General features: G+C 53.7%; 50 protein-coding genes and 1 pseudogene (1 of these 51 only partly in view). 8 read left to right on the top strand and 43 right to left on the bottom strand.

Translation table 11 applies throughout. The features are described 5' to 3' along the window. The 36 genes and pseudogenes from BUB44_RS05850 to BUB44_RS06040 all read right to left on the bottom strand — a co-directional run. Nucleotides 1-1,041: the 5' portion of a CpaE/TadZ family protein gene (locus tag BUB44_RS05850; protein ID WP_073164090.1), read on the bottom strand. It extends 399 nt beyond the left edge of the window; only the first 1,041 of its 1,440 coding nucleotides appear in the window; its start codon is at nucleotides 1,039-1,041; its stop codon lies off the left edge, out of view. A gap of 31 nt (nucleotides 1,042-1,072) precedes the next feature. Then, nucleotides 1,073-1,711, bottom strand: a complete 639-nt coding sequence (cpaB, locus tag BUB44_RS05855) for a Flp pilus assembly protein CpaB (protein WP_073164092.1) — start codon at nucleotides 1,709-1,711, stop codon at nucleotides 1,073-1,075. Between the two features lie 28 nt (nucleotides 1,712-1,739). After that, nucleotides 1,740-2,273, bottom strand: coding sequence for a hypothetical protein (locus BUB44_RS05860; RefSeq protein ID WP_073164095.1), 534 nt, complete (start codon nucleotides 2,271-2,273; stop codon nucleotides 1,740-1,742). Nucleotides 2,274-2,287: 14 nt separating this feature from the next. Next, a complete protein-coding gene (locus BUB44_RS05865) occupies nucleotides 2,288-2,701 on the bottom strand; it encodes a hypothetical protein (RefSeq protein WP_073164097.1) in 414 nt (137 codons plus the stop codon). A 366-nt stretch (nucleotides 2,702-3,067) separates the two neighbouring features. After that, nucleotides 3,068-3,799, bottom strand: coding sequence for a hypothetical protein (locus tag BUB44_RS05875; protein WP_131821592.1), 732 nt, complete (start codon nucleotides 3,797-3,799; stop codon nucleotides 3,068-3,070). Nucleotides 3,800-3,875: 76 nt separating this feature from the next. Continuing rightward, nucleotides 3,876-4,667 carry a type II secretion system F family protein gene (locus BUB44_RS05880; RefSeq protein ID WP_242655874.1) on the bottom strand — a complete coding sequence of 264 codons (792 nt, stop codon included), beginning with the start codon at nucleotides 4,665-4,667 and terminating at the stop codon, nucleotides 3,876-3,878. A 39-nt stretch (nucleotides 4,668-4,706) separates the two neighbouring features. After that, a complete protein-coding gene (locus BUB44_RS05885; RefSeq protein WP_073164106.1) occupies nucleotides 4,707-6,035 on the bottom strand; it encodes an ATPase, T2SS/T4P/T4SS family in 1,329 nt (442 codons plus the stop codon). Between the two features lie 128 nt (nucleotides 6,036-6,163). Next, complete coding sequence (locus tag BUB44_RS05890) at nucleotides 6,164-6,541, bottom strand: hypothetical protein (protein WP_073164109.1); 378 nt, start codon at nucleotides 6,539-6,541, stop codon at nucleotides 6,164-6,166. An 87-nt stretch (nucleotides 6,542-6,628) separates the two neighbouring features. Then, on the bottom strand, nucleotides 6,629-7,150 hold the full coding sequence (locus tag BUB44_RS05895; RefSeq protein WP_131821593.1) for a hypothetical protein: 522 nt from the start codon (nucleotides 7,148-7,150) through the stop codon (nucleotides 6,629-6,631). 51 nt (nucleotides 7,151-7,201) lie between these two features. Then, complete coding sequence (locus BUB44_RS05900) at nucleotides 7,202-8,821, bottom strand: hypothetical protein (protein ID WP_131821594.1); 1,620 nt, start codon at nucleotides 8,819-8,821, stop codon at nucleotides 7,202-7,204. A 63-nt stretch (nucleotides 8,822-8,884) separates the two neighbouring features. Continuing rightward, complete coding sequence (locus BUB44_RS05905; protein WP_073164116.1) at nucleotides 8,885-9,916, bottom strand: copper amine oxidase N-terminal domain-containing protein; 1,032 nt, start codon at nucleotides 9,914-9,916, stop codon at nucleotides 8,885-8,887. A gap of 1,109 nt (nucleotides 9,917-11,025) precedes the next feature. Continuing rightward, nucleotides 11,026-11,901 carry a hypothetical protein gene (locus tag BUB44_RS05910; protein ID WP_073164119.1) on the bottom strand — a complete coding sequence of 292 codons (876 nt, stop codon included), beginning with the start codon at nucleotides 11,899-11,901 and terminating at the stop codon, nucleotides 11,026-11,028. A gap of 63 nt (nucleotides 11,902-11,964) precedes the next feature. Next, on the bottom strand, nucleotides 11,965-15,060 hold the full coding sequence (locus BUB44_RS05915) for a DEAD/DEAH box helicase (protein WP_131821595.1): 3,096 nt from the start codon (nucleotides 15,058-15,060) through the stop codon (nucleotides 11,965-11,967). 153 nt (nucleotides 15,061-15,213) lie between these two features. Next, a complete protein-coding gene (locus BUB44_RS05920) occupies nucleotides 15,214-16,758 on the bottom strand; it encodes a GGDEF domain-containing protein (RefSeq protein WP_073164125.1) in 1,545 nt (514 codons plus the stop codon). 48 nt (nucleotides 16,759-16,806) lie between these two features. Beyond that, a complete protein-coding gene (locus BUB44_RS05925; protein ID WP_083543119.1) occupies nucleotides 16,807-18,600 on the bottom strand; it encodes a M23 family metallopeptidase in 1,794 nt (597 codons plus the stop codon). A gap of 210 nt (nucleotides 18,601-18,810) precedes the next feature. Next, nucleotides 18,811-19,200: a hypothetical protein gene (locus BUB44_RS05930; protein ID WP_131821596.1), complete on the bottom strand. Its 390-nt coding sequence runs from the start codon at nucleotides 19,198-19,200 to the stop codon at nucleotides 18,811-18,813. A 422-nt stretch (nucleotides 19,201-19,622) separates the two neighbouring features. Next, a complete protein-coding gene (locus BUB44_RS05940; RefSeq protein ID WP_073164134.1) occupies nucleotides 19,623-21,146 on the bottom strand; it encodes a transposase in 1,524 nt (507 codons plus the stop codon). After that, nucleotides 21,115-21,775, bottom strand: a pseudogene (locus BUB44_RS05945) (IS607 family transposase). Before BUB44_RS05945 ends, BUB44_RS05940 begins: the two are co-directional and overlap by 32 nt. Nucleotides 21,776-22,052: 277 nt before the next feature. Next, nucleotides 22,053-22,931, bottom strand: coding sequence for a hypothetical protein (locus BUB44_RS05950; RefSeq protein ID WP_131821597.1), 879 nt, complete (start codon nucleotides 22,929-22,931; stop codon nucleotides 22,053-22,055). Between the two features lie 402 nt (nucleotides 22,932-23,333). After that, nucleotides 23,334-24,074, bottom strand: coding sequence for a zinc metallopeptidase (locus BUB44_RS05955; RefSeq protein ID WP_073164139.1), 741 nt, complete (start codon nucleotides 24,072-24,074; stop codon nucleotides 23,334-23,336). A gap of 224 nt (nucleotides 24,075-24,298) precedes the next feature. Then, complete coding sequence (locus tag BUB44_RS05965) at nucleotides 24,299-25,732, bottom strand: pilin (RefSeq protein ID WP_073164144.1); 1,434 nt, start codon at nucleotides 25,730-25,732, stop codon at nucleotides 24,299-24,301. Next, nucleotides 25,729-27,606: a VirB4 family type IV secretion system protein gene (locus BUB44_RS05970; protein WP_073164147.1), complete on the bottom strand. Its 1,878-nt coding sequence runs from the start codon at nucleotides 27,604-27,606 to the stop codon at nucleotides 25,729-25,731. Before BUB44_RS05970 ends, BUB44_RS05965 begins: the two co-directional genes overlap by 4 nt. After that, nucleotides 27,596-28,297 carry a hypothetical protein gene (locus BUB44_RS05975; RefSeq protein ID WP_131821598.1) on the bottom strand — a complete coding sequence of 234 codons (702 nt, stop codon included), beginning with the start codon at nucleotides 28,295-28,297 and terminating at the stop codon, nucleotides 27,596-27,598. Before BUB44_RS05975 ends, BUB44_RS05970 begins: the two co-directional genes overlap by 11 nt. A 97-nt stretch (nucleotides 28,298-28,394) precedes the next feature. After that, complete coding sequence (locus tag BUB44_RS05980) at nucleotides 28,395-28,709, bottom strand: PrgI family protein (protein WP_073164151.1); 315 nt, start codon at nucleotides 28,707-28,709, stop codon at nucleotides 28,395-28,397. Nucleotides 28,710-28,712: 3 nt separating this feature from the next. Then, nucleotides 28,713-29,081, bottom strand: coding sequence for a hypothetical protein (locus BUB44_RS05985; RefSeq protein ID WP_073164154.1), 369 nt, complete (start codon nucleotides 29,079-29,081; stop codon nucleotides 28,713-28,715). Between the two features lie 22 nt (nucleotides 29,082-29,103). Then, nucleotides 29,104-29,505 carry a hypothetical protein gene (locus tag BUB44_RS05990; protein ID WP_073164156.1) on the bottom strand — a complete coding sequence of 134 codons (402 nt, stop codon included), beginning with the start codon at nucleotides 29,503-29,505 and terminating at the stop codon, nucleotides 29,104-29,106. Next, entirely contained in the window at nucleotides 29,492-29,734 is a 243-nt protein-coding gene (locus BUB44_RS05995) for a hypothetical protein (RefSeq protein ID WP_083543120.1), read from the bottom strand. The genes BUB44_RS05990 and BUB44_RS05995 overlap by 14 nt, the downstream gene beginning before the upstream one ends. 27 nt (nucleotides 29,735-29,761) lie before the next feature. After that, nucleotides 29,762-30,073, bottom strand: coding sequence for a hypothetical protein (locus tag BUB44_RS06000; RefSeq protein ID WP_073164162.1), 312 nt, complete (start codon nucleotides 30,071-30,073; stop codon nucleotides 29,762-29,764). A 187-nt stretch (nucleotides 30,074-30,260) separates the two neighbouring features. Then, nucleotides 30,261-30,848, bottom strand: a complete 588-nt coding sequence (locus BUB44_RS06005) for an ATP/GTP-binding protein (protein WP_073164165.1) — start codon at nucleotides 30,846-30,848, stop codon at nucleotides 30,261-30,263. Nucleotides 30,849-30,863: 15 nt separating this feature from the next. Then, nucleotides 30,864-31,181, bottom strand: coding sequence for a hypothetical protein (locus BUB44_RS06010; protein ID WP_073164168.1), 318 nt, complete (start codon nucleotides 31,179-31,181; stop codon nucleotides 30,864-30,866). Then, nucleotides 31,169-31,663 carry a metal-dependent hydrolase gene (locus tag BUB44_RS06015; protein ID WP_073164170.1) on the bottom strand — a complete coding sequence of 165 codons (495 nt, stop codon included), beginning with the start codon at nucleotides 31,661-31,663 and terminating at the stop codon, nucleotides 31,169-31,171. The genes BUB44_RS06010 and BUB44_RS06015 overlap by 13 nt, the downstream gene beginning before the upstream one ends. 16 nt (nucleotides 31,664-31,679) lie before the next feature. Continuing rightward, nucleotides 31,680-32,051 carry a hypothetical protein gene (locus tag BUB44_RS06020; protein ID WP_073164173.1) on the bottom strand — a complete coding sequence of 124 codons (372 nt, stop codon included), beginning with the start codon at nucleotides 32,049-32,051 and terminating at the stop codon, nucleotides 31,680-31,682. Between the two features lie 15 nt (nucleotides 32,052-32,066). Beyond that, complete coding sequence (locus tag BUB44_RS06025) at nucleotides 32,067-32,747, bottom strand: hypothetical protein (protein WP_073164176.1); 681 nt, start codon at nucleotides 32,745-32,747, stop codon at nucleotides 32,067-32,069. Beyond that, the gene (locus BUB44_RS06030; RefSeq protein ID WP_073164178.1) at nucleotides 32,748-33,005 is read right to left on the bottom strand and encodes a hypothetical protein; all 258 of its coding nucleotides are present in this window, start codon (nucleotides 33,003-33,005) and stop codon (nucleotides 32,748-32,750) included. Beyond that, nucleotides 33,002-33,223: a hypothetical protein gene (locus tag BUB44_RS06035; RefSeq protein ID WP_073164181.1), complete on the bottom strand. Its 222-nt coding sequence runs from the start codon at nucleotides 33,221-33,223 to the stop codon at nucleotides 33,002-33,004. The genes BUB44_RS06030 and BUB44_RS06035 overlap by 4 nt, the downstream gene beginning before the upstream one ends. Beyond that, a complete protein-coding gene (locus tag BUB44_RS06040) occupies nucleotides 33,213-33,488 on the bottom strand; it encodes a DUF2325 domain-containing protein (RefSeq protein WP_242655871.1) in 276 nt (91 codons plus the stop codon). Before BUB44_RS06040 ends, BUB44_RS06035 begins: the two co-directional genes overlap by 11 nt. A 434-nt stretch (nucleotides 33,489-33,922) precedes the next feature. Between BUB44_RS06040 and BUB44_RS06045 the strand changes: the two genes are divergently transcribed. From BUB44_RS06045 to BUB44_RS06085, 8 genes are all read left to right on the top strand, one after another. Further along, a complete protein-coding gene (locus BUB44_RS06045; protein WP_073164186.1) occupies nucleotides 33,923-35,044 on the top strand; it encodes an ABC transporter ATP-binding protein in 1,122 nt (373 codons plus the stop codon). Beyond that, on the top strand, nucleotides 35,041-35,682 hold the full coding sequence (locus tag BUB44_RS06050; RefSeq protein ID WP_073164189.1) for an ABC transporter permease: 642 nt from the start codon (nucleotides 35,041-35,043) through the stop codon (nucleotides 35,680-35,682). The genes BUB44_RS06045 and BUB44_RS06050 overlap by 4 nt, the downstream gene beginning before the upstream one ends. A gap of 34 nt (nucleotides 35,683-35,716) precedes the next feature. Then, nucleotides 35,717-36,331 (top strand): ABC transporter permease, encoded by a 615-nt coding sequence (locus tag BUB44_RS06055; protein ID WP_073164192.1) that lies wholly within the window; start codon nucleotides 35,717-35,719, stop codon nucleotides 36,329-36,331. Between the two features lie 24 nt (nucleotides 36,332-36,355). Beyond that, nucleotides 36,356-37,261 carry a glycine betaine ABC transporter substrate-binding protein gene (locus BUB44_RS06060; RefSeq protein WP_073164194.1) on the top strand — a complete coding sequence of 302 codons (906 nt, stop codon included), beginning with the start codon at nucleotides 36,356-36,358 and terminating at the stop codon, nucleotides 37,259-37,261. Nucleotides 37,262-38,318: 1,057 nt separating this feature from the next. Next, a complete protein-coding gene (locus BUB44_RS06070) occupies nucleotides 38,319-38,981 on the top strand; it encodes a helix-turn-helix transcriptional regulator (RefSeq protein WP_242655872.1) in 663 nt (220 codons plus the stop codon). A gap of 24 nt (nucleotides 38,982-39,005) precedes the next feature. Then, nucleotides 39,006-39,389 (top strand): RidA family protein, encoded by a 384-nt coding sequence (locus BUB44_RS06075; protein ID WP_073164203.1) that lies wholly within the window; start codon nucleotides 39,006-39,008, stop codon nucleotides 39,387-39,389. A gap of 44 nt (nucleotides 39,390-39,433) precedes the next feature. Further along, the gene (locus BUB44_RS06080; protein ID WP_073164205.1) at nucleotides 39,434-40,642 is read left to right on the top strand and encodes a threonine synthase; all 1,209 of its coding nucleotides are present in this window, start codon (nucleotides 39,434-39,436) and stop codon (nucleotides 40,640-40,642) included. A gap of 25 nt (nucleotides 40,643-40,667) precedes the next feature. Then, nucleotides 40,668-41,900, top strand: coding sequence for a dicarboxylate/amino acid:cation symporter (locus tag BUB44_RS06085; protein WP_073164208.1), 1,233 nt, complete (start codon nucleotides 40,668-40,670; stop codon nucleotides 41,898-41,900). 276 nt (nucleotides 41,901-42,176) lie between these two features. Here the strand turns inward: BUB44_RS06085 and BUB44_RS06090 are convergent, their stop codons facing one another. From BUB44_RS06090 to BUB44_RS06120, 7 genes are all read right to left on the bottom strand, one after another. Next, nucleotides 42,177-43,031 carry a tyrosine-type recombinase/integrase gene (locus tag BUB44_RS06090; RefSeq protein ID WP_083543122.1) on the bottom strand — a complete coding sequence of 285 codons (855 nt, stop codon included), beginning with the start codon at nucleotides 43,029-43,031 and terminating at the stop codon, nucleotides 42,177-42,179. Continuing rightward, nucleotides 43,032-43,466 (bottom strand): PD-(D/E)XK nuclease superfamily protein, encoded by a 435-nt coding sequence (locus BUB44_RS06095; protein WP_073164211.1) that lies wholly within the window; start codon nucleotides 43,464-43,466, stop codon nucleotides 43,032-43,034. Nucleotides 43,467-43,481: 15 nt separating this feature from the next. Then, nucleotides 43,482-44,318, bottom strand: a complete 837-nt coding sequence (locus BUB44_RS06100) for a DNA adenine methylase (protein ID WP_073164214.1) — start codon at nucleotides 44,316-44,318, stop codon at nucleotides 43,482-43,484. Nucleotides 44,319-44,439: 121 nt separating this feature from the next. Further along, on the bottom strand, nucleotides 44,440-45,414 hold the full coding sequence (locus BUB44_RS06105) for a hypothetical protein (RefSeq protein WP_073164217.1): 975 nt from the start codon (nucleotides 45,412-45,414) through the stop codon (nucleotides 44,440-44,442). Between the two features lie 66 nt (nucleotides 45,415-45,480). Then, nucleotides 45,481-45,756, bottom strand: coding sequence for a hypothetical protein (locus tag BUB44_RS06110; RefSeq protein WP_073164220.1), 276 nt, complete (start codon nucleotides 45,754-45,756; stop codon nucleotides 45,481-45,483). Beyond that, complete coding sequence (locus BUB44_RS06115; RefSeq protein ID WP_131821600.1) at nucleotides 45,746-46,291, bottom strand: hypothetical protein; 546 nt, start codon at nucleotides 46,289-46,291, stop codon at nucleotides 45,746-45,748. Before BUB44_RS06115 ends, BUB44_RS06110 begins: the two co-directional genes overlap by 11 nt. Nucleotides 46,292-46,464: 173 nt before the next feature. Then, entirely contained in the window at nucleotides 46,465-46,800 is a 336-nt protein-coding gene (locus BUB44_RS06120) for a type IV secretory system conjugative DNA transfer family protein (protein WP_073164226.1), read from the bottom strand. Nucleotides 46,801-47,398: the final 598 nt, after the last annotated feature.

The following is a 47,398-nucleotide window of genomic DNA, read 5'->3' on the forward strand; positions in this document are numbered from 1 at the left end:
CATCACCGCCAGCACCAGGTTCGCCCGCTGGAAAAGCCCCTCCAGCCACGGCTTGTTAGCCCAGAATTCCGGCGGAGTGTCGCCTACAACAAGGTAGTCCCGTGAAAGAAAATCCACGACCTCCGCCAACTGGCCCGGCTCGAAATAGGGCAGTGTTTTATCCATCGGGCCGGGCAGAACCACCAGATTGTTCTCCACCCTGACCAGCAGTTCTTTCGCGAGGTGTTCCACGTACTTTCTGCCGGACAGCTTTTCAATTCCGGGCCTGTTCTTTATGTCGAAAAACACAGCCACGTTGGGGCCGCCGAAATCGAAATCGCAGAGGCAGGTGGGTACCCCGGCGCGGGCCATGACCAGGGAAAGAGAGATGGCCACCGTAGTCTTGCCCGCCCCGCCCTTGTTGGCGGCCACCAGCACAAACCTGCCGCCCGGCCCGTGGGTATGAACACCAGCGCCGTAATATTTTTTGATCATAGCGCCTTCCAGGGAACGCCGGGTGTAGCAGCCGGTGAGCGCGTCCCGGTGGCCTTCGCCTGCCGGGTTTAACTGTACCTCCCGGTGAACTTCCCGGGTGGCCTGGGCGGAGCAGGCCACCGCAATTGATTCCTGATCGCCGCAACCAGCCTCCGGAGCTTCCTCTTCCCATTCCAGGCCCTCTTGGATTTCCAGCAGGTCCTGTCTGGCCCGGGTGAGGGCCGCAAATATCGTGTACGGCCTATCCCCGGGCAGTTTCCCTGTAACCACGTTGGTCAACCCGTATTTAGCGGCCTGACGCACGTAGGCTTTCGCCTGCTCGTTCAACACCCCCACCAGCAGGACGATGTGGCTGGCCGGGAACTCCACGGGAAGCCTGCGGAGGACTTCAACGGGGTCGCCGGGGAGGAACCGGGATACCACCACCACGTCCGGCCTGGTTCCGGCCAGGGCGAACAGTTCCCCGGGCGACGCCGCGGTTTCGAACCGCCAGTCCGGGAACTTCTTTTGCAGATTTGTCGCGATTACTTCAAGGGCTCCTGGTTCCGCCGCCACTACGCAGTACATAATTCAACACCTCTCAAAAAAAGCGCCCCGCTCAATCAGCGGGGCCGCTCTTGACAAGGTATATCCTCTTCTGGCTGGCCGCCTGGACCACTGCCGGGACAACATCTCCCGGCACTTCCAGACCTATGCTGGCCGGCGCTTTGGAGCCCGGCGGCGCGACTGCCTGCGCCGGACCCTTCTTCTCCAGGGAGGAAACCTCGGAACCAGTCTGGTCGTAGGCGTGCAACACCCGCGCGCCTTTGCAGATGAGCGAGGCCCCGCCGGAATTATCCCTGGAGAAGGCGTAAACGTCCACAACGTCGCCAGCCACGGCGAAGGCCGAGCCGGAGAGGTCCACCGGCACGTGGACTTCCACCGTACCCGGTTTCCTCGCTATCGGTTCAAGGGTGCCCGGGAAGATGTACTGCCCTTCCACCAAAGATACCTTCGGGACCTTCCCGATGACATCTTTCGGGTCGCGTATCAGGTTTTTCCCGACGATTTCAGGTACCCTGACCGTGGTCACCTGACCGGGTTTTATCTCGCTCCCGGCAGGGATGAAGCCGGTGGTCCTGACCACATCGACCGTCTTTTTCAGCTCAGCGTAACGGGCGTTGACACCCCGCACCAGGAGCAAAGTGAACAGGACGGCCAGCACCAGAGACACGATGATGATAACACGTCTGTTCAAATATTTCCTTACCCCCCTTTTCACCTAATCAATCAAGCACCACTGCCCCATAACGGACATGTTTTCCGTCCACCGGGTCGGGCAGAAGGGGCGTTCCCGGTACGGGAAGCCGCCCCTTCACCCAGAAAGCCTTGTTTCGCTTTTCCTTCTCCCTGACCAGTTTCCTTATCGCCGACGGTACCGGGAAGGATGTCTCCCAGAAAAAGAGCCCTTTCACCGTACCGGCCACATTGAGCAGGTCTTTCTCCAGTACGGGAATAATTTCTTTCCCGGCACCGGACAAATGCACTTCGTAGGCGCGTTCCCAGCCGGCGAGTTTCTTTCCGGCCAGGAGGAGCCTGAGCCGGGCCGCGCAGGACCACAGTGGGACCAGCACAGCTGTTTCAAGGCCCATCTTCCGGCTTTCCCTTACGGCCCGGGGCCTCACTATGACGAAGTGGTAGAAGAACAGAAGGGCAGATATGAGGGCGGCCAGCCACAGGAGCATGCTCCCGAAGACGGCCGCCCCGGAAATAAATACCGCGAACAGCCAGAATGCCAGGTCTCTTTCCTTCGTCCCCATGACGACCACCTTCATCACCAGGAAGGGTAAGTGTAGGTCACGTCGTAGGCTCCCGGCACGTAGGCGCTCACGGCCCTGCCCGCACCCGTCACCGGTACGTCGAAAGAGGCCCATTTTCCGAGCCGGAAGGGGAAATTGTAGGTCACCCTGGCCGTAACGGGCGTCCCCCAGGGTACGGGGGAACCGGGCGCGGAAACCTCCACCGAGAGCCGGGAGCGGTCTATGTGCCGTTCGGAAACGAACCGCTGCAGGTCTACGTTGGCCTCCTGGGTGTATCCCCCGTACTTGGCCTGCGAAGCGGCTAAAAAGGCCGCTTCGTTCTGGAGCACGTACCATTCCCCCGCCAGCCCCACCAGCATCGCACACCCCAGCACGAAGACGACCAGCACGAAAACCGCACCGTAGGTGGCCACGACTTCATTCAGCATGGCAACCAGCTCCTAGAAACCGAACTGGGAGCGTATCCACTGCGTGGCGGCCTGGAAGAAACTCGTGGTGGTGTCGGGCATAATCCGCATCAGCGCCACGACGATTAACACGGTGATCACCGTCGACCCCAAAACCCATGTTAGGGACCGGAGTGAGCCGGTCTGGTCCCTCAGTATAGAAACCAACCTCTGTAAGGTTTTCCTGAGCAATTCTCAACTCCCCTTTCTTCTTTGTTTCGCCGCAAGGCTAGTTCCAGAAAAACCAGCCGCGAACCGCAAGGAACAGCCATCGCGCCCACAGTAGAAGCACCAGCGCGAAAAAGAGCAGCAGAACGAAAACCGGTGCCGCCGCGATTTGCTTCTTCGCTATCTGAACATCCCTCCCATCGTGCCGGTTATATGTTTCCAGGCGGGGTAGCCGAAAACCAGCCCCGCACCCAGAAGCCCGATCACGCTGACCAGCGTCACCAGGGCGGATTTCGCCGCCGTGGCTCTGGCCGCCGCAACTTCCTGCGCGTCGCGTATCTGCTCGTTCAGGTCGGTGAAAACGTCCGGTTTCAGCCCTGTATCCCACCCGGCCTTCAGCCGGAAACATACCGCGTCCACCAGCGGGTGCCGCGCCCGCTCCTTCAGTTCGTCGAAGGCGTCGAGGCAGCCCGAACGGGCTACGGAGCCCACGGCGGAGTCGAGTTCCGACCGCAGCGGTTCCGGCAGGAAGGGCAGCGCCAGCTCCAGCGCCCGGCGCGGTGTGACCACCCCGGTCTCCAGGAAAGCGGGCACGAACGCCGCCAGGACGGGTATGCCGTCCACCAGCTTATCCCGCCAGCGGCGGTATTCGTTGGCCACCGCCGCGTCCAGGGCGAAGAGGATCGCCGCCACCAGGATCAATGCCGCCGCTACGGACAGCACCCCCAGGGACTCCCAGGCCAGCAGGATGACCAGCAACCCGAGGGGGACGCCGAAAAGGAGCCACCGTTTGACCACTTCCTCCGGCGTCCTGCCGGTCAGCCGGTACACCAAGGCCCTATCCTTCCGCAGGAGATATCCGTGGACTTTCTCTTTAATGGTTTCAAACACTACCGCGAAGGGCGACGGCATGTACTCGCCGGGCAGGGCAGCAGCCAGGAAGAATGCCAGAATGCTGGCGAAAAAGCCGATAACAGCTACAGCTATGTCAAATCCCCCCTTCCAAGTCTCTGCTAGACGTAAACGCCCTCATCATGAAGATAACGCCCACGGTGACGGCATTCGCCAGCCCGAGGGCGGCCTTCCCGGCACCTCCGGCATAATATCCCCTGAGCGACGTGGCGTCGAAAAACAACCCCGCGAGAAGTAAAATAACGACGACATACCCCGCCACCTTCGGCTCAGCCAGCTCCTTCACCCGTTCGGCCAGGAGGCGGTCCCTCTGCCGTAGCGCCACGCCCAGCCGTTCGAGGCCGCGCGCCGCCGCCCGGGGGCCACCGGCACGTTCGCTGGCCTCAACTATCTCCGCGAAGGCGGCGAATTCCGGCAGACCGTATTTTTCCGCAAGCCCCCTGAAGGCGTCCGGGAACCGGAAGCCGGATACATACCTACGGTCTGCCAGCATTTGCTGGAACTCCCTGCTGAAAGGGTCCGGCAGTTCCCCGGCCGCCGTCTCCACCACTTCCGGCGTGGTCCTGTTGGCCGCGTACATGCCCGCCGCCGAAACGATGAAGTTGCGGGCCGCCTCGCGCCAGACGGACCTCCTTCTGGCTCCAAGGAACCCCCTTATTCCACCCGGCAGGAACCAGCCCGCGACCCCCCAGGGCAACCCGGCCAGAGGCGTGCCGAACACGAGGGAAGCCAACACGAAAGAGCCGGCAGCGCATCCCACCGGCAGAGCAAAACGATGGAATATGTTACGCGCGGCGGATATCTCCGGTAAGGGTCCGCCGGCCAGGGTGTACAGGAGTAAGAAGAGGGCTGCAAAGAGCAAGAGCACAAGCAATCACACCACCTCCAGAAAAACTTCTCTTCTGCCTCAGCATAGGTACCGCTCCTTCACCTCCTCGTACTCCGGCTTCACCTCCGCCCCACGGAAGGCCAGCATGGAGAGGCGTTCCGGTGTCACCGGGTTCTCGTAAATCCAGCGGCGCACTTTACCCTTCGTGGCGGCGAATTCCCCGGTGTCGAACCGGATGATCGTCCGGTACCCTTCCCCCGGGACCACCTCCACCACTTCCATTAAAGTGCGCCGGGCTTCCGCCGTCAGGGTTTCCTTGTCCAGGAAAATCAGGAAGTGGAACATGGAGGAGAGCTCTTCGTCCAGGTCTTCCCGGGGCAGCTCTATCCCCGCTTCCCGGTACATGCCCTTTAAAGCCGTCCGCAAGGAAGCCACGTTCCCGGCGTGACCGGTTGTCCAGAAACCACCGCTGGTGCTGGCGGCCATCCGCGAGGCGGCCACTATTTCCTTACCGCGCACTTCTCCCACAATGCTCCTGTCCGGGTTGTTCCGGTTCATGGTCCTGACCAGGGAGCCCATGTCCACCACCACCCGGTCGCCCACCACCACCTCCACCAGGTTGATGCAGTTCTGGAGGTTGGGAAGGTACAGCTCAAAGCTGGTCTCTGCGATGAACGTGCGTTCCAGAGGGTCTATGTGCAGCGCCAGCGCCCGCAGGAACGTGGTCTTGCCGGAGTCCGTCCGCCCGAAGACACCGATATTGGCATGGCCTTTGACCAGCAAATCCACCAGCATGCGGGCCGCAAATTCCGGCAGCATGCCGTTCTCCACCAGCTTTTCCATCGGCATGGGCGGCCTCACCAGCGGGCTCTTGCGTATGGTGCCGCCAACTCCCAGGGGGGAAACCTTGAACCCGAACACCGCCAGGCGCGAGCCGTCTTTCAGCCAGGCGTCCACTATGGGCGCGTCCTCCGTAAGAGGCCGCCCGGAGTCCTCGCATATTTTCTGGAAGTACCGCAGGGCCTCTTCGTTATCCTTGAAGTAGTGGTTGCCCGCGTACCAGGGCCTGCCGTGTTTCCCGTAGAAAACCCTGGGCACCCCGTCGGGGGAGGGGTTGACCATGACCTCCGTTATTTCCTCCGCACCGGATCCCAGGAAAAACTCCTGAAGCGCCCCGTAGCCCGTGGCTTGCCCGGCGATGGCCTTCACTATATCGTCCACTTCGTGCGGTGCCACAAGGTCACTTCGCGTAAGTACCGCCCGGCGGACGATTTCTTCGATGAATGCGTGATCCTTCCGGGACGTAAAGAGGTCTTTGGGGAGGCTCCGGGCGATTTCCTCCACAATGCGCTTCTTCTCCTTTTCCTCCAAATCGAGCCAGTCTGTGCTCTCAAATTCCAGCGGCAAAGTAAACCACCTCCTGAAAGAAAAAAGCCGGAGAACAACATCTCCGGCCCGGCAGGAAAGGAAATTTCTCCATAAAGAATTAATTAGCAATTAATTAGCGGCAGCCGTTTTCCACCGGCATCCATACCTCAATCTTCATCCCCCTCATCGTTTTTAACCTCAGCAAAATCAAGATATTTTCCTGCTATTTCCTTGTTTGTTAATCCATATGTTCTTCGAGGTTTAAACAATCTACCTAATCCGTTCTGCAGCAATGCTACAACTTTTGCAACGGCATACCTCACAAACTTCCCCCACCTCCCTAACTCTTCGGGCTCTACAAGTAACAAAAAGCCAGTTGTTCCCACACAAGTAATAATAACTAATGACCATGAGGTAAGCTCAATCAAATTTGATAGGTACCCACCTATCAGAGCAACAGAAGTTATTACAAAAAGACCGCCCACTATAACTCTTAGCTCCCATAGCAACTTTTCCTTGAGAAACTCGAATTCCTTTTCATCCATTTCTAACCACTCCTTCTTGAGCAGTCGCGAAGTATAAAACCAACTACTTCTAAAAGGGAACCCCACCTCTTTAGGGGTGGGAGGATGTCAGGTTTTACCCGCCACCGGCTTAACCACCCCCACTAACCTCATTGGCACCGTCACATACTGCGGCCCGATAAAAGGTAGGCTGGCCTTCAACACCGGGACTTCCAGTTCCGCCTGGTAGCCCGGTCCGGCGGTCGTGGCCTGCCCGCTCGAACCCGGCACCGGCGTGCCCGGAGGAGCGTAGCCGAAACTCACCAGCCTGACGGGACCGGGCGGGAAGGAACCGTGGGGCGTAAAGTTGCTGCCGTCAAAGTCCGCGTCGACCATCCGGGAAAAGGCGTACACGAACCACTGCCGGGCCTCGGGAGTCCTGGATTCGTAATCCTCACCCGACCTGTTATAGGTGATAGCCTGTGCCGTGAAGTCCATAGCCGCATCCAGCCACTGGTAAACCGTAACTGCGTTCTTCTTGGCGGCAAAGGCCGAAACCGCCACCATCGAGAACAGGGAAAGGACCACCACCAGATACATGGGTAGAAGCATCAGGTGGACCGAACCGCGCTGGTCGCGGAGAATGTTCACAAAAACCACCCCCAAAAAAAAGAAAGGGCCGGCTATCTCCCGGCCCAGAGTTTAACTCGCGTAAGGAACCGTCCCCGCGCCTGTGACCTTCAGGTTCTGCGTAGCCGTGCGGGTGTCTTCAGCAGTAACGTAAATGGTATAGCAACTGCCGTCCTCGTCGCAAACAACGTAATGGTACCGGTACCTCACCGTGTAGGTGGCCGTCACGGGGTAGTCCTTGGGTTTCTCCGTGGTCAGCTGCTTGCCGTCGATCATTGAGTAGACCGGGAACCCGTCCATGGCCCAGTCTTCCACGAACTTCGCCGTGGCCTTCAGCTCGTCCGTGTCCGGGTCAGCCCTGCCCGGCACCTTCATGTTTACGGTCACGGTACCCTGCGGCGGCAGCGGCCTCCCGAAACTGAAGCTGGGGTGCTGTTTCGGGTAGGTCAGCTTCGCACTGGATATCTCCCACCAATCCAGAGTACCGCGGGGAGGTCTGGGTTTCTTAACCGTCAGCGTGGCCGTAACGTCGTCGGACCACTTGGCCGTGTTCACCGGCCTGGGTTTCGACGGCTGGTAGTTGCCCCGCAAATCCTTCCCGGGGTAGGAGTAAGCCTGCAGGACCAGCTCGCCCGACCCGGTTGGCGGCTGCTGCTGTATGACCGCGATCAGGGCCTCGTCGCTGTTGTCTGACCAGTCCGCGTCCTCGGATACGTCCACCGGGTTGATCTTGACCATTACTTTGCTGTCCTCATCCTGGGCGGTCACCGACACTTTGTATTTATACTCCTGGCCCGGCTGGAACTCCACCGGGTTCTTCGGGTCGGGAGCGCCGCTTTCCGGCTCAAGAGTCACGGGGTATTCACGTCCATTCACCACGTGATAGGCGGAAAGCCTCGCCCGGGAAGGTTTGGAAAAGCCCTGTTTCAGCCCGAAGGTGGCCGTGAAGGTCAGCTTCTGCCCCGGGTCGGCCTGAACCTGCTTTGGAGTTATCTTGGCGTAAAAGTCGGGTGGTACCTCTTTGGGGATCCCGTACCACTCGATATACACCGGCAGCCACCAGCGCCAGCCCTCCACGGCGTTCGCCAAGTTGGGGTTGGACTCGTCACCGGGGAAGCGGTTCTCCTTGCGGTTGATGGCGTACTTTTTCGGTGCAAGGTTCAACTGCCACTGGGCGACGGCCGTACCTTTCGACAGGTCCTCGTCGGTCTTGCGGACGGAGAAGTTTTCGGGCTTGACATCGTAGTGGCGGTCGCGATACCGTGCCCAGGTATAATATTTTGCAGATTCGTCCATTCCCAGCCTCCACCAGGGGTTGGGGTAGCCGTGGCCCTGGAGGGCAACATAGGCGTCGTACTCTTCCTGCCCGAACTCGCCCCTGACCTCGATCCGGGTGACTTTGTACTTTTCCAGCAGGCTTGAAGGCAGGGTGTACGTCGCCCTCGCTTTCTTGTTTTGCCAGTATGACGGGTCTGATGCGTTCGGATCCCCCTTGGGGCCGTCTTTAACCCCGTCACCGTCGCTGTCCTGCCATTCCCCGCTGGTGTGCTTCCAGACGTCAAAATAGGCCAGCCCCACCTGGCGCCAGATTAGCTGTTCCTGCGGCTGGTCCTGCGCGAAGCCCGCAGCGGGTACCAGGGAAACGAGCAGGGCCAGCACGAGTAAAAGAGCCGTCACCTTGCGCATACGCACCCACTCCTTTTAATTTTTCTCACAAAAAAGAAGGCGCCTCTCGCGGCGCTCCGGTGTTGCATCCTACTTCTTCCCGGCGTAGAGCGGGTTCTCTATCGCCAGGTAAGTTTGACCTTTGATGATTATGTGCGTAATCTTGGTGATGTCGGCGGTGGGAAGGCTGCCGGTATCATCGTTCTTATCCCTCAGATCATCAACCACGCTGTACTGCGCGGTGAAATTTTGCTTACCGTAAAAAGCCCAGTCGGGGTCGCGGTATCTCAGGAGCTTTCCTTCGGCCAAGAGGACACCGAAAGCAACCCCACCAGTAGAATACCAATCAACGTAAATTTTATCTTTGGTAATACGCACATCCTTAACAATATCTCCATCTCCACTTACATCGTAAGCGTGAGCCTTGATGTCGTCCATGGTCACGTAGACAATTTTCTGGCCGGGGTCGATGCGATAGTTATAAAACCCCTCCATCACTTCGCCCTGGCCTTTGAGGTCCACAACTGGTTTGTTTATCCCCGGCACCTGCGGCTCCTTCGGCTTCTGTTCGTTCAGGTATTGCTTAACCGCACTCAAGTCCGGCTTCGGCTCACCCTTCGGCCAGCATATCACCAGGCCGAGAGAAGCGTCCCAGTCAACCTGGTAACCCAGGGCCTCAGCCACCCAGCGGGCCGGTAAGAAGGTACGCCCGCTCCTGACCAGAGGGGACACGTCCATATTCGTAACCTTCCCGTTGGACTTGAGCTGCCTGCTGCCGATTACCAACTCCACCACCGGGTACCCGGGCTGCTTCAGTGTGACCAGCCGGGCCTTCTCGTTCCACCCGATGTTTTTATCTTCCACCCCCAAGGCATTACTTAAATAACGCACGGGGACGAAGGTGCGGCCTTGTTCTACAAACGGGGCAACGTCCATCTTGGCCCCGGGGGTCTGGCCGTTGACGAAGTATTCCTTCAGGCCGATCTGGAAAACCACGGACTTGACCAGCTTCTGGTTTTCGTACACGTCCACTTTCTCCTGCTGGGCCAGGGCCGGGAGGGCCAGGACGGCAATCAGGAAAAGAAGTACCAGCACGGAAATTAATACTTTGCGCCTGGACATGAAAACCACTCCTTTTTCAGGATTTATACCGGGTGCATCCCCGGCATGAAAATGACGAAAAGGGCAAGTATGATGACGAGCCAGAAAAACCTCAGCATGATACCACTCCCCGCTGTTATACTTCCCATGTGCTATATGACGCGCAAGCAGGAACTTTTGTTCCATGAACCACCACCTTCTGGAATATTATAGCATAAACAGGGCGAAGGCAGCCCCAAAATAGAAAAAGCCCGGCAGAGCCGGGCAGTCAAAGTAGGGTTTCCCATCGGACTTGACAGCGGGAATTTCTTGAGTTAGGTTACAGGTAGGAATTCCATAACCAGAACGGCACGAGCGCCTCATGCTGCCGAGGCTTTTAGTGAAACCCTTGGAAACCGGTGCGGCGGTTCCAAGGGTTTTCAACTACTTGCGCCGGTTAGTTTGAACAATATACAAAAAACCGTCCACTGTTCGGTATTCGCAAATCGTTAATTTTTGCTTTTATCAAAAAGTACTTCATAAATGAACATAGGAACACCAATAAGAATGCCTTGTAGAATTAAAATTATCGGTGCTAATGGTATAACCAATATACCAATTAGTTTGTATTTTTCTGGTATAATTTCTAAAATTTCATTAACATAAATAGGAAACGATATGAATAAGGCACTTAAATATGCAATTAACGTAAGGCTATCTAAGCTAACCTCCCTAAATCGCTTAAACTTACAAAAGCCCGGCAGAGCCGGGCAGTCAACTTCCCTTGACATTATGGGGGGCTATATGTTAGATTAAAAGCAGGAATACCATAACAAACGGCGTTGGTGCCTCGACCTGCCGAGGTTTTTCGGTTGCCCTCTAAACTGTGCCAGCAGTTTAGAGGGTTTTTACCTTATTCCCTGCGGTAGGTGATGAGCACCACGAGGGTGAGCAATTGGATGGTTGCCTGCACGATCTGTATTACGTCTTGTGCGGTAATCATCCCTGCCCCACCCCCCTTCGGAGAAGAATCTCCCCCGGCAGGTGAGGCCCGTCTGGTTATGGTATTCCTTATCTTATTTTAGCAAACGCTGTCAGTTTGGACAAGGGACTTAAAGCGGAACAAAAAACAAAAGCAATCCGGTTATTCGTTAGCTTGGAGTAAAAAACGTTCTATCATAACGTTCGGTCAAGAAACCAAAAAACCTTCTGATTCCCTCTGGTGACTTGGATAACAGCCATTCGAACTTCCATATCAAAACAAGCAATCCGCTGCTAACTGAGACTCCATAAAAACCCAACCCAGGGTTACTTGAGGCCATAGAAAAGTAATAAGGAAATTTTAGCAATACTGCGAGCGATGCTACAATCTTAAAAACCAGGGTAAGGTTCGGCAATCCCTCTTTGTTCTGGATTTTATATGTAAACCAAAGCCAAACATAAAGGAAGACAATAATCCCTTCCATAGAAGGTATACCTGTGGCAAATCCCAGCACAGCTAAGCACAGCAGGTAAAACCCAAGAGCTTTATAATCTATATTCCTCAACCTGTCGTTTAACCACCAAAACCAACCCGAGATAATCATTAGTAGTTGACCTGTACGAGATATTGATTCTCCTAATCCTGTAAACATCGAACCAAATGCTCCCATAAATCTTCCTGCAATCATGTTTCCCATATCTGCACCAAAACCGGAACCGAACATACCAAATATCGCCTGAATTGGAGCTACGATCAGCGGCGTCGTCACCCATATAAACGCTCCCAAAGTAAAAAGACAGCTTGCTGCTATCGCTGGCACAACAATTAGTGCGTAATAAGCCCAATTTAAAAACATATGCGTTAAAAAGATTGCTGAAACCGTAGCCAATAACAGTACAGCCCGGATATCAATTTCCGAAGGCGCTTCCGACAACCAGAAAGGCAAAACAAGTAAAAATGAAATAAAGTAAAGTATCCCCAAAATTACCGAACCGTCCTTAATACGAGTTAGTAAAGCAACTATCTTTTCCCACGTAATATCCATGCCTGTTTCCTCCTAATCAAACATTCTATCCAAACAAAGGAATAGGTTCTCAGGAACAAGATTCTACAACCTTTTTATAAAACTGCTACCCCATAGAGAAAGGTTATTTTCGGGCTTTGAAAACAAGCGCTCCCCCAACAGGCGGGACGGAAGCCCGGAATCGCCCGCCTTGAATACATTGAGATCCCCGAATACCAGGAAGCTGTTTTTCGCGCGGGATACAGCGACGTTCAGCATATTTTTGCCCTTGTTAAAGAAGAAGTCCGCTGGGTTGCCGTCCCTGACAGTGCACACCGGGGAAAATACCACCACATCTCTTTCTGCACCCTGAAGAGCGTGCACCGTACCGGCAGTTATAATTTTCTCGCCTCCTCTAAGTGCAGCAAAACGGGAAAGTTTCAGCATATTGTTAATCAACTTTTTTTGCGCGACGAAAGGGGTCAGAATCGCAATAATTTCATAGATTTGCTTCTCACCCCGACCGTAAAGGGCTTCCAGGTAGTCCTTGTACGCCAGAATCCATTCGAGTATAGCCTCCGCCTCTTTCTCGTTGACTCGGCTACCTCCCATATATCGCGATTGGCCGGGTACATGTAAATAACCAAAGGGCGGCAGTGCACCAGGCGGAATTTCAGAAACTCGCTTGGGTTCTAATCTTCCTCCATAGGCCAGCCTGTTGCAATAATCTATGATTTCATCCAGGCAGCGGTAGTGCTCGCTCAGGAACATGCCCCGTTCCGGGTAGGGATTGCCGTAAGAATCGTACTTCTGGTACCTGCACGCCCGCTGCGCGATGGCCATGACACACCCGCTTGACACTGTAATGCCTTTTGCTTTAATTTCGTCGTACTTTTTATCGAGATCGTCTGCTTGCTTTATAACCTCGTGCCTTACAAGGTTTCCAATATCAACCGGTTTGGGGATTTTACATACCGGTTCGATTTGCAGAAGATCGCCTACCACGACGGCCTTTCGGGCCAGGGCAAATGCTGGAGCAGCTAGGTTGGGTAGCACCTGTCCCGCCTCGTCGATGATCAAAAGATCGGCAAAATTATACAAGGGAAAAATCCTCTGCTCAGAACTGCTTCGCGGCGGAGATGCAGAAAGAATCTTTGGCAGTATGTAAAGCGTAGACACCATGCAGGGCGTAAGCATGGCGTAAAGCTTGAGCTTTCTCTCCACTCTTTCCTTGCCCGTAGGCATCTGGCCGCTTTCATTAAGCTGGTGCAGAAGCTCGACTTCCTTAAGCCACCGGGCTTCCCAGTAGTGGGTCGCCAGCAAAAAAGCCTTGTGACGCAGGGTTACGTCAAGGTCATTTAGAAAGTTACCGAGTTTTTTTACCTCTTCATTAAATTCCGCCAGTTTGGGCATCAGTTTCAAGACGCTTTCACGGGCTGTTTCAATGTTTTTCTTTTCTGCTGCTATTCGTTGGCCCTCTTCATTGAGGCGGAGTTTTTCATTTTCCTTCAGTTCTTTACTACTTAAGGCAGCCTGCATCCCGGTTGAAATGAAATAACCAATTTCGCCGCTTGCCTGTTCTAATCCGTGATATTGTACGAACGCGGCCAGCCGGGCCTGGCGTCTCCTTTTGACAACAGGAAGGAACCAGGCCAACTTCCACCAGAAAGGTTCGCTCTTCTGATGGAGCCTCCATGCTCTATCAAGATTAAGCCACTTTTCACACTCAGCAGAAATTACGAAAATGCTTTTTTCCACTTCGATAATTTGGTTTTGCAATTCTGTCTCCCGGGCCTCAACTTTTTTAAGGTGTTCGCCAAGCGCGCCAGGCAGGTCTTCGAAGTCTATAGTATCCAGGCCAAACCTTCTCCTGATATTATCCAGCTCATCCAATACGTGCTTATACCTGGAAAGGGCTTCTTTCTTTTTGCCCACAGACTCTCGAATCAGGAGTACACATTTTTCAAGCTCCCGGTGCAGTATGCAAAGCGCCACGTCAATTGACTGAGGCTTGGCACCGAAACATTGTTCGAACTTTTTCATAAAGAAGTTGGATGCCGCTAAAAGATACCCCCGCTCCTCCACTTTTCCTGGAAACCCAGAGTCAGCGGGAAAATAAAGATTGGTTGAGGCAACCTGAAAGCGGGAATTTGCCTCATTGAACAGATTTGCTGCTGGAAAATATAGGCCATAGCTTTTGATTTCAGGCAGCCATCGTTCGGTCAGCGGATTGCCCGGGTTATGTTCGAGAACTTTTCCGAAGCTGTCGATGATATTGGTCACAGCCTGATTGTTGGCCGATACCGCCACTATTACTGGTGGTTCAGATTGACAAAAGGCGGCCTCCACCCAAAGCGTAGCGATGATACTGTGCAAAAGAGTAGTCTTACCTGTCCCGGGCGGGCCATTGACAGCCAGTATTTCTCCATCCTTTAAAGTCAAAAAATGGTGCAGTGCCTCCCTCTGTGAAGAAGCCAGAGGGAACCTGGCAGTCATCTGTCCGCAATGTTTCGAGGCCTGATCCAGCGTCTGTTCCAGGCCCATTACAGCCGTTACCGGCTCATCGATCATAGAGAGATACTTTTTTAAAAGCGGAACGTTTCGATTATCGCTGATTATTGCATCATAAAGCTTGATTAGGTGTACCGCGGGATTGTCTACACCGTCGTCAGAAACCACGTAAGCCTTATTATATATCGTGTAATCAGAAACTTTTATATTTCCTACCACGGCTTTAAGCATTTTCTGGCCGTACCCAAGCAGTCCCTGCCAATCTGTACAGGCAATTTCCGGAGAGTTTCCCTGTATAAACTTTTCGACGTCATCCAACCTCCCGACTGTTAAGTCCGCTACTTCGCCGAGCGCCGGTTCCAGCAACTTTCTACTGATCCAGGGATATTTGCCTTGCCTGGGACGCAGTTCAAGTTCAGAGGTAAGGTCCGCTGGAACCCAAAGTAATGCCCGGTCTTTCTTCTTTTTTTGACCGTGTTGAACTTTCTCTTGTAGCTGCACCGGGCAAACTAGAACACGGACAGGTTGTTCGTTACCTGGTTTTTCAGTTTCCTCAACTTTTAAACCAAATCTTTTTGCCGCTTCTTTACTCAGTGATTCCTTGCTAATTTTCCCCGCTATTAGCTCTTCAGAGGTTATTTCCAACACCTGTTCCGGAAGTTCGTCGTCCACCCGCTCGGCATCGATCAAGCTATTCCGCCAATATCTTAGGAGTTCCACATGGCCCGTATGCAAATTCGACCCCCCCGCCAAACAATTATTGCATTTTGTATGCTTCCTCGTCGCAGCGGGAAAGCCCTTCGGGAAATTTGTCTTGTTATGTCGATAAAACTAGACTAGACTTTACAACACCCCCGCCAGCACTGTCTTCCAAAACTCTTCCACTACACGGGCCGCCTCATGCAGCACCGGCGCGTGCGCGCCGAACATCTGCGCAGTCCAGTCCATACCCCAGACTACCGCAGAAACCAGGATCACCACCGCCGTAATGGAAAAAGCCAGAGAGACGGCCTGTTTCAGCGTCGCCCAGTCCACCCGGGCGGGCCGTGTTGAAAGAGGCGTGTATAATTCCCGCGGGTGGGACTTCTCCCAGGCTTCCTTCACTTTCCGGCTTCTCTTTTCCGCGTACATGAGCCGGTCAGCTTCTTTGATGGTAGCCTGGAGGTTACGCGCGCCCTCGACTATTCCAGCAGAAAACCCCACTTCCAGGTTTCCCGTGTCCGGGGCGCAGTGTTTCCACTCCCTGCGCAGGTTTTCCACTACCTTTTCCGCGTCCGCGCGGGCTGTCCCGGGCAAAACCAGTAAGAACTCATCGCCGCCCCAGCGAACGGCCAGGTCCCGACCCTTCAGGTTCTCCACCAGCATTTTTCCGAAGGCGGCCAGTACCCCGTCACCCGCTCCGTGACCCAGAATGTCATTGATCGGCTTGAAGTTATCCAGATCGATGAAGACCACCGTATAAAAACCCGTGGGGGAGAATCTTTCTAAAAGGTACCGCCTGGTGAAACAGCCGGTCAGAGCATCCCGGTAGAAGGCGTCCGGGACATCCTCTTTGGATCCCATTGTAGATGGCCGCTCATGACGCCCCTCACCCCAAATATTCTCCCGGCTTTCTTCATAAACTTCTTTCCGGCCTGGCTCCTCATTTCCAGGCCGGAACTGTACTTTCTCGAACCTATCTTCCGAATCACAGATTGCATTGCGGGGCTTGACACCAGCCTCACCCGTGCGAGACCTCCCCAGGAATCGAAGGACGATGTGCGCCAATCTGGTGAAGCCTTTGCTATCCCTCCGGGACTCCCCGGAGACGCCCTGTACCGCCATTCCTTCCACTGCCGCCTCTTCGGGTTCCACGCCCGCTTTCCCGAACAGACTAAAAACACTGCGGACATCTTCCCGCCTCTTCCGGGACTTTTCCCGTTCCAGCATAAATCCGGCTTCTTCGAACGCTTCGTCCAGCGGCGCTGAAATATTTACTGATACCTCCCTGGCTGATTCTCTGATTGCCACTGGAATGTCTCCCAGGCTGCCGGGCTTTTCGATTCTCTGTATCACTTTTTGGGGGGAAACCGGGTCAAAGACGTAGCAGTATATTCCATACGGCACCAACCGTTTCAGCCACTCCCTGGTATCCGGCATATCCACTCCGCCGGGCAGAAAGATCACGCGGATCCCCTTCTGCCTCAGCGGGAGTATCACCGTTTCCACGAGATCAGAGCTGCCTTCAAGCGCAGGAGAGAGCACTACCACTTCCGCGCTGTACTCTTCTGCCGCGGGAACCACTGCCTGCCGGTGGTAGCATCTCCAGCACTCGTCCCCGCGGGATGTCAAAATTCCCTGCAATTCTTTTTCAATGTTGCTGAAACCGGTGGCCAGCAGAATGCGCAATAAAAATCACCCCCCGGAAAAAGAAAAAGCCCAGGCACATGCCTGGAACTACTGCAATCGCACGATTAACTCGGGGTCTATCCAGCAGTCCCGGGTCAGGTCCTTCACTCCAAAGTGCAGGTGCGGCCCGGTTGATACACCCGTACTGCCTACCGCACCTATTAACTGTCCCGGCTGCACGGTCTGGCCTTCCGTCACGTCAATCCGGTTCAAGTGCGCGTACAGGTATAAGTGCTGGCCGTCCCGCACGGTTACGCAGTTTCCGTAACCGTCGTTCCAGCCCGCGTATGTCACCACCCCGCCGGAAACCGATACCACCGGCGTCCCTTCAGGCGCAGGTATGTCTATACCTTCGTGGAATTTCAACTTGCCTGTAACCGGGTGGATGCGCCAGCCGAAACGGGAGGATATTTCCGTATACCCCGGCACGGGCCACCCCGCTCCTGCCTGCATGCCTTCAGCATAACCGAGGACTATCTCTATCTGCTTCTTCTCTTCCGCTATATCCTTGTCCATCCCGGCGTTGGATTCGAGATATTCCCATGTCAGGTTCGGCCAGTTCGCCCAGCCTTTGTAGTGCGCTATGGCTCTTATTACCCTGTCGTCCTTCTTCAGATCGCCGTTCCAGTCTATCTGTTTCGGGTCGCCCAGGTAGTCGGCTATGACCATCGCCCCCGCCAGTATCTGCGCCCTGGGGTCCCACTGGTAGAGTTCCGGCGGCTCAAAACCGAGCCTTATCCACCTTTCCCTCCAGTAATCCGGGTGCTGCTGGGATATTCCAAAGCAGCCTGTACGGGTATTGACCACCATGGGGTCCCAGGACGATTCGGACTGGAATAATGCCGCCAGGAACCACGCGGGCACCCCGAACCTCTCCTCAGCTTCTTTCAAAAACGGCACGTACTCCGGCGGCACCATCGCAAACGACGCGAAGGAACCGGCACTGTAGTTGTTCAAAAGCCACTCCAGCCACTCCCTGCCCTCGTCAAACCCCCTGGACGCCTCCCAGACAGCCGTCCGGGCCAGGGTTATGTCCTTATCACCCACTTTGTATTCATCCTTCATCCAGTCTTCTAATCTCTGCCACTGGTTTGGAAGGATCTGCTGCATGCCTTTAAATCTTTCATAAGTAATGGTGTAGGCGTTTTCTCCTTCACCGTGGGTCTCGGTAACCCACTCGTAGTGAAATTGAAAATGCCCCCTGATCGTGTACGCTTCTACCAGGAGGTAAACGGTGTATTTCTCACACCCGTCCTTGCCGCAGACTATTACCTCGGATTCCTTATAGTAAAAATACGGGTGCAGGTCCTTCACGACTTTTTCCATTTCATCGTCCGTAATTTCCGGCCTCTTTAGAGCGTATGCCCTGAAAAGGGCCGCCGCATGCGCCTCCCCCCAGGTGAGCTTCAGGTCCAGGTCGTGGCGGTACCTGTCGACCATCTCACCGATAAGCTCCCCTTTTCCTCTGCCCGGATGATAAGGGTTTTCGGGAGAGGATTCGTAGTTCGGCCCATCAGGTGTGGAAGGGTTTCCGGGGTTTACTATCCAGGTGTCCTTCCTGTTCCATTTCCCGCAGAGAGATATGTATTTCTCCAGCATCTGTTTGTCCCTTTCGCTCTCTTTCACTCCCGCAAGTATGGCCGGTATGTTCTTTGATTTGTCTCCGGGGAAGGCGCTGTAAACTGCGCCGACCAGGAGGATTAAAATGACTGCAAATGCCAGAAATACGAAAATTACCGGCAAATACGGGCCGATTACGGTTATGAGCGCCCTCCTAACAAATCTGCCTCCCGTTCGAGCCAGGCCCGACAGCATCCTGTTGAGTTCTTCTTCGCCCCGCAAAGAACCACCCCTGAAAAACGAAAAAACCCGGCTGAACCGGGCCGCTCAAATTTCTCCCTTAAGAAGTTAGCCGCCGCATCCTTCCCATTTTAATGGGGAGTCAAGGCGGCCAGATTTTTAAAAGCCCGACCGGTACCTGATTCATTTTTGACCACCTCCAAAAAAAAAGAAAAGCCGGGTACAGGCCCGGCCGCAACACGACACTCTGCGCTATTTTTGTCTGATCATCCAGCCACGCCCTTCCAGCCGCTTTTCCCTGGTACGAAAAAAATACAGCTTCTTCCTGACATCGTCCAGTTCCACCAATTTTTTATGGAGCTGGTCAACTCTAGTTCCCAGCAGCGCGATGTCGCAAAAACGCTGGTACTCGCCAAAATTTACTTGCCACGAACCCGCGGGAATCTTTTCCTCCGGCCATTTCTCAGAGTACACGCTCTCCGGCTCCTGCAGTCTTTCCCCGAGCGCCTTCAGGTCGGCACCAGCCCGGCGCAGCTCGCCCTGCAGGTTCCTGACCTCTCTTTCCAGCTCCATCTCGCGATAGAGAAGTTCCATCGCTTCTTCTTTTTCCACTGCAACCACCGTTCCTAAGCACGTGGACATACGTACCCAAGCATGATAAACTCATGCTCCGGCCAAAATTTTGCTGCAACCAGGCTGCTTTTGACCGACGCAGGGCGAACGGTGTTCCCTGCGGTTCGCGCCGGGGACTCCCACCCCGGATGGCAGAGCCGGAACATCCGCCTTGTACCAGTTCGCACCGGCACAGGCTTCATCGCCCCGATCACGGTCAGGGCCGTACGTCATCAGGCGACGCCAGGGGCGCCACCCTCAGCCGGTGCCTGAAAGGATGGGGAGGTCGATGTCCATGGATTCCTCCCCGCCCTCCTGCCCTGTTAGGGCCGCTCACAGTCTTGCGCCGGCCTGGCCGGACTTCATCAGGGAGTGGTACGTGGTCCCGGGCATCCTTGCAGGTCCCCGGGAAGCGTTGCCGCTGCCCTCCATCCACCAGTCCGGCGCAGAATCTAAAACCTGTCTGCGTAAAGAAGCGCTACCCTGTCGCTGAAATGAGTTCTCTTTAGCCTGTTGGATACTCTCAACCAGTAATTGCGCCTGGAAGTCCTTTTTCTTTCGGGCAATTCAAGCACAGAGCTCTTCGCCGCTTTTTCCAGCTTAAATCCCAGACCCCGCCGGGCAATGACGCAGGCCGCGGAACCGTGGGAGGACATGCCGTAACGGGCCATGAACTTGAGCTGACCAATGACTGATGTGGCGAAGGGATCAACGTTTTTCCCCTCAGGCTTCAGGAGTTCCACCCCTTCCCGGAGGGTACAGGATTCCACCATCATACGGAATTGCCTGTAAGTCAAGCCGGAGAGCATCCTGGCACGTTTTGTACCTGACTCCCGCAGGGCCTGTTTCTTTTTAACGAAGTCTAGGTCCTCGATAGCTATGGGTTTCCCTCTTTCCTTCGTGTACAGTACCGCTTTTTTGACTGCCTCGCCCAAAGCAGCTTTTACCTGGTTTTTACTCCTGTCACGCATCGGAACCGGGATTTCGAACTCGTTTAAAGGATTGCCGAAGCGGTCAATGTCGCCCACCCGGAGGAAACCGTCGTTTAAGTCAATACCCACGGCTCCATTCCACCTGCTGGTCCGCAGCGGCGAAGCTTCCAACTCCGTCGTCGCATGTACGTACCAGCTATCTCCCCTGCGGAGAAAACGGTAGGATATAGCCGCTGTGCATTCCTTCCTGCCTTTGACAATTCTTCTAACGGTCCTGGCTTTGTCCAGGTGCTCCTGGCCGTAGGGAAAAACGATGCCGGTCAGCTCGATGTATCTGCCGAATTGTTTAGTGAACTTATTGGCTACCCGTATTCTCAAAGTGTTGTCCCAAAAGTATGTACAGGTCTGGTTGCCGCAGGTCTCGTCCTTTGAACCAAGAATAAAAAAGCTGGAGGAACGCGCTTTTCTCCAGGCAGTGAGCCATTCCTGATGATCTTTGAATCCGTTCGCCTCCAGGTTGTGCTGGGCCTTGAAGAGCTTGCGGGTACCAAAACAGATACGCACACAGCCCCGCGCCATGTCTTTGCGCAGGTTCTCCAGTCTCTGCCGGAGGTTCCGCAGCCGTCGCTTTTTCTGGTGGAGAAAAAACTTGATCTTCTTCAGCCGGTCAATCTTCTTCTGCCACTTCTCCGTGCGGGGCTGGAGTTTCTTGAGTGACTTTATAATTTTATCCCGTTTTTCTTCTTTTTCCTTAATCGCCTTCTCCGTTGAGCCAATGCGACCCAGGAGGTCGTGTTCCTGGTATTTCTGGATCTCTCTTATCGATTCGATTTTTCCGGAAAGGCTGTTATGAAGTGAATTGAACTGTCGGGCAGTTATCCTGTACTCTTTTATATACCTTTTTTTAAGCTCGTTTACCGGTGCTCCGCGGATGTAATGGTCAACGAAGAGTTTCCTTTCCAGACGGCCGAAGTATTCGCCCATGGCGTCGAAATAAGGGTAAGGTGTCCTGTCATCTATTCTCGTCTGGTAGGTAGCCAGCATTTTCAATCACCTCCCTTATTTTTGAGGTCACTTCTTCTTTTTTCTTGCTCCTGATGCCGTAAAGCTTTCCGGAAAAACTGGTAACGATACTGAGGAGGTCCTCTACCAGCTCCTCGTAAACCGTCTTCTTATCTTCTTCACCGTTTACGACGTTGATTTTCACGCCATAGCTTTCAAAATAGGTCTTCAGGTAGTTGAAGCCGAAACGGGTCAGTCTGTCTTTGTAGCTTACGGCCAGGTCGGTTATTTTGCCTTCGCGGGTCATCTGCATCAGTTTCAGTAAGCCTTTTCTCCGGTCGTTTAGGCCGGAGGAAACGTCAGTGACCACCAAAATATCGTCGAAGAGGCGGTGGTCGAAACGCTTCCTGACCGATTCAACCTGCCTGTCCAGGTCTCCTTTGGCTTTCTGCTCGTGGGAAGAAACCCGAGCGTAAATGGCCAGCACCCGGCCGGCAGACACCGGTTCTTTTTCCCCCAAGCAGCCTATTGATCTCAGATTCGGGAATCCTCCTCCTACCGCCGGGAGTGCGAACAATCTTTATTTTGCCCGCTTTATCCCAGCGCTGGAGCGTTTTTAAAGAGACTCCCAGGATTTTCATTGCTTCGTGCATCGGGTAGAGCTTTTCCATAGTGGGTATATTATACCACGTATTTCCTTCTATGTATAGTTAATTATTCAACTGCTGACAACCCCCGGTATCCGGCAATAAAAAAACCGCCTCGACCGCTGACTTCCAGGGCCTCCGGCGGCTGTGAGCATAATTGTGACATTTTTTTCTCTTTTAACAGGCAGCAAAAACCCTTTCTTCCAATTGCTGAAAGAAAGGCTGTATCCTTTGTTTTTTGTTCATTATAACACCAGCCACGAGAAAGGTCAAGAAAGATTTGCGCCTTTTGGGTAAATAATCAACCGGAAGCGGAGCCGCCAAAAATATCTTCCACCGAAGCCCCGGGCGAAGCATCCGGAGTGTCCCCGGAAAACTCCCCGAACCTGACGTCGAACATATCTTCCGACAGGCCGAGCAGACCGGCAGCAGACTCCCCGGGAGAAAACCCTCCCCCAGATCCTCCCGTCCAGGAAGGTCTCGACACCAGATCGCTGGCCCACCTCACCGGGGCACCCATTATGTTGCTGCCCACCCTGGCTCCCCAGCCGCCCAAAGGCGACCCCAAAACCGTGCCGATAAGTCTGGCGGTCGCCTCCGGGACGCTCTGGGCGCCGGTTAACTGCATGGCGGTGCCCCCCAGGACCTCCCCGACGGACATGCTGCCGCGGTCCCTTACGCCCTGGTACAATGTCTTCCCTATCCCGTAAGCCGCCGCAAGGGGCATGCTTGCCATTTTTGCCGCCGCGCCCGTGATCCCGGCTACGGCGGGAGCAACTTCGGGTACGGGCGCGCTCCCGATACCGCCCAGGACACCCCCCGCGACTGCCGCAGTCCTCCCGACATTCGACACGTTCTGCACCAGGCTGTCGAACGGAGTACCCGCATCACCACTCGAAGTACCGCCGCTCACATTACCGCCCGGAATACCGGCATTACCGCCCGTTCCCATAACCGGTGGTATGCCCCGCTTACCCAGAGCCTGCATGCTCACCTTCCCCAGAGCATACATACCCGCCAGACCACCGAGCGAACCTATCCCTATGGCCGCCCATTTCTCTTCGTCCACCGTGCCCACCCGGGCGATGAGTTTCATAAATATGGACGAAAGCATCTTGGAAGCGGGAATTACGGTTAAAAGCATGAAAAACGTTTGCCAGACGGTCACTTTGTCTGCCACCGGCATTGCCCCCTTTCCTAGAATAGAAAAAATCGGAACGTCCAACTTCGCCTGCTCGCACCCGGACTGCGTGGAAACTTCCCTTTTCATAAAGCGACCAGCCAGCATACAGCCATCAACACTCTCTCACCAAACGAAAAAAAGCCGGACTTTTCCGGCTAATACCAGTTCCCATTGAACAGATACACCAGGAACCCGGCTATGGTCAGCGACAGCCCCAGGATTGCAAGGCCGATCAGCGCCCTGACCAGCCCTTCCCGGGCCTGCGCGAACTCTTTCTCGTTCCGCGCCGTTATCGAAAACTATAGATACAGTACAGAAACCCAAGAAGTGCGCAGAAATTGCCGATTACGCATGTGTACACTAGTAAATCGCTTTTTTCGATCACTAATCGCCTGTAACTCAGCACAGCAGCCACCCCCTCAAAAACCTCCCAAACTCATACAAAAACCACCCCGCACTGGTATAGGCAGATATCCATGCCAACGTTTCACCTGTAATTACAAAGTACTCATACCGCAACCTGCGGTAAATTAACTTCCGTACTACTTCCTCAATGGGAAGCATGAGTAACCTGCCAAGACCGTATTTAGAAGCCCCAATTTCATTTGCCCATATATCCACAAAGAATAAAACTGACATACACACAAAACTAAATGTTACCAACAGTAGGACTGGAACCTCCCATCTCATAACTCCACATAACAACCCCGGAATAAATGCCAGTGCAAACAACATTACCGTACAAGATCTATTTCGCTTAAAAAAATGTGGCCCCCTAACTGCATGACCAACTTCGTGACAAGCTTCATATAACGCAAGTGCAGTACGAGAATCCAGGTCATAAGTTAAAACTATGCGTTTTTCTTTGTGATTACAGGAAGCCGTTTCCGCAAACTTATCAGACTCAACAGTATACGACACACCGGCATCCTGAAGCAGTTTTCGCGCGAATTCTCCACAGGACACAGGCATTGGAAAAATATCCTGTTTTCTTATAATCGGCAACACAACTCCCACTCCAAACTCTTTAATCAAACACCCGACTAACACCGACAAAAATATAGCTAAAAGTGAGCACCAAATCCCGGCGAATGCCAACCCTATCACCCCCGAATTGCCATTCGCCAGGAAAACAGTCAACACCTGCTGACCAAACCAAATACACTACCCGCCAGCAACAGCAAGTCAGCTACAGTAAACAACACCACCGACTTTCTGGCGGACACCAGCAAGCGTCTGTCGTACTGGAAAAACCGTACATGCATGTACATCAAAAACGAACAGAACAGCAGAAAGTTTATTACAATAAGCACAATTGTAAAAAGCACCTACACCCCCCCATCAAAAAAGCCGGGCTTCCCCGGCTAATACCACTTCCCGTTAAAAAGGTACACCAGGAACCCGGCTATCGTCAGCGACAGCCCCAGGATCGCAAGGCCGATCAGCGCCCTGACCAGCCCTTCCCGGGCCTGCGCGAACTCTTTCTCGTTCCGTGCCGTCATGTACCTGTAACCTAAGAACACGATAACCATGACGCACACGGCACCGCCGAACGAAGCGAACCACACGGCAATATCCCTCAGCCCACCGCCCAACCAGGAGGTATCTATGCCGCCGCCAGCCGCACCGCAGAGGACGGACAGAAATATCCCTAAAGTGAGTGCGTGCGCCGACTGCAGAAATATGGTCTGGAATATCTCGGCAGCCCAGATCTCGATGACCTGCCTCTCCGACGTGAGGACCCATATCCACGTTATCAGGGGCGTGGCCACCAGGGCCGCCGTGACCACCCAGTGTCTTATCGTGTAAACGGCGTTGAAGTACACCGTAAACGCCGCCAGGGCCAGGTTTAAGAGCGCGTTCGCGAAGACGTTGCCCGTCTCAATCGTCCCGGCTCCGGCGATGAGGTTGAGGTCTTTAGAATTGAATACCAGCTGCTCTATCGGTGCGAGGCCGAATATTTTCTGGATTATATCCAGCACGGCCTGGAAGGGCAGGGCGAGCACCTGCTCGAACATCCCCGCCTTGTCGAGCTGTTCCGGTTTGGCCATCTGCGCGTTCACAGCAGCCTGCTTAACGACGGAAGCAAAGAGCGACACGAAACCGTCGTTTATCGCTATCAGCAGTTTTACCAGGACCGGGGCCAGCACGATGAGCACCATCGCCAGGATACAGCGCTGCACGTCCTCTATAAAGGACGCCCGCATCCCGGGGTTCAAACCCGATACCATGTGCCTGTACCCGGACCTAACCACGACCATCACCAGAAACCCGCCGGAGATGGACGTGAGTATGCCGTACCACCACATAATTGTGTTCCACTGTTCGGGAGTAAACAGGCCGGGTCTAACTTCAACATCCGTCTTACCGGAGTTTGGAACACCCGGGTCGCCTTCTTCAGTCACCGCAGAGGTGTCTACCGTATATTTGTTGCTCTCGGTGTCGTTGGACAAAGCGTAGTAGGTATACTTTCCTTTCGCTGGAGGGGTGTCGCTGCAGCTCATCTGAAAGTATGACCCCACCGGGGCGTCAGGCGGCACTTCCAGCGCGGCTACCTGTTCTTTGCCTCCATCTGCGGATACCCGGTATACGTAGACTTTAGCGTTGGGGAAACTCGGCGGGACTTCGTATACCTGGACGTTCCACGAAACCTCCACCCTGCCGCTCGGGTAAGCCACGGCTCTCAGGTTGCTCAGATCCTTAACCCTGTAGGGAGGCCCGGCGGCCGCCGTCAGGGGCAGGACAAATGTAAACAGAAGCAAAAATACCGGAAGCAGTTTCCTTGAAAGCAACCTCATCGGGCCAGCACCGCCTCCGGATCGGAGCGCAGGAACTGCTCCTCAAACGCGAACCCGACGAAATCCACCACGGCGCTCTCGTTGCCCGCCGTAAGTATCCCCCTGCCCTGCGGGAATGATGAAATCCACTCCACCACGTGTTTGGGGAGTTTGAACATTTCCCCCAGCGCCTCGGCGTCGGTCGTCTGCATGCGCAGGAAGAATTTCGTGTCACACTGCGCCAGCAGCGCCATGCCTTCCTGTGAGGTGAATTCCCTGAACGACTGCGAAGCCACCATCAGGGATGTGTTGTACTTGGCGCCCCTCCTGGCCATCTGCGAGAGGAATTCCGCCGTGTCCTTGTGCTTCATGAAGAGCCAGGCTTCGTCCACGAGGACGCGCTTCCTGGTCTCGCGGTTCTTCTTGACGAACTTTTCCCATATCCAGGAGAGCATGACGTACATGGCATAGGTCCGGGAAAATTCCGTCTGGAGTCCCGATACATCGAACACTACAAGAGGAGCTTCGTAGAATTTTCCGATCGACTGGCCGTCGAAAAACCCCTGGGGGCCTCCCCGGCAGTAGTTAAGGAGGATGTTGGCCAGCCTCGTCGCGCCCATCCCCCTCAGCCTCTCCATGTAAGAACTCAGGGTCGGCATCTCCTTGTACTTCTTTCCCACTCTGACCTTGCCCCCCGTCTCCACCCCGCCGGGCTCGTATATCGACTCCGGGTCTTCGGTTATACCCCGGGAGAAATACTCGTCCCGGACGGCCTTCGCCGCCAGAGCCCTTTCCTCGGCGGTCATCTTCTCGCCGGTCTGGACTTCCAGCATGGCGGCAATCAGATAAACTATGTCGTCCTGCTTGCCCGCGATGTTGTTGAACCAGACCTTACGCCGGTCGTCGTACTCGGGCTCGATGTCAAACGGGTTGAACATTACCTCCATGTTCGGGTGAAAGCGGATGTATTCCCCGCCCAGGGCTTCCGCCTCCTTCCGGTATTCCCCTTCCGGATCCAGTACAACCACCTTCATCCCGCACGCCGCCGAACGGGAAACCACCCCTTTGCAGGTGAAGCTCTTGCCGCTGCGGGTCGTACCCGTAACGAACATGTGCGGCCCGTAAAGGCGCGGTGCCCCGATGAAGGAGTCCAGAAATACGGGCGAACCCGTGAGATTCCTCCCGAAGAAGATCCCCGACGGGTGCGAAAAGTCCGTGCTGATCAGGGGAGATAAACACGCGGCGCAGGCTATCGTCACGTCGTGGCATTCCCCTACATGGGAATCCACCAGGGGCAGGAGGGTCTTCAGGCCCTGAAGCTGACGTCTCATCAGGGTAACTGCTTTCATGGCCCCGAGCTTGTTTTTCACCAGGTTGCTCCTGTGCTCCATCTCTTCCCTGGTCTTCCCGGATACCGATATCACTGCCGTGACGGAAGCGATGTTGTCCCGGTGCAAATTGATGTCGGTCAGCAGTTTCTGATAATAGCTGTACTTGACGTTCAACTGGCCGATCCTGCGGGAGTCGAAGTTCTTCTGCGCCAGGATGAGCTCGGCCCCGATTTCGGTCTGGCGCTTCCCGACCCTCCTGGACGCCTCTTCGTGTTCGTAAGGGTAAAACAAAACGCTCACGGTCACGCCGGGGATTACGGTGATCCTGTTGAACCAGCCGAACTGCAGGAGTTCCGGCATGGCCTCAATCACCATGAGGCGGTAATAAATGTCGTCTATAATCAAGCAGTCTTCAAGTTCCTTAATGCGGTCGGGCAGGTAGAAGGTTTTCTTGCGCTCATTCTTTCGCAGCTCTTTCTCCTGCTGTACCTTCTCCAGCGGTTCCCTTTCCTGTACCATCCTTCCCTGCGCTTTTTCCTCCCGGGATTTTTTCTTAAGCAGCACCGGCAACCAGCTCCTTCATATTTAAATGAAGCTCTCCATAACTCCCTGCTTCCAGCATTTCGGACGGGCGGACAATAACTTCGGGTGTCAGCATGCTCGCAAACACGTCCATGACCTCCGCCTCGCTCGTGAGCGGTGTCAGCATCACCCCTGCCGGGCGCAGCAGTTCGTACAGTATCTTCATTTTCTCCTTGAGGGCAGCCACCGGGTCCGCCCCGTCGTCTGTAAGAATGATGTAGGAGTGCTGGGCGAGGATCTGTTTTTCGGTCCTCATAGCGTCCAGCGCGCTTGCATATAAAGCTGCGTAGGTCTTCAAATTTCCTTCGGGCATGTTCTTCGCCGCGGAGGCCACCACCCGGGCCATGTGAGCGGTGTCAGCCACGACACTGGTTGTGATAAACTGCACCGGGAAGTCGATCCGGTTCAAAACGCCTATCAGCGCGGATTCCCGGGCGTTCTGCTGGCTCTCGGACATCACGGAGAAATTCGTACCCTCGATCCTGGCCATGCAGCAGTGCTTCCCACCAGACACATACACCCCGTCCCGGACGAACTCCACGGGGACGATCTCTTTGACATGCCTCACCCCCATTAAAAAGTCGTTCTTATCTTTTGTTTTGATTTCCCTGACGCTCTCGACTTTCACCGGCCTGCGGCTGAGAAAGACCAGCGCCAGTATGCCGGCAAGCACCGAAGAAAATAAAAACGCTACTACGACGGCAAAAATAACGCATACCCCCTTCTTGTGAAATTTCTTCCCCCAAATAAGAAAAGCCCGGACAGCCGGGCTAATGCAGAATGTAGTCGTGTGACCGGAACCTGTAATGCAGTTTCCTGAAAAGATAAACGTCGGCACCTACATCGTGGTCGTAGTCGCGCACTTTCCTGAGCGCCAGGTAAGCTCCCGCGCCCAGGAACGGCAGTCCCAGGGGGGCAAAGGCCAGCGCCGCCGGGAATGGGACCCGGAAGGCGGCAGCGGGAATAAATACCGCCGCCAATCCCAGCATCAGCCCCCCGGCCAGCCACAGGCACTGCCGGGCGGTCAAGCTGAAGAACAGCCTGTCTTCTCCCTTAGTCGAAAATGGTACCATGTACTCGCGCATGTTCTACTGCCCCTGCCCCTTCACCAGAAATGCGATGAAGCCCACTATCGTGACGGCCAGCCCGATAACTCCCAGCCCAATGAGGATCTGTAAGAAGTGCTGCTTGGCTTCCGCGCGGGTGTGGTCACTTGCAGCCGTGACCATCCTGAAACCCACGTAAATAAGCGCCAGAACCCCTATGCCGCCCGCTATACCGCCAACCCCTATGGCAATATTCAGTATCTTCTCCGCCATCGCTTCCTGGTTAACTTCGGTAAGTACTCCTGCTCCTATATTCGGGTTTTCCACTGCCAGGGCCACCTGCGCGAGCGTCAGATACGCCGTAAGAAACGATATTACGGCAGTAATACGTCTAACAAAGCGTTTCAGCATTTATAAATTCCCCCTTCCTTAATTAACTGTTCATAAGACCTATTATCAATCCGACAACCTGCTGCGCCCAGAGAACCAATATCAAACCCACAATTGACCAGATGATTACTTTACGGGCTTCCTTGAACAGTGCAAGCAGGAGCCCTCCAACAATAAGAACCAGCACGGTAATTTTCGGGGCGATATTTCCGGCCATGCTGTACACGCGGTCAACAATCTTTCCAACCTTACCCGCCACCTCTTCCGGGCTTACAGGCTGCACACCGGCAAACCCGCCCTGCTGCGGTTCCCCCTGCGCCATGGACTGCGCACCGGGTGTCGCCGCAGGTTGTATGTTTGTTTGCTGATCTGCCAAGACGGGTGCCGCAAAAACAAGCAGGGCGGCGATTAGCAAGAGAACAGCTCCAATTTTACCTGGCAACATTTCCACCAGCCCCTTTATTGATTTTCTCGGCCGTCCTGTAGGCGTCAAAAATGCCGTACAGCCAGACAGCCGGCAGCAGAATGAATCCAATTACCACCGTGCACAGCAACCCGGATATGCCCGCCGCTACAAAAAGTCCAATGCCCTTGCCGATCTGGCCGTTGTAGATTTGACCCAGGCCGCAGATCAAAAAACTCAGCACCGCCGCAAGTCCGGGGTTTTTCTGCACAAAAACCATCTCCTTCCCAAAAATCTTCTACAATGCCGCCAGCACTTTCGGAGATCGACGCATTCCCGTTTCCTTTCTCCTCCACCACCACCTCCAATCGCGGTATCCCAAAAACGTTATCACCGTAATGTTCCCGGGATTGCGGTCGTCAGCGACCACCGCCAGGCCGTCCAGGACGTATTCCCAGACGCCGTCCGGCAGTCTCCGGCCCCGCCTGCCCCGCTCCACCACGCGGGCCAGCACAGCGCGGATTTCTTCGTCGGTCATTTCACCCCTGCGGTACTGCAAATATTTGTTCCGGTACTGCTCCACCGCGTGGTCGGTCACACCGACCCTCATCAGATCACCCCCTTGCCCGAAAAAGTAATGATTTTCGCCGGTACGGGCACCAATACCCGCAGGGCACATATCAGAATCAGCAGGAAGAACGCCAGCTCGACTGTGTAGGCCGCGATTATCAGGTACGGCGCGGCGGTCTCCCACCACCGCCTGACCCGGGCAAACGGAAAGAGGAATTTTGAAGAAGCTAACCCGCCGTCATCTCGCTGGCGAACGGGCCAACGATTTCCTGCAGATAAGCCAGTACCTCGGAAGCGCGGTCCTCTACCGATTTTCTTTTTAACCTCACCACATGGAGGCCGTGCTTCTCCGCAAACGATACTTCATCCGTGATAATTGTGTCGATTTGCCCCGCGTGGTTTTCCAGTCTGAAGCCGTCGGGTACCACTTCCCTGGCCGGCGGAACATATATCAGCAGGTCCAGCTTCCGCCAGGCATGAAACCGGGCACGGTAAAAATAGCTCGACATATCCTGCACCTTTGCGCCAAGGTACAGCCGCAAATACGCCAGGCAGTCCAGGGTACTCCGGTCGCTCACAAAACCGTCCGGGTGCTCCGATTGGGCACGTATCTGGGCTTCCAGCACTTTCTCCTGAAACTCTAACGCCAGCACCGGGTTCCCGATCAGCTCCCGGCAGTGCTCGATCCCCATGTTCCTGGCCACCACCCGTGCCCGCTCCGTGATGAGCGGGAGACCGAGCGTTTCTGAAAGAATCTTCGCCAAAGTGGTCTTCCCGGCACCGTGGGCGCCGGTTATCGCTATCCTCTTCGCCAACAAGCCATCCCCTTTCTAATTTCCGAACAGCAACGGGCACGCCAGAAACCAGCCCGAAACAGCTACCGCCGCTGCAAACCCGCCCCAGATGGCTGCCGCGCGCCTTTTCCCCGCACCGGCCAGATCTGCCGCGTCGGCCAGTGCCCAGACCACGCCCAGAAGGGCCAGGAAAACAAATACGAACAGGTCGGTTCGGGACAGGACGTGGTAGGCAGTACCCAGGAAAATAACGTAGATTGCGATAACCAGGATTAGATTCCAGAAAAGCACGACACCACCCCCAAAAAAACGCCCGGTATTAAACCGGGCAAACAACAGATTCATCGCTGCCATAACGCCAGCCAGCCGCATAAGATTAGCATAGCAGGTGCCACGGCTATTCGCTCCAGAAAACTTCCCGTTTTAACCAACGGTAACCCGAAATGCTTCTTTACCGGCCACAGCCAAGGCACTCCCTGGGGATTGAAGCTGTCCATAACCAGGTGGGACAGATAGCCAGCCAGCACCAGCGGCACCAGGTAGCCGTACGCATACGCCTGCGAATACCAGAACCGCAGCACGAACACCGCCAGCAGGGTCATCACCCCCGCTCCCAGAAGCGAGTGCATGGGCCCCCGGTGACCTACTGTCATTTTGACCGCCCATGAAGCAGGAGCCACCAGCCGCCCCAGCTTAGAGCGCGGATCGTCAAGGTCAGGAAGAAGGGCCGCAACCCCGGCTATCCCCGCAGACATTGCCGCCGTTTTCGGGTCCGCATGGCTGTTTAAGAGCAGCCCGACGGCGGCCCCGGCTAAAAAGTGCGTGCGCCAGAGCATGAATAATCACCTGCCTTTACAGGAGATAAGAGCGGTAACTTTTGCCCCTCGCTAACCGTCTCATCACGTCATCTACCAGCTGGATAAAGAGGAAATTAAGCATAAAAAGCACTGCAAATCCCACAGCCAATCCGAAGGCCAGAATAACTATCACAACAACCTTCGCCGGAAGAATAACAGTATGGACCAATATTCGCATGGCTGCACAAGAAACCATAAAAACAGCCGCCGCAAACGCAGACAGGGCACTACCCTTGACCGCCCTCGTGAAAAATTTTCCGGTAAAAAAGCGGTACGTGGCGAAGAGCAATAACGCATTGTTCAAGAGGACTGCTGCAAACGCAATTACATCGAAAAAATCCGGTGGTTGATACACCAAGTAAGCCATTAGCGATCTCTCACCTCACCTTTGTGTGACCCGGAAGACCAGCTTTCCATTTAACTTGCCCACCTCGCACCAGTCCTTCTCAATTCTGAGCAGTGCCCGCGCCAGCGACTGTTTCGGGCACCGATAATACGTCCAACAGTGTTCCAGTATCTGCTCTATCGTTAACCAGCGCCCGTCTTTGGTCTGTTCTTCGACGAATCTCCTTACGTTATTCATCATCAGCCGGTATCTGGTGAGGTAGCCGCCCCCGGAGTGGCCGCCCGGAGGGTTGGCCTTGTACTCTTCGGTGAGCTTGTCTTTCCAGTCCGTCACCGCGTGGCGGTTGAACTTTGCCCTGGCGTACTCGGTGCAGCCCCAATACTCTTTGCCGAGGACCCGGCAGCAGGCCACCTGAAAAATACCGACCCCGAAACGTTTCAGGATTTTTACCGCATGAGGGTTCACGCCGTTCTTGCCCCGCGGTACCCCCACGTAGACCAGGTTGGCGTAGGGCAGCCAGTCAACAGCCTGGCCGATCACGTTGACCGAAAGCGCGCTCTTGAGCTGCACCACTACCGCGACCGGGCCGCACACGCCGACCACGTCGGCCCTGCCCCAGTTGTAGTCGTTCTCTATCTCGGAATAGACGTCGTAACCGCGTTCTTCCAGCCATTCTTTCACCGGAAAAAACAGATCGGTTTCTTTGATTTTCCCCATTCAGACTGCACTCCTCATCCCATTTGCCGCACAACGTACCCGGTGGACCGCCTTCTCCAGCAGGTCCACCGCCCGCGCCGCGTCCTCGTAACCAAATTTCGCGCCTGCCGTCAGCCTCCCGGCTTCGTACAGCGCCTGCCGTACTTCTTCGAGTGTTTCCCGAAACCTGGCACGCTCCAGGCCCAGTGCAGAAAGGGCAAGTTCCTCAGCTTTTTGGGGACCGTACCTGTCGGCCAGCTCCCGCAGCGACCTCATCATGAAGCGTAGCACCTCCCGCCGCAGCACTTCGCTTCGCCATCAAGAAGGCTTTCCACAAAAGACATTGCCCGCCGGCACGCCAAAAGTCTCCCCGCCAGGTTCGCCGTTTCTATGGGAGAGCCGCCTCCCTGTTCCAGCCTGTCGGAAACTTCCCGCGCCGCTTCTTCCAGACCGCTGATCACCCGCTGGAGAATTTTTTCTGCACGCTTACACTGCATTTTTCAGCACTCCCACTTCAGAAAGCCCCCGCCTGAGCCAGATCACCTTTACCCCAGCCTTCCGGGCCAGCTCCCTGACCCGGTACATCAGGGCGTGGTTGACGAAGCCGGTATAGACCACTACCAGTCCCGTATCTCTCGGGAAATTTTTGGGCAGCTTCTTCCTCCGGCCGTCCCAGTGAACAACCTCCTGCACCCCAAACTTTTGCCTCAGCACCGCTGACGCCGCACCTAAACGGTCGGTGCCTACGATAAGACATCGCACCAAAAACCACCTCCCGTAAAAAAGTTGCGGGCCGAGAAAACCCGGCCCCCAATTAAAACCATGACCCAATGTCCCAACCTCTGGTAAATAACAGAAACTACCAGGTTGTTGGGAACAGCTTACATTTAGAGTGTTAAATAGCACTACTTAGCTGGTATCCATTTTTACTTCATCCTCCGGTGTTACCAGCGATTCAGGCCAAAAAGGGCAGACTAACCCTCTATCGGTTATGATAAAACTTTGGCCGTATCACTGTGGATAACTTCACCTTTGGTTCAATAACAACTTGTTGTTACTTGGGAAGATGTATGTTATAATATGTCAAACAAAATACATGTTTATTAAACCTGTTTGTAAACAAATTAGTGATCAATATTAGTTAATTGATAAAACTTTTATCATACGGCTGGTGCCGGTACACGGGAGGGCAAAAAGTGATCAAATTTGAAGAAGTTACTAAAAAATACGGCAACCAGGAAGTGGTAAAAAACATCAATATGCACGTTCGCGAGGGCGAATTCATGGTGCTCATCGGCCCCAGCGGGTGCGGCAAAACAACCACCTTAAAAATGATCAACCGGCTGGTGGAGCCAACTTCCGGGCGCATTTTAATCCGCGACCAGGATATCATGGACATGAATCCGGTTAAGCTCAGGCGGGAAATAGGTTATGTAATTCAACAAATCGGCCTGTTCCCCAACATGACCATTGAACAAAATGTGGACCTGGTACCCCGACTCCTGAAATGGGACAAGGAAAGAAGGGCCAAGCGCGTCCGCGAATTGCTGGAACTGGTGGACATGGACCCGGACCTTTACGCCCACCGCTACCCCAACGAATTAAGCGGCGGCCAGCAGCAGCGCATCGGCGTGCTTCGTGCCCTGGCCGCAGAACCATCCGTCATTTTGATGGACGAACCCTTTGGCGCCCTTGACCCCATTACCCGGGAAAATCTCCAGGATGAGCTGAAAAACCTGCAAAACAAACTGCACAAAACCATTGTGTTCGTCACCCACGATATGGACGAAGCTTTAAAGCTAGCCGACCGCATAGCCATCATGAAGGACGGCCAGATCGTGCAACTGGATACTCCCGAAATGATCCTGAGGAAACCGGCCAACGAATTCGTGCTGGAATTCATCGGCAAGCACCGGGTGGCCGGCGGTGGCCCTGCCACAGTTGAATCCGTGATGAAGTCCAACCCGGTGATCATCGGGCCGGAACGGGGTGTGGAGGAGGCCCTGGCCCTGATGAAGCACAAGGGGGTAAATACCCTGTTGGTGGTGGAACAGGACAAGCGCCTCGTGGGCGTGGTGACAGTGGAAAAACTGGACAAAAATCGCCGGCGGGCCAGTACGGTAAAAGAGTTGGTGGAAACCGATATACCGGTGGTGGCAGCCGGATCCCCGGCTCGGGAAGCCTTTAACACACTTACCGCCAACAAGCTGGACTACCTGCCCGTGGTGGACGAAAAAAAGCGCCTTCTGGGCCTGGTAACTAAAACCAGCATTGTCAACGCCCTGGCCAGCTTCGTTTGGAAGGAGGAAACCGCATGAACCCGCTGCTGGAGCTGTTAACCCGGAGCTGGGCGGACATCCTTATGGCCACCTGGCAACACGTATACCTCTCCCTGGGGTCGGTGGCCCTCGGCGCCCTGGTGGCCGTCCCCTTGGGCATCTGGCTGTCCAGCCGCCAAAATATCGCCCGGGTGGTGTTAAGTATAGCCGGCACCATCCAAACCATTCCCAGCCTTGCTTTTTTCGGCTTCACCCTACCCGTTCTGGGCATCGGCGTCCTGCCGGCTATGGTGGTTCTCTTCCTTTATTCCTTGCTGCCGATTCTGCGCAACACCTATACCGGAATCAGAGAAGTCCCGGGAGAACTGATTGAAGCGGGGCGCGGAATGGGCATGAACGACCGGCAACTGCTGTTCATGGTTAAATTGCCTATGGCACTGCCGGTAATAATGGCAGGAATTAGAATTTCCTCCGTTTACATCATCAGCTGGGCCACCATCGCCGCGCTCATCGGTGCCGGCGGGCTGGGCGACCTTATATGGGGAGGCATGAACGTGTACGATATATGGCTAATCTTAGCCGGGACCATTCCGGCGGCCCTACTGGCTCTGTTGGCCAGCTTCATCCTGGGACGGCTGGAGAAAGCCGTTACGCCACGGGGCTTGAGATCAACATAAACATAAAAGATTGGTGGGTAAGGAGGTGAATGGCTTGGGCCAAATTTTGCAACTTACACTGGAGCACCTGTGCTTATCGGCCGCCGGGGTACTGGTCGCCGGCTTGGTTGGTGTACCTCTGGGCATATTGCTGGTGCGGGCCCGCGCGTTGGCCGGTCCGGTCATGAGCCTCGTGGACGTCTTGCAGACCATTCCCAGCCTGGCCATGCTGGCGCTGGTCATGTTTTTCCTGGGCCTTGGCAATAACAGCCTTATTGCCGCACTTTTCGTTTATGCACTGCTGCCCATTCTCAGAAATACGTACACCGGTCTGGCCGGCGTCAGCCCGGACCTGTTGGAAGCGGGCAAGGGTATGGGCATGACCGGCTGGCAATTGCTGCGCCAGGTTCAGCTCCCCATCGCCCTGCCGATTATTTTAGCTGGCTTTCGAGTGGCCATGGTTACAGCCATCGGCATTGCCACCATCGGCACTTTAATTGGTGCTGGCGGGCTGGGCGAACCTATCTGGAGGGGCATTCAGCTGGCAAACACTTTCATGATCATGACGGGGGCCGTTCCCGCCGCCCTGCTGGCCATCATCGCCGACGTATTGCTGGGCGGGCTGGAAAAGGCACTGGTACCGAGGGGGTTGCGAGCTAAAAACATTTAATACTATGCAAAAGGGGAGTGACTGATGAAAAGGAAAGGGTTGTTGCTTATAGCAACCTTGCTTACCGCTGTGTCGCTTATTGTAGCGGGATGTGCCGGGGAAAACGCCAAAAGTGCGGGCGGAAAAATTGTGGTGGGCTCCAAAAACTTTAACGAGAATATCATCCTGGGTGAAATGCTGGCCCAGTTGATCGAAGCCAAAACCGACCTGCAGGTGGAGCGCAAGCTGAACCTGGGCGGGACGCTGGTTTGCTTCAACGCCCTGAAAAACGGCGACCTGGACCTGTACCCGGACTACACCGGCACAGGATTGATGGCCATCCTGAAACAACCCGTGGAAACCGATCCGGATAAGGTTTACAACTACGTGCAAGAGCAATACAACAAAAAATTCAAGCTCAAATGGTTGAAACCTTTCGGTTTCAACAACACTTATGCCATTGCGGTACCCCGGGAAACTGCCGAAAAATATAACCTGGAAAAGGTGTCGGACCTGGTGCCATTGGCCGGGAACATGGTTTTCGGCGCCGAGCAGGAGTTTTTCAACCGGCCCGATGGTTATGACGGGCTAGTCAAAACTTACGGGCTCAAGTTTAAAAACACTAAATCCTTTGAAACCGCCCTCAAGTACCAGGCCACAGCCCAAGGTAAAATTGACGTGACGGACGCCTTCAGCACCGACGGTGAATTGATCACCTACGATTTAAAGATTCTGGAAGATGACAAGAAATTTTTCCCGCCCTACTTTTGTACGGCTGTAGTGCGGATGGACACGCTGGAAAAGTACCCTGAACTGGAAGATACACTGAACATGCTGGCCGGCCAGATCAGCGACGAGGAGATGCAGCAACTCAATTACCAGGTAGCGGAAAAGGGGCGCGACGCCAAGGAAGTGGTAAGAGAGTTCCTGGAAAACAAAGGCATCATTTAATACCGTGTTCCATCAAAGACCCCCTGCTTTGCGCAGGCAGAGTAAGTCAGTACCGAGTTCATATAAAGGGAGACCTTTAGCCAGAATGTGGTGAACAATCACCGTAGCCGCGTGCGTAACGTCATAGAGTCTAGAAAACAACTGGAAAAACGATTGAAGAATGTCTGATGCACTCCGGCTGAGGTGACCGAGCTGCGGCTATTGTTACCTCTCCGGAACTGGAAATATGAGTCTGGAGTAATTCTCCCCACGTTGACCGGATAATCGGTGGGCCGGAGGAGAAATGGATTTGAGATCCTGGTTGATCCGGGATGGTCTTACCTTTTCTTCCAGCCCAACTCTTTTTTTTTCTCAGTGTCTCGTAAACATAAAACATGACTGGACAGATGGCATAATTATCAAATACCGTTCCTAAGCACGTGGACATTCGTGCTGCCTCGCCTGCAGTGGACTTTCACCATCAAGTTAACGCCCATGCCGGGCGCACAAAAACAACGGGCCGAGAAACTCCGACCCGTGCGACATACTTCCTGTGTTCGAATCGTGCGACCGCAGGGGTGATATTTTATCCCGGCCTTACACCGCCCGCCAGTCGCGCCGCCCTCCCCGGGCAGAAAGCCGGGATTCCAAAAGAAAAAGCCCGCGAGATCGCGGGCAACAAAAACCGGGAGGTACCTCCGCCACCGCCGCCCCTCCCGAAAACGGCGGTTTCCAGACAAAAATTGAGCCGGGCAAAATACGCTGCCCGGACATTCTGCTTTTTATTTGAATTTCTTGATTCTTCCAGCTGCCCCTTGAATCCTCCAATCCCTGTAGGTCGCTTTTCATCAGCATTAAGTCTACCAGATCCTCCAGAAAATCCATAATCTTGCATAAAGGTATTAAAATTTTTGAGTAATGTTTCTTAAAAAATTTTAATGTTACAGCAGGTAAATGTGGATACCCGTCGAATTAAGAAGATAAAAGATTCCATTTAGCTTCCCGGTACCTAAAACGGAAGGGCTACTGGGGTTGTGGACCTGAATGTCAAGGAGGTGAACTGAAGCTGAAAGAAGAGATGCTGGATATCCCCCCGGAACTGCAAGTGCTGATTCCCATTGCCCGGGGAATCGTGCAGACCTTCGGCAGGTACTGTGAAGTAGCTGTCCACGATTTGCGCAATCCAGAGGCCTCACTTATCTATCTGGCCGGAAACATTACCCGGCGTCAAAAAGGTGCTCCGGTAACGAACATCGTACTGGAGAGCATCCGGAAGTATGGCGATAGTTGTCCTGACCTGATTGGCTACAAAAATGTCACCAAAGATGGCCGCATCCTAAAATCTTCTACCATCTTTGTCAGGGATAGCTACGGGAAAATTATCGGCTGCTTGTGCATCAACTATGATATCACCGATTTGCTCGTGCATAAGGGGCACATAGAAGAATTGATTGCTTTTGATGAAAAGTCACAGACAGACCAGGGCAGTGAAATTTTTGCGACTGACATTACGGAAGTACTGGAGGCTATGATTGAGCAGGTTATTAATAGGATAGGCATTCCCCCGGCCAGGATGCAGAAAGAGGATAAAGTCCGGGTTGTCCGTGAACTGGACCTTAAAGGAGTATTTCTCATTAAAGGGGCAGTGGAGAAAATCGCCTCTGTACTGGGGGTTTCCCGGTATACAATATATAACTATTTGGATGAGGATCGGTCCAACCGGAGCAACAATATCATTTAAAGTATTCACAGGAGGCGATTAAAAATGGAAAAAGTCATTATCAGCACCCCAAAAGCACCGGCAGCTATAGGGCCTTATTCACAAGCTGTAAAGGCCGGTAATCTGATGTTTATATCAGGACAGATTCCCATTGACCCGGCTACCGGCAATGTCGTAGGGGGAGACATCCAGGAACAAACAAAACAATGTCTGAAAAATCTCCAGGCAATTTGTGAGGCCGCCGGTTCAACTCTCAAGGATGTCGTAAAAACCACTATCTTCATAAAGGATATGGCCCAGTTTACCAAGGTTAATGATACCTATGCAGAATTCTTTAAAGAAGATGCTCCGGCACGTGCCTGCGTGGAAGTATCCTGCCTGCCTAAAAATGTTCTGGTAGAAATTGAAGCGGTTGTTCTCGTTAAGTAAAAAGCGATTGATAAACCAATAAATAGCCGGAAGGAAGGATTGGTATGAGCCACGTAACTCATCTGGAATGTTCAAAATGCGGTAAACATTACAATAGCGAAGAAGTTCACCAGCTCTGCGAATGTGGCGGCCCCCTGCTTGTCCGCTACGATCTGGAACAGGTAAAGAAAAACTTCCACAAGGAAGACTTAAAAGGTCGGGAGCCCAGTCTGTGGCGCTACCGGGAATTGCTGCCGTTGAAGGACAAAAATAACCAGGTTTCTCTCGGGGAAGGCATGACTCCTATAATTAAGATGGACGTGGCCGGACCTGCCATAGGTTTAAAAAACCTGTACTTAAAGGACGAGGGAGTCATTCCTTCAGGTACTTTTAAATCGAGAGGTGCTGCGGTAGGGGTATCCAGGGCAAAAGAGCTCGGCATCAAGACACTGGCCATGCCTACCAACGGTAATGCCGGTGCGGCCTGGGCCACCTACTGCGCCAGGGCGGGCATCAAATGCGTGATTGTCATGCCCCAGGACGCACCGGAAATTACCCGGAACGAATGTGCTATTACCGGCGCAGACTTATATCTCGTGGACGGCTTAATCAGCGATGCGGGCAAGATTGTAGGAAGGGCAGTGCAGAAATACGGGTGGTTTGATGCTTCCACGCTGAAAGAGCCTTACCGCATTGAAGGCAAAAAGACCATGGGACTGGAAATCGCCGAACAGTTCAACTGGGAAGTACCAGATGTTATTCTGTATCCCACCGGTGGCGGAGTAGGGATTATTGGTATCTACAAAGCCCTGCAGGAACTCCGGTCCATCGGATGGATTGGTGAAAAAATGCCCCGCCTGGTAGCTGTACAGGCTGAGGGCTGTGCACCGATTGTAAAAGCATGGAACGGGAGGAAAACAGAATCCGAATTCTGGCAAAACGCTTATACCTGTGCTTTTGGCATTAATGTGCCCAAGGCCCTGGGTGACTTTCTGGTGCTTGAAGCTATCTATAAAACCGATGGATGTGCCGTGGCCGTTAGCGACGAGGAAATTTTGAAGGCACAGGCTGTCCTGGCAGCAAAGGAGGGGGCATTCGTTTGTCCCGAGGGTGCCTCTCTTTACAGTGCTGCCAGGAAACTCAGAGAGCAAGGTTGGCTGAAGGAAGATGAAACTGTGCTTCTGCTAAACACCGGCTCGGGCTTGAAATACCCTGAAACTGTAAAGGTAGAAGTCCCACTCCTTCAACCTGATGATGATATCCCCGAAGTGTAGAATAAAGAAGGGAGGAAGTGTGTAAATGGCTGGCAAGAGAAGGTTAAGCCTGGGAGTACAGGTCCTTATCGGCCTGGCGCTCGGTGTCTTACTCAGTATTTTATCCAAGGACATAGGCGTCCGGCTGGAACCGCTGGGTAAGGCGTTTATCAGGTTAATCCAGATGGTAATCGTTCCCCTGGTATTTCCGTTAATTGTCATTGGCATTGCAGGGATGCATGACGTCAAAAAACTGGGCCGTGTGGCCGTGAAAACCCTAATCTATTTCGAAGTAGTGACCACCATCGCTATCGTCATGGGAGTTATTGTGGCTAGATTAACTAATGTCGGTGCCGGAGCGCAACTTGCCAACGTTGATACTCAGGCACTGGGGAAACTGGCCAAGGGTATTGACCTGACCAAGTTCTTTTTAGAGATAATTCCTAATAACGTGGTAAGCGCAATGGCCGAAGGCAAGCTCCTGCCAATTATCTTCTTCGGTATCTTCTTTGGTCTGGCCCTGGTTGCCATCGGTGATAAAGGTAAGCCGGTGCTCACATTGTTTGAATCCTGGACACAAGCTATGTTTAAAGTCATTGAGTATGCCGTTTCTTTTGCTCCCATCGGTGTGTTTGGCTTTGTAGCTTTCAGTGTATCCAAGTACGGTATTCAAAGCCTGATTTCCCTAGGGCAATTCGTAGCCGTAGCCTATCTGGCATTCCTGCTGGCAGCGCTAGTATTATTCCCGCTTATTGCCCTTGTTTTCCGGGTTCCTTACGTATCCTTGTTACGTTTCACCTGGGATTTAATCTTGCTGGCCTTCACCACCCGCAGTTCGGAAGTGGCGCTTCCGCTTCTTATTGACCGACTAGAAAAATTTGGGACAAGCCGTTCCATCAACTCGTTTGTACTGCCTACCGGGTATTCCTTTAACCTGGACGGGGCGAGTATCTATGCCAGCCTAGCCGTTGTCTTCATTGCTCATGTATATAACCTGCCCTTGAGCATGGTCCAGATCCTGACTATAATCGGTATATTAATGGTTATGACGAAGGGTTTGGCCGGAGTTCCATCGGCGGTGCTGGTAGTGCTTTTAGCTACTGCTACTGAAATAGGCCTGCCGCCGGAAGGGGTTGCTTTGCTGATGGCCGTTGACTTTTTCGTGGATATGGGCCGTACAGCTCTAAACGTTATCGGAAATTCCCTGGCAACAGTAGTAATTGCAAAGTGGGAAAACGCCTTTGATCATAAGCAGGATGTACTTGTGGCTCAAAATTAAGATTTTCATCAAGGTTATGCCCTAGCAGGTTCTTTTCTAATGCCGGTCCGCATTGGATGGAGTTGGCGGATAGCGCCCCTGTGCACAATTCATCCAAAGTACTTTAACAATTTTCTATTATCCCGGTACTGTTCCACTCGAATCACTTCTCTTTTTCCTCCTGTCTCCATTAGTTTCGGTATCTCAAGGATACAGGATTGTGGTTCGAGTGGATCACTTTTTATGATCATCACTTCTTCTGTTTAGCATTCAAAGTGAATAGGGGAGCACGTGCCCCTACTCCCAGCTCAGTTTCTCTACAGCCTTTTCCAAATCCTGCACTCCGGGCCTGGTATACCTGGCCGTAGTGTTCAGATTAGAATGGCCCGCCAGAACCGCCACCCGGTCTAAAGATTCTCCCGCGTCCACCAGCATCTTGCAGAAGGTGTGCCGCAACTGGTGAGGTGTGACCTCCACCCCCGCCAGCCGGGCGTACTTCTCCAGGATTTTTTCGGCAGCCCGGGCGGTCATGTGTCCCTTTCGCCCGGGAAAGAGCCAGTCGCCGCCGGGATGGACGGTAAGCCATTCCTGGATTATTCTCCGGGCCGTGACGTTCAACGGCACTTCCCTGCGTTTTCCACCTTTGCCCTCCCGGACCGTCACCCAGCCTGAACGTTCACGGATCACCAGGTCCTCAACATGCAGTGATACCGCCTCGGAGATCCGCAGGCCGGTATGCAGTAGAATTGCCAGCAATGCCCGGTCCCTGGGAATTCCGTACTTCTGTACCGCTCTCATCAGCGCTCCCAATTCCTGCCTCGTTAGCCATCTGGGAGCTCCACGTTGCTCCGGAACCCTCTTAACGCCCTCCGTCGGATCGAAAGAAATCAGGCCATTGGACGCGACCCACGAAAAAAAGGACGACAGGGCATCCAGGTGAAGGTTTATTGTGGCCGGCTTGCGATTCCTGTTCAGCATGTACCGGCGGTAGTCGGCCACATCCAGCGGTGTAACGGAAGCCGGGTCGAATGGGGATCCTGTTGTATCCTCCAGCCATCTCATGAAACTGCGCAAAGCCCCTGTATATGCTGTTATGGTTCTCAAAGAACAATTACAGCCCTTCAAGTGTACAATAAACCCATCCAGTCCCAACTACAGCTCCCCCCTGTTGGCACGGGCGAGAAAATCTTCCAGGGATATTACCTCCACCAGATAACCATCAGCGAGAACCTCAAGATGCTTGTTATGCAGCAAGAAGCTGCGTGCTCCCCTGGAAAAGCCGGTCCCGCCGAGAACGACATAAGCTTTGCGATACTTGTCCGAATTCCGGATGATGGAAATAAGGCTCGCTATTTCATATAAAAGTTTTTGTTCTGCCGTTCCACGAACCTGTTGCCATTTTGCACTGACTATGATTCCACCGGTATCGTCCTGGACAACAAAATCAGCATAGTAAGTAGCCCCGAAGAGTTGATTCCCCACAGGCACATGGGTTTGAAACAGCCCCGAATAGTGTATTTCAAGAACCGGCTTGATGACCTGTTCCCAAAAGGCCCCTGTTTTAGTTCCTTTCCCGCCCGGTGACAATCTCCCCACTCCCGGTTAGTTATAGTTACGGATAACCAGTTCCGATATCGGCCCGCGCTTATCGGCCCGGCAGTTAATGGCTCTTTTTGCGTAAACCACCTGTATATCATAGTTTTTATAAAGCTCGCGTATGAAAGGTGTATCGGAATTGCTCAACATGACCAGGCAGCCCCTCCGGTCCAGTTCCCGAAACACCTCCGCCAGGCGCCTCTGATCGTCTTCTCCAAATGCATCGGGAGTATAGCTGGTGAAATTAGCTGTTTCCGAAAGCGGATGGTAGGGCGGGTCCAAATAAACGAAAGCTCCCGGAGCCGCGCAGTCCAGGACCTGGCTGAAGTCGTCGCAGATTATCTCCGCCTTTTTCAAAGCCCCGCTCACCAGGCGGAGGTTCGGCTCATCCACTATTTTAGGGTTCTTGTAACGCCCGAAGGGCACGTTGTGCTGCCCCCGGCTGTTTACACGCCACAACCCGTTATAGCCAGTCTTGTTCAGGTAGAGGAATCTTGAAGCCCGCTCCACAGGAGTTAGCTGATCGGGATCAAGGGCGCGGATGCGGTAGTAATATTCCGCAGTGTTTTCGTGCCTCTTCAGATCCTGCAGGAGAGCTTCCAGGTCGTCCCGGACGACCAGGTAGAAATTGATTAACTCATCATTGCTGTCGATCAACACCGCCCTGGGGGGTAGCAGGTGGAAGAAAACCGCCCCGCCGCCGACAAAAGGCTCAACGTAGAGGCTGTATTCTTTAGGAAACAACGGTTCAAACTGGGATATGAGCTGGGATTTCCCACCTGCCCACTTTACGGGGGGCCTGGGCCTTTCTTCCTTTATCTGAGCATGATATGTCTCGTACACAACCGTCTCCCCCCTGAGTTAACTTATGCGAACAAAAAATTCGCCCTTAAGAGAGCGTCTTCCTGCAACTTATGCGAAATTTTCCAGGACATTTTTTCGCATAAGGTTCCTTATGCGACTTTCATTTTATCCTCTTCAACCCGCTCCTGTTCTTCTTCCCCTTCCCGGCGTTCTCCATTACGTCATCAATATCTTCCAGCTCAAAGTCCATATTTTCCATGACGTGCTCCAGGAACATCCCCAGTGCGTATTCCGGCACAAACGCCGGTTCGCCAACCCTGTCATGCCCCAACCTTTCGCGCAAAACCTCCCGCAACTGCTTCGTTGCCAGGCCCATCTTCCCTTCGCTTTCTTCCACAAGGTCCTCGCAGTATTCGATCTCGGACGCCGCCCCGGCCAGCACCAGTGGAAAAAGGAGTAATACCAGCAGCGGCCTCTCACCCGTAAGGTCATCCTCCAGGTCCAACCGCCTAACCCGGCAGGTAGAAGGAACGGAAATTACGATTTCTCGTGTATTCAGCATTTCACGAACCGTATCATTTACATAATCCTCAAACGCGCTGGCATTTGGAGGTGCGACCAGCCGCTCACCTGCAAAGATACGCATGCCCCTGCATCTTAAAGAGGAAAGCCATTTGAATTCCGGAACGCCGGAGAAAAACTCCCGCGCTTCAAGCGCAATCTGCTCGACATCTTCGTGCGGCAATCTTCCGGAAACCGCGGGAATTTCGTCAGGCATCTCCATTACTACGGGAATGACCCCGTAGAATACCAGCACGGTAAACTCTTCGTCCAGGGGCGGCGCGGGCAGAACGGGATTCCGGGACCGGACTTCTTCAAGAGCTGCCGGGTTCTTCGCCACTTCCAGCGCCCAGGCGCTCCTGGCTTCCGCCCCGTCCTTCCAATAGGGATTATCCTGAAGCCATTTGACATACCGCTCCCTGTCAAAAGGAACGTGGATGACCCTGACAGCTTCGTTTTCCCTCAGTTCTTCCAGGAAGTAGTGGCGGTTGAGAAGGTAGTCCTTATAGTCATCCATCCCCTGGGAAAACATCGCTATATAATCGTGTGGCAGGTAGATCGCTGCCGCTACCAAATGGTCTTCACGGGCAACACCATCAAAAAGATTGTAAGATTTAATAAAAATCCCTCCCCGATTTTTCTACAGTATCACCAGTTTTTCCAGTATTTCCCGGGCCATCTTCCCCGTCAGGGTTATGTTGGGCATCGCCGTACCCGGGACAAAAACCGTTTCCTCCGGCAGTCCCATCTTCCGCGCCCACTCCAGCAATTTTTCCCGGTCAGCGCATACGGCCTTGACGAAAAATCCTTCCCGACCCGCACCGTAACGCGACTGAAAAATGACCACTTCTCCCTTCTCCGCCCGGCGCAGGCGGTCCCAGGCAGAAAGCCCATTTAAACATCCACTACCGGCCACCGGTACTCCCACCTTTTCTCGCCTTCACCGCCAAATTCCTGCCGCAAAAGGGCAAAAACGGGTTCTCCGACAGCACTGTGTCAGAAAACACAGTGAGCGCCTTCTGTTCAATCAAGTTGAAGCCGACCAACCTCAAAAACCGATGTTTGTCCTCTTCATTCCACACAGGGTTCTCGCGGCCATCCAGATACATTACCGGCAACCCGAAACGCTCCGCCAGAAAACCTATGAGGATAGTGTGGCAAAAGAGTTTCGGGTAACCGCGCTGGCGCTTCGGGTTGCACCAGCACAGCAGCGAAACGTCCCTGCGCTTAAAATGCTCCAGCGCACGGCGCACCTCCGGCCACCTGGAAGCAAGCGCCACGGCGTATGCTTCCAGATACCGCTCCGGCGGCAGCCCGCGTATCGGGCGGCCGTCAGCGTCAAACGGTGCCAGGCAGCGTATTTCCGGGTAGCTGAAACCCCGCGGCTGCCATCGAGCCACCGAAAATGCTTCGGCCCTCGGAGAACTGAAAAAGGACTGCAAATAGATCAAAAAAATACCCCCCCCTTCTCTCATCACCCCGCACATTCCCTTTATACGACTTCGTTTTTCTGTTTTCGATCTCCCCGGGACGGAAAAGTACATCCCCAGGAGAACAAAAAAATCGGGCATTTTAGCCCGGTGTACAGTACTTAAAAAATATTTGTCGATATTTGACGAAACGATCAAAAAGGAATTTTATCCGCTTTTGTCAAAACCCCAGCAACAAGACCATTCATGATTTCATTACTTACAGCCGCAATACTTTCATAAGCTGCTTTCTCGTCTTGAGAATCACTGACAGTTTCAAAAAATTCACTGAGTTTTTTAAACCATGATTCTTCCTTCAAAAAATTTGCTACGTCACGAATGTTACAATGCTTTTTAGGTGATGTATTCGTGATGTAATAAGATACTGCTACCAACAAATTTTCTTCTAATGCATCCCAATAAGGGTCAAAATGTTCAGCACCTTGCTTTTCAAGCAGAGAAAGTATTTTTTCTTTTTCCATAGTTAGCATTTGATTTTCCTCCTTTTTAAAAAATATACGAAAGTGAGGTGAAGACATTGAACATTGATATTGACAAAAACATCAAATCTTCCCCTTGTCCATTTACAGGAAACCCATGCAGTAGTAGTTGCCCGGTTAGCTTTCCCTATCCAGGTAAAACGTCAGTCTGTGCATTCGTTGCAATAGCCATACTACTTTACAACATAAATGCACAAATTTCAGATGTTGTGCGCAATTGAACTCACCCCCCTTTTTTACCTTTCTAAAAAAGACTGCCGATTGGCAGTCTTTTTTAGATTGTCAATTCTCACTTTGATTTAGCCCAACCCCTGCCCATTTTCGCAGATTGAACAATCTGCAACTATTTCCGATACCAGAATAATCTGCAACTGCTTCGCAAATTGTGCTGGTATTTCAGGTCAGTCAGTCCGTCTATTCACCAGAATATGACAACCAGTGACTGACCCCTTTTCTTCCGGCTGTGGAACAGGTAGAATATTTGCTGGAAGTGACCGCCATGCAGCAGATATTTTACACGCCTGTACCGCCGGAAGAATACGCCCGCCTGGGCAAAGATTTTCCCTTTCCCCAACCACTCTCATGCCCC

The organism is Desulfofundulus australicus DSM 11792 (assembly GCF_900129285.1).
GTDB classification, from domain to species: Bacteria; Bacillota; Desulfotomaculia; order Desulfotomaculales; family Desulfovirgulaceae; genus Desulfofundulus; species Desulfofundulus australicus.

Bases quoted from the DNA above. Each gene is read 5' to 3' on its own strand.
- BUB44_RS05905 (WP_073164116.1), bottom strand. From the start codon at position 9,916: ATGTCCAGGCGCAAAGTATTAATTTCCGTGCTGGTACTTCTTTTCCTG.
- BUB44_RS06120 (WP_073164226.1), bottom strand. From the start codon at position 46,800: ATGCTAACTATGGAAAAAGAAAAAATACTTTCTCTGCTTGAAAAGCAA.
- BUB44_RS06000 (WP_073164162.1), bottom strand. From the start codon at position 30,073: ATGAGGGTCGGTGTGACCGACCACGCGGTGGAGCAGTACCGGAACAAA.
- BUB44_RS06060 (WP_073164194.1), top strand. From the start codon at position 36,356: ATGAAAAGGAAAGGGTTGTTGCTTATAGCAACCTTGCTTACCGCTGTG.
- BUB44_RS05875 (WP_131821592.1), bottom strand. From the start codon at position 3,799: ATGCCGTCGCCCTTCGCGGTAGTGTTTGAAACCATTAAAGAGAAAGTC.
- BUB44_RS06085 (WP_073164208.1), top strand. From the start codon at position 40,668: ATGGCTGGCAAGAGAAGGTTAAGCCTGGGAGTACAGGTCCTTATCGGC.
- BUB44_RS06020 (WP_073164173.1), bottom strand. From the start codon at position 32,051: ATGGCTTACTTGGTGTATCAACCACCGGATTTTTTCGATGTAATTGCG.
- BUB44_RS05940 (WP_073164134.1), bottom strand. From the start codon at position 21,146: ATGCTGGCTACCTACCAGACGAGAATAGATGACAGGACACCTTACCCT.
- BUB44_RS05980 (WP_073164151.1), bottom strand. From the start codon at position 28,709: ATGCGCGAGTACATGGTACCATTTTCGACTAAGGGAGAAGACAGGCTG.
- BUB44_RS05990 (WP_073164156.1), bottom strand. From the start codon at position 29,505: ATGTTGCCAGGTAAAATTGGAGCTGTTCTCTTGCTAATCGCCGCCCTG.
- BUB44_RS05910 (WP_073164119.1), bottom strand. From the start codon at position 11,901: ATGGATATTACGTGGGAAAAGATAGTTGCTTTACTAACTCGTATTAAG.
- BUB44_RS06015 (WP_073164170.1), bottom strand. From the start codon at position 31,663: ATGCTCTGGCGCACGCACTTTTTAGCCGGGGCCGCCGTCGGGCTGCTC.
- BUB44_RS05890 (WP_073164109.1), bottom strand. From the start codon at position 6,541: ATGGATGAAAAGGAATTCGAGTTTCTCAAGGAAAAGTTGCTATGGGAG.
- BUB44_RS06030 (WP_073164178.1), bottom strand. From the start codon at position 33,005: ATGATGAGGTCGCTGCGGGAGCTGGCCGACAGGTACGGTCCCCAAAAA.
- BUB44_RS06050 (WP_073164189.1), top strand. From the start codon at position 35,041: ATGAACCCGCTGCTGGAGCTGTTAACCCGGAGCTGGGCGGACATCCTT.
- BUB44_RS05985 (WP_073164154.1), bottom strand. From the start codon at position 29,081: ATGCTGAAACGCTTTGTTAGACGTATTACTGCCGTAATATCGTTTCTT.
- BUB44_RS06080 (WP_073164205.1), top strand. From the start codon at position 39,434: ATGAGCCACGTAACTCATCTGGAATGTTCAAAATGCGGTAAACATTAC.
- BUB44_RS05930 (WP_131821596.1), bottom strand. From the start codon at position 19,200: ATGTCCACGTGCTTAGGAACGGTGGTTGCAGTGGAAAAAGAAGAAGCG.
- BUB44_RS06010 (WP_073164168.1), bottom strand. From the start codon at position 31,181: ATGGCAGCGATGAATCTGTTGTTTGCCCGGTTTAATACCGGGCGTTTT.
- BUB44_RS06025 (WP_073164176.1), bottom strand. From the start codon at position 32,747: ATGGGGAAAATCAAAGAAACCGATCTGTTTTTTCCGGTGAAAGAATGG.
- BUB44_RS06075 (WP_073164203.1), top strand. From the start codon at position 39,006: ATGGAAAAAGTCATTATCAGCACCCCAAAAGCACCGGCAGCTATAGGG.
- BUB44_RS05860 (WP_073164095.1), bottom strand. From the start codon at position 2,273: ATGGGGACGAAGGAAAGAGACCTGGCATTCTGGCTGTTCGCGGTATTT.
- BUB44_RS06070 (WP_242655872.1), top strand. From the start codon at position 38,319: ATGCTGGATATCCCCCCGGAACTGCAAGTGCTGATTCCCATTGCCCGG.
- BUB44_RS05865 (WP_073164097.1), bottom strand. From the start codon at position 2,701: ATGCTGAATGAAGTCGTGGCCACCTACGGTGCGGTTTTCGTGCTGGTC.
- BUB44_RS05965 (WP_073164144.1), bottom strand. From the start codon at position 25,732: ATGAGGTTGCTTTCAAGGAAACTGCTTCCGGTATTTTTGCTTCTGTTT.
- BUB44_RS06035 (WP_073164181.1), bottom strand. From the start codon at position 33,223: ATGCAGTGTAAGCGTGCAGAAAAAATTCTCCAGCGGGTGATCAGCGGT.